The 57,671-nt window shown below is 71.6% G+C and carries 40 protein-coding genes and 3 pseudogenes (2 of these 43 running past the window's edge); 23 read left to right on the forward strand and 20 right to left on the reverse strand.

Going from position 1 to position 57,671, the window contains the following annotated elements; genetic code table 11:
• The 10 genes from CP975_RS31990 to CP975_RS32045 all read left to right on the forward strand — a co-directional run.
• Positions 1-2,670: the end of a non-ribosomal peptide synthetase gene (locus CP975_RS31990; protein WP_150477627.1), read on the forward strand. Its footprint begins 11,400 nt before the window's first position; the window shows 2,670 of its 14,070 coding nt (coding positions 11,401-14,070); its start codon lies beyond the left edge, outside the window; the stop codon is at positions 2,668-2,670.
• A gap of 111 nt (positions 2,671-2,781) precedes the next feature.
• Positions 2,782-14,031: an amino acid adenylation domain-containing protein gene (locus CP975_RS36055; RefSeq protein ID WP_246201698.1), complete on the forward strand. Its 11,250-nt coding sequence runs from the start codon at positions 2,782-2,784 to the stop codon at positions 14,029-14,031.
• Between the two features lie 48 nt (positions 14,032-14,079).
• The gene (locus CP975_RS32010) at positions 14,080-15,285 is read left to right on the forward strand and encodes a cytochrome P450 (RefSeq protein ID WP_055530728.1); all 1,206 of its coding nucleotides are present in this window, start codon (positions 14,080-14,082) and stop codon (positions 15,283-15,285) included.
• Positions 15,286-15,327: 42 nt separating this feature from the next.
• Entirely contained in the window at positions 15,328-16,440 is a 1,113-nt protein-coding gene (locus tag CP975_RS32015; protein WP_055530726.1) for a cytochrome P450, read from the forward strand.
• A gap of 11 nt (positions 16,441-16,451) precedes the next feature.
• Entirely contained in the window at positions 16,452-17,657 is a 1,206-nt protein-coding gene (locus CP975_RS32020) for a cytochrome P450 (protein WP_055530724.1), read from the forward strand.
• Positions 17,658-17,692: 35 nt separating this feature from the next.
• Positions 17,693-17,911 carry a ferredoxin gene (locus CP975_RS32025; protein WP_070321207.1) on the forward strand — a complete coding sequence of 73 codons (219 nt, stop codon included), beginning with the start codon at positions 17,693-17,695 and terminating at the stop codon, positions 17,909-17,911.
• Between the two features lie 173 nt (positions 17,912-18,084).
• On the forward strand, positions 18,085-18,681 hold the full coding sequence (locus tag CP975_RS32030; RefSeq protein ID WP_055530722.1) for a hypothetical protein: 597 nt from the start codon (positions 18,085-18,087) through the stop codon (positions 18,679-18,681).
• Complete coding sequence (locus CP975_RS32035; RefSeq protein ID WP_246201699.1) at positions 18,678-20,030, forward strand: peptidoglycan-binding protein; 1,353 nt, start codon at positions 18,678-18,680, stop codon at positions 20,028-20,030. Before CP975_RS32030 ends, CP975_RS32035 begins: the two co-directional genes overlap by 4 nt.
• The gene (locus CP975_RS32040; RefSeq protein ID WP_246201700.1) at positions 20,027-20,770 is read left to right on the forward strand and encodes an ABC transporter ATP-binding protein; all 744 of its coding nucleotides are present in this window, start codon (positions 20,027-20,029) and stop codon (positions 20,768-20,770) included. Before CP975_RS32035 ends, CP975_RS32040 begins: the two co-directional genes overlap by 4 nt.
• Entirely contained in the window at positions 20,767-22,017 is a 1,251-nt protein-coding gene (locus tag CP975_RS32045) for an ABC transporter permease (RefSeq protein WP_055530721.1), read from the forward strand. Before CP975_RS32040 ends, CP975_RS32045 begins: the two co-directional genes overlap by 4 nt.
• A gap of 162 nt (positions 22,018-22,179) precedes the next feature.
• Here CP975_RS32045 and CP975_RS32050 read toward each other — a convergent pair whose 3' ends face one another.
• A complete protein-coding gene (locus tag CP975_RS32050; RefSeq protein ID WP_055530719.1) occupies positions 22,180-23,187 on the reverse strand; it encodes an LLM class flavin-dependent oxidoreductase in 1,008 nt (335 codons plus the stop codon).
• Between the two features lie 54 nt (positions 23,188-23,241).
• A complete protein-coding gene (locus tag CP975_RS32055) occupies positions 23,242-23,463 on the reverse strand; it encodes a dodecin (RefSeq protein ID WP_030775381.1) in 222 nt (73 codons plus the stop codon).
• A gap of 262 nt (positions 23,464-23,725) precedes the next feature.
• Between CP975_RS32055 and CP975_RS32060 the strand changes: the two genes are divergently transcribed.
• Positions 23,726-24,982: an extracellular solute-binding protein gene (locus CP975_RS32060; RefSeq protein ID WP_055530746.1), complete on the forward strand. Its 1,257-nt coding sequence runs from the start codon at positions 23,726-23,728 to the stop codon at positions 24,980-24,982.
• Between the two features lie 56 nt (positions 24,983-25,038).
• Here CP975_RS32060 and egtD read toward each other — a convergent pair whose 3' ends face one another.
• From egtD to egtA, 4 genes are read right to left on the reverse strand one after another with little or no spacing between them, the layout of a single operon-like run.
• The gene (egtD, locus tag CP975_RS32065) at positions 25,039-26,001 is read right to left on the reverse strand and encodes an L-histidine N(alpha)-methyltransferase (RefSeq protein ID WP_055530717.1); all 963 of its coding nucleotides are present in this window, start codon (positions 25,999-26,001) and stop codon (positions 25,039-25,041) included.
• Entirely contained in the window at positions 25,998-26,753 is a 756-nt protein-coding gene (egtC, locus tag CP975_RS32070) for an ergothioneine biosynthesis protein EgtC (RefSeq protein ID WP_055530715.1), read from the reverse strand. The genes egtD and egtC overlap by 4 nt, the downstream gene beginning before the upstream one ends.
• Complete coding sequence (egtB, locus tag CP975_RS32075) at positions 26,753-28,093, reverse strand: ergothioneine biosynthesis protein EgtB (RefSeq protein ID WP_055530713.1); 1,341 nt, start codon at positions 28,091-28,093, stop codon at positions 26,753-26,755. The genes egtC and egtB overlap by 1 nt, the downstream gene beginning before the upstream one ends.
• Complete coding sequence (gene egtA / locus CP975_RS32080) at positions 28,090-29,430, reverse strand: ergothioneine biosynthesis glutamate--cysteine ligase EgtA (RefSeq protein ID WP_055530711.1); 1,341 nt, start codon at positions 29,428-29,430, stop codon at positions 28,090-28,092. Before egtA ends, egtB begins: the two co-directional genes overlap by 4 nt.
• 155 nt (positions 29,431-29,585) lie before the next feature.
• Here egtA and CP975_RS32085 point away from each other — a divergent pair, with 155 nt between their 5' ends.
• Positions 29,586-30,662 carry a glycosyl hydrolase family 18 protein gene (locus CP975_RS32085; RefSeq protein WP_246201701.1) on the forward strand — a complete coding sequence of 359 codons (1,077 nt, stop codon included), beginning with the start codon at positions 29,586-29,588 and terminating at the stop codon, positions 30,660-30,662.
• A 42-nt stretch (positions 30,663-30,704) separates the two neighbouring features.
• Here CP975_RS32085 and CP975_RS32090 read toward each other — a convergent pair whose 3' ends face one another.
• A complete protein-coding gene (locus CP975_RS32090) occupies positions 30,705-32,135 on the reverse strand; it encodes an amidase (RefSeq protein ID WP_055530709.1) in 1,431 nt (476 codons plus the stop codon).
• Positions 32,136-32,294: 159 nt separating this feature from the next.
• Here CP975_RS32090 and CP975_RS32095 point away from each other — a divergent pair, with 159 nt between their 5' ends.
• Positions 32,295-33,329, forward strand: a complete 1,035-nt coding sequence (locus tag CP975_RS32095; RefSeq protein ID WP_055530707.1) for a LacI family DNA-binding transcriptional regulator — start codon at positions 32,295-32,297, stop codon at positions 33,327-33,329.
• 61 nt (positions 33,330-33,390) lie between these two features.
• Here the strand turns inward: CP975_RS32095 and trxA are convergent, their stop codons facing one another.
• A complete protein-coding gene (trxA, locus tag CP975_RS32100; protein WP_055530705.1) occupies positions 33,391-33,780 on the reverse strand; it encodes a thioredoxin in 390 nt (129 codons plus the stop codon).
• Positions 33,781-33,942: 162 nt separating this feature from the next.
• Between trxA and CP975_RS32105 the strand changes: the two genes are divergently transcribed.
• Together CP975_RS32105 and CP975_RS32110 are read left to right on the forward strand one after the other, a co-directional pair.
• A complete protein-coding gene (locus tag CP975_RS32105; RefSeq protein ID WP_055530703.1) occupies positions 33,943-35,367 on the forward strand; it encodes a dihydrolipoyl dehydrogenase family protein in 1,425 nt (474 codons plus the stop codon).
• 30 nt (positions 35,368-35,397) lie between these two features.
• A complete protein-coding gene (locus tag CP975_RS32110) occupies positions 35,398-35,859 on the forward strand; it encodes a pyridoxamine 5'-phosphate oxidase family protein (protein WP_055530701.1) in 462 nt (153 codons plus the stop codon).
• 60 nt (positions 35,860-35,919) lie between these two features.
• Here the strand turns inward: CP975_RS32110 and CP975_RS32115 are convergent, their stop codons facing one another.
• Complete coding sequence (locus tag CP975_RS32115) at positions 35,920-39,147, reverse strand: bifunctional cytochrome P450/NADPH--P450 reductase (protein ID WP_055530699.1); 3,228 nt, start codon at positions 39,145-39,147, stop codon at positions 35,920-35,922.
• Positions 39,148-39,393: 246 nt separating this feature from the next.
• Between CP975_RS32115 and CP975_RS32120 the strand changes: the two genes are divergently transcribed.
• Positions 39,394-40,131 (forward strand): PAS domain-containing protein, encoded by a 738-nt coding sequence (locus CP975_RS32120; RefSeq protein ID WP_055530697.1) that lies wholly within the window; start codon positions 39,394-39,396, stop codon positions 40,129-40,131.
• Here the strand turns inward: CP975_RS32120 and CP975_RS32125 are convergent.
• Positions 40,128-41,447: an amidohydrolase gene (locus CP975_RS32125; RefSeq protein WP_055530695.1), complete on the reverse strand. Its 1,320-nt coding sequence runs from the start codon at positions 41,445-41,447 to the stop codon at positions 40,128-40,130. The genes CP975_RS32120 and CP975_RS32125 overlap by 4 nt on opposite strands.
• A gap of 237 nt (positions 41,448-41,684) precedes the next feature.
• On the opposite strand from CP975_RS32125, the gene CP975_RS32130 reads away from it, so the two are divergent.
• The 3 genes from CP975_RS32130 to crcB (CP975_RS32140) all read left to right on the forward strand — a co-directional run bounded on the left by CP975_RS32130 (position 41,685) and on the right by crcB (CP975_RS32140) (position 43,770).
• Positions 41,685-42,737 (forward strand): Lrp/AsnC family transcriptional regulator, encoded by a 1,053-nt coding sequence (locus CP975_RS32130; RefSeq protein WP_055530693.1) that lies wholly within the window; start codon positions 41,685-41,687, stop codon positions 42,735-42,737.
• Positions 42,738-42,883: 146 nt separating this feature from the next.
• Positions 42,884-43,399 carry a fluoride efflux transporter CrcB gene (crcB, locus tag CP975_RS32135; protein WP_055530691.1) on the forward strand — a complete coding sequence of 172 codons (516 nt, stop codon included), beginning with the start codon at positions 42,884-42,886 and terminating at the stop codon, positions 43,397-43,399.
• Positions 43,396-43,770, forward strand: coding sequence for a fluoride efflux transporter CrcB (crcB, locus tag CP975_RS32140; RefSeq protein ID WP_055530742.1), 375 nt, complete (start codon positions 43,396-43,398; stop codon positions 43,768-43,770). Before crcB (CP975_RS32135) ends, crcB (CP975_RS32140) begins: the two co-directional genes overlap by 4 nt.
• A 29-nt stretch (positions 43,771-43,799) precedes the next feature.
• Here crcB (CP975_RS32140) and CP975_RS32145 read toward each other — a convergent pair whose 3' ends face one another.
• The 3 genes from CP975_RS32145 to CP975_RS32155 all read right to left on the reverse strand — a co-directional run bounded on the left by CP975_RS32145 (position 43,800) and on the right by CP975_RS32155 (position 45,965).
• Positions 43,800-44,729 (reverse strand): glycosyl hydrolase family 18 protein, encoded by a 930-nt coding sequence (locus CP975_RS32145; RefSeq protein ID WP_055530740.1) that lies wholly within the window; start codon positions 44,727-44,729, stop codon positions 43,800-43,802.
• A 74-nt stretch (positions 44,730-44,803) separates the two neighbouring features.
• Positions 44,804-45,385, reverse strand: coding sequence for a dihydrofolate reductase family protein (locus CP975_RS32150; RefSeq protein ID WP_055530689.1), 582 nt, complete (start codon positions 45,383-45,385; stop codon positions 44,804-44,806).
• Between the two features lie 238 nt (positions 45,386-45,623).
• Complete coding sequence (locus CP975_RS32155; protein ID WP_055530739.1) at positions 45,624-45,965, reverse strand: tetratricopeptide repeat protein; 342 nt, start codon at positions 45,963-45,965, stop codon at positions 45,624-45,626.
• Positions 45,966-46,091: 126 nt separating this feature from the next.
• Here CP975_RS32155 and CP975_RS32160 point away from each other — a divergent pair, with 126 nt between their 5' ends.
• Positions 46,092-47,057, forward strand: a complete 966-nt coding sequence (locus tag CP975_RS32160) for a pirin family protein (protein WP_055530688.1) — start codon at positions 46,092-46,094, stop codon at positions 47,055-47,057.
• 1,417 nt (positions 47,058-48,474) lie between these two features.
• On the opposite strand, the gene CP975_RS32165 is transcribed toward CP975_RS32160, so the two are convergent.
• The 3 genes from CP975_RS32165 to fxsT form a co-directional block, all read right to left on the reverse strand.
• Positions 48,475-49,473 (reverse strand): cytochrome P450, encoded by a 999-nt coding sequence (locus tag CP975_RS32165; RefSeq protein ID WP_055530685.1) that lies wholly within the window; start codon positions 49,471-49,473, stop codon positions 48,475-48,477.
• A gap of 271 nt (positions 49,474-49,744) precedes the next feature.
• Positions 49,745-50,674 (reverse strand): ATP-grasp domain-containing protein, encoded by a 930-nt coding sequence (locus CP975_RS32170; RefSeq protein WP_055530683.1) that lies wholly within the window; start codon positions 50,672-50,674, stop codon positions 49,745-49,747.
• A 275-nt stretch (positions 50,675-50,949) separates the two neighbouring features.
• Positions 50,950-53,835 carry an FxSxx-COOH system tetratricopeptide repeat protein gene (gene fxsT / locus CP975_RS32175; RefSeq protein ID WP_150477629.1) on the reverse strand — a complete coding sequence of 962 codons (2,886 nt, stop codon included), beginning with the start codon at positions 53,833-53,835 and terminating at the stop codon, positions 50,950-50,952.
• An 876-nt stretch (positions 53,836-54,711) separates the two neighbouring features.
• Between fxsT and CP975_RS32180 the strand changes: the two are divergent.
• Positions 54,712-55,466: pseudogene (locus CP975_RS32180) on the forward strand (transposase family protein).
• 65 nt (positions 55,467-55,531) lie between these two features.
• Here CP975_RS32180 and CP975_RS32185 read toward each other — a convergent pair.
• From CP975_RS32185 to CP975_RS36695, 3 genes and pseudogenes are all read right to left on the reverse strand, one after another.
• On the reverse strand, positions 55,532-55,789 hold the full coding sequence (locus CP975_RS32185; RefSeq protein WP_150477630.1) for an STAS domain-containing protein: 258 nt from the start codon (positions 55,787-55,789) through the stop codon (positions 55,532-55,534).
• Positions 55,728-56,102, reverse strand: a complete 375-nt coding sequence (locus CP975_RS36060) for a hypothetical protein (protein ID WP_055530678.1) — start codon at positions 56,100-56,102, stop codon at positions 55,728-55,730. The genes CP975_RS32185 and CP975_RS36060 overlap by 62 nt, the downstream gene beginning before the upstream one ends.
• A gap of 93 nt (positions 56,103-56,195) precedes the next feature.
• Positions 56,196-56,333: pseudogene (locus tag CP975_RS36695) on the reverse strand (IS5/IS1182 family transposase); the annotation flags it as partial.
• Positions 56,334-56,525: 192 nt separating this feature from the next.
• Between CP975_RS36695 and CP975_RS32195 the strand changes: the two are divergent.
• A pseudogene (locus tag CP975_RS32195) lies at positions 56,526-56,703 on the forward strand (IS5/IS1182 family transposase); the annotation flags it as partial.
• Positions 56,704-56,780: 77 nt separating this feature from the next.
• On the opposite strand, the gene CP975_RS32200 reads toward CP975_RS32195, so the two are convergent.
• Complete coding sequence (locus CP975_RS32200; protein WP_150477631.1) at positions 56,781-57,443, reverse strand: hypothetical protein; 663 nt, start codon at positions 57,441-57,443, stop codon at positions 56,781-56,783.
• A 75-nt stretch (positions 57,444-57,518) separates the two neighbouring features.
• Here CP975_RS32200 and CP975_RS32205 point away from each other — a divergent pair, with 75 nt between their 5' ends.
• On the forward strand, positions 57,519-57,671 hold the start of the coding sequence (locus tag CP975_RS32205) for a snapalysin family zinc-dependent metalloprotease (protein ID WP_055530676.1). Its footprint extends 429 nt past the window's final position; the window shows 153 of its 582 coding nt (coding positions 1-153); the start codon lies at positions 57,519-57,521; its stop codon lies off the right edge, out of view.

Here is a 57,671-nt window from a genome sequence, read left to right on the forward strand (position 1 = left end):
CTCTGTATGGCGTTCCTGTCGGGCGGGTCACTGGTCGTGGCCGCCCCGGACGAACTGCCGCCACGGGTGTCCCTGGACGAGGCCGTGCGCCGGGCGCGGGCGAGCCACGTCACCGTGCCGCCGAGCGTCCTCGCGGCCGAGGAGCGGCTGCCCCCGGCGCTGGAGACCGTGGTCGTGGCGGGCGAGGCGTGCCCGCCCGGGCTTGTCGACCGATGGGCGCGGGGGCGGCGGATGGTGAACGCGTACGGCCCCACCGAGACGACGGTCTGCGCGGCCATGAGCGAGCCGCTGGCACCGGGCCGCGACGTCGTGCCCATGGGGCAACCGATGGCGAACGCGCAGGTGTTCGTCCTCGACGAGTTCCTGCTGCCTGCGCCGCCCGGCGTGCCCGGTGAGCTGTACGTCGCGGGCGCCGGGCTCGCCCGGGGCTATCTGGGGCGGGCGGGTCTTTCGGCGCAGAGGTTCGTCGCCTGCCCGTTCGCGGCGGGCGGGCGGATGTACCGCACCGGCGACGTGGGGCGGTGGACGCGCGAGGGCGAACTGCTCTTCACGGGCCGCGCCGACGACCAGCTCAAGGTCCGCGGACACCGGATCGAGCCCGGCGAGGTCGAAACGGTCCTGACCTCGCACCCGCACGTCGTACAGGCCGTCGTCGTCGCGCGCCGGGACCACACCGACGGCAACCGCCTCGTCGCGTACGTCGTCGCGGACCCCGCCCGCCACAGCGGCGACGCGACGACCGCCGAGGGGGCCACCGAACTGCCCCCGTACGTCGCCGACCTGCCCGCGTACGTACGGGAGCGACTGCCCGAGTACATGGTGCCGACGGTGTTCGTCCCCCTGGACCGGCTGCCGCTGAACGTCAACGGCAAGGTGGACCGGGCCGCGCTGCCCGCACCCGACCTCGCCGAGCGCGTCACGGACGGCCAGGCGCGCAACGGGACCGAGAGGCTCCTGTGCGACCTGTTCGCCGAGGTTCTCGGCCTGGAGCGGGTCGGGGTCGGCGACAGTTTCTTCGAGCTGGGCGGTGACTCGATCATGTCGATGCAGCTGGCGTCCCGTGCGCGCCGGGCGGGGCTCCTGCTGACGTCACGGCAGGTCTTCGAGGAGAAGACCCCCGAGCGCCTCGCGGAGGTCGCGGAGGCCGCCGAACCCGACACCGCCGTCGACGACACCGGCGTCGGCGAGGTGCCCTGGACGCCGGTGATGCGCGCACTGGGCGAACGGGCCGCACGCCCCGGCTTCGCACAGTGGACGGTCCTCGGCGCACCCGCCGGGCTGGGAACGGACACGCTGACGGCGGGCCTCGGCGCCCTGCTCGACACGCACGACATGCTGCGGGCGCGCACGGTCCCCGGCGAGCCGAAGCTGATCGTCGGCGAGCGGGGGTCGGTGGACGCCGCCGGCCTGGTCGCACGCGTGGACGCGACGGGCGCGCGGGACGACGCCGCCCTGGACGAGATCGCGGGCCGGGCGGCGCGCGAGGCCGTGGAGCGCCTCGACCCCGCCGCCGGGATCCTCGTCCAGGCCGTCTGGGCCGACGCGGGGCAAGACCGCACGGGCCGCGTCGTCCTGGTGGTCCACCACCTGGTGGTGGACGGGGTCTCCTGGCGGGTCCTCGTGCCGGATCTGCGGGCGGCCTGCGAGGCGGCCGCCGCCGGAGGCGAACCGGCACTCGATCCGGTCGGCACGTCCTTCCGGCGCTGGGCCGAGCTGCTCGCCGCACAGGCGTCCGGCGAGCGGCGGACCGCCGAGCTGGACGACTGGCTCGCCCTGCTGGGCAAGCCGCAACCCCCGCTCGGACAAAGCGACGTGGACCCGGCCCTGGACACCGTACGCACTCTTCTGCACCGGACCTGGACGCTGCCGCCCGAGCAGGCGGCCACCCTGGTGGGCAAGGCCCCGGCGGCCTTCCACTGCGGAGTCGACGACATCCTCCTCGCGGCGCTGGCGGGCGCGGTCGGTCACTGGCGGCCGGAGACCGCCGCGGGACTCCTCGTCGACGTCGAAGGGCACGGCCGCGAGCCTCTGGAGGGCGCGGATCCGCTGCGCACGGTCGGCTGGTTCACCAGCGTGCGCCCGGTCCGCCTCGCGGTGGACACTGCTCACTTGGACGACGCTATGGCGGGCGGCAGGGCTGCCGGTAGCTTGGTGAAGGCCGTCAAGGAACAGGCGCGGGCGGTGCCCGGAGACGGCCTCGGTCATGAGCTGCTGCGTCATCTCAACCCCGTGACGGGCCCGGTCCTCAAGGCCGCGCCCGCCGCGCAGATCGGCTTCAACTACCTGGGCCGGTTCGCGGCGGGCGGCGGTGCGGACGGCGGCACCGGCACGGGTCCGGTCGGGCCGTGGCACCTGGCCGGTGAGAGCGCGATCGGCGGTTCCGTCGACCTGGACATGCCCGCCACGCATGTCGTGGACGCGGGCGCGGTGGTACGGGACACCGCCGACGGGCCCGAGCTGACGATCACGCTGAGCTGGGCGAGCCGGCTGCTGGAGGAGGCCGACGCGCAACGGCTCGGCACCGCCTGGCTGAGGATGCTCGACGGCCTCGCCGGTCACACGACCGACCCCACGGCGGGCGGGCACACCCCGTCCGACTTCCGCCTCCTCGACCTCGCACAACACCAGATCGACGAACTCGAAGCCGGATTCACCGGCGAGCAGTCATAGCAGGACCGCAGCACCTTCAGGCACCGGACGCCGACAGGCACCGGACGTTGTGAGCCGTCAGGCACCAGCCGTTGTGCCGTCAGGCACCAGCCGTTGTGAGGAGACAGCACGATGAGCCGACCCCGACCCCGATCCCTCGTCGAGGACGTGTGGCCCCTGTCGCCGTTGCAGGAGGGGATGCTCTTCCACGCCTCCTTCGACGAGCAGGGCCCGGACGTCTACACCGTGCAGTCGGCGGTGGACGTCAACGGTCCGCTGGACACGGATCGGCTGCGGGCGTCGTGGGAGGCCCTGCTGGGCCGGCATGCCGCGCTGCGGGCCTGCTTCCGGCCGGTCACCGGCGCGCACATGGTGCAGGTCATCCCGCGCGAGGTCGTGCTGCCCTGGCAGGAGGCGGACGTCCGAGGGCTCGCGCAGGCCGAGGCCCTGGCGGAGATCGACCGGCTCGCGGCACGGCAGCGGGCGGAGCGCTTCGACCTCGCGGTCCCGCCGCTGCTGCGCCTCCTGCTGATCAGGCTCGATGACAACCGGCACCGCCTGGTCATGACGCTGCATCACATCCTCCTCGACGGCTGGTCGATGCCGATCCTGCTGGGCGAACTGCATGCGACGTACGCGGCCGGGGGCGCCACCTCCGCGCTGAAGCGGATCGCGCCCTACGGCGAATACGTGGCATGGCTGGGCCGCCAGGACAAGGAGGCGGCGTCGGCCGCGTGGCGGGCGGAACTGTCCGGAATCGAAGGACCGACGCTCGTCGCGCCGGCGGACCCCGGCCGCGCCCCCGTGCTGCCCGAGCAGGTCCACGCCTCGGCGCCCGCCGAACTCACCGCCGCCCTAACCGAGTTGGCACGAGGCGAGGGCCTGACGCTGAACACGGTCGTGCAGGGCGCCTGGGCGCTGGTCCTGGCACGCCTCGCGGGACGCACGGACGTGGTGTTCGGCGCTACCGTCGCAGGACGGCCCGCCGAGCTGCCGGGCGTGGAGTCCATGGTCGGCCTCTTCATCAACACCCTGCCGGTGCGTGTGCCGCTCGACGGCGGGCAGCAGGTCGCCCAGATGCTGGCGCGGCTCCAGGAGCGCCAGTCCGCGCTGATCCCGCACCAGCACGTGGGGCTCGCGGAGGTCCAGAAGCTCGCGGGCGCCGCGGCCGTCTTCGACACCCTCGTGCTGTACGAGAACTACCCGCTGCCGCCCGCCGCTCCCGCACCCGGCCCCGACACCATCTCCCTCAGCCCGGCGGGGGCCTCGCGCGACGCCTCGCACTATCCGCTGACGCTCGTCGCGGTCCCGGGCGGCGACCGGATGCGCTTCAAGCTGGACTACCGGCCGGACCTGTTCGACCGCGGCACCGCGGAGTCGATCGTCCAGCGGTTCCTACGGGTCCTGGAGCGGATGGCGTCCGACCCCTCCGCGCGGATCGGCGACATCGACGTCCTCGACGGGGCCGAGCGGTCACGGGTGGTCGAGAGGTGGAACGCCACGGCGCGACCGGTGCTCACGAGCACCGTGGTGGCCGCGTTCGAGGAGCGGGCGGGCCTTTCGCCGGACGTGGTGGCGGTGCGGTGTGGCCAGGACGTGGTGTCGTACGGGGAGTTGGAGGCGCGTGCGAACCGGCTGGCCCGCTCTTTGACGGGTCGAGGCGTGGGCCGTGAGGCCAGGGTGGGTCTGTGTCTGCCGCGCGGTGTCGACATGGTCGTCGCCGAGCTGGCGGTGTGGAAGGCGGGCGGCGCGTTCGTGCCGCTGGACCCGGAGTATCCGCCGGACCGGCTCGCGTTCATGGTGGCCGACAGCGGCGCCCGGATGGTGCTCTGCACCGGTGAGCCGCCGGCCGTACGCCGCGCCGACGAGCCGCCGGCCGGCGACGTACGCGTCGTGCGACTCGACGACCCGGAGACCGCGCGGGCGATCGCCGCGGAGTCCGCCGAACCGCCCGGCGTGACCCTCCTGCCGGACCAGCTCGCCTACGTCATCTACACCTCCGGGTCGACCGGACGCCCGAAAGGCGTGGCCCTCGCCCACCACGGCGTGGCGAACCTCGCGGAGGCGATGCGCCCGGCGCTCGACCTCGACGCGGGCACGGTCATGTTGCAGTTCGCGTCGTTCGGCTTCGACGGATCCGTCCTCGACGTCGCGGTCACCCTGGCCGCCGGGGCCACCCTGGCCATCGCGTCGGCCGAGGAGCGCACCGAACCGGACGCGCTGACCGGGATGATCCGCGAGACGGGCGTCGGGTCGGCCAGCGTCGTGCCCTCGGTGCTGCGCGTCCTGGACCCGGCCGACGTGCCCGGCGTACGCAACTGGGTGCTCGGCGGCGAACTGCTGACCGCCGACCTCGCCGGCCGGTGGAGCGCGCGGGCACGCGTGTGGAACACGTACGGCCCCACCGAGGCGACCGTGATGGCCACGGTCGGCCCGGTCGACGCCGGGATCACCGCGGGCGACGAACCACCGCCGATCGGGCGCCCGCTCGCCAACACGCGCACGTACGTGCTCGACGGGTTCCTGCGGCCGGTGCCGCCCGGCGTGACCGGCGAGCTGTACGTCGCGGGGCCCGGCCTGGCACGGGGCTACGCGGGGCGGCCCGAGCTGACGGCGGAACGTTTCGTGGCCTGCCCCTTCGGCGCGGGCGGGCGGATGTACCGGACCGGTGACCTGGCCCGCTGGACGGCGGACGGCCGGCTGGTGTTCGCCGGGCGGGCGGACGAGCAGGTGAAACTGCGCGGATTCCGCGTGGAGCCCGGCGAGATAGAGGCGGTGCTCGCCGGACACGCGGCGGTGGGCCAGGTGGCGGTGCTCGCCCGCGAGGACCTGCCGGGCGACAAACGTCTCGTCGCGTACGTCGTGCCCGCCACCGACACCGCGAGCGAGGCCGAGGGCGTCGACGGCACGATCGACCCCGAAGCGCTGCGCACCTTCGCCGGAGCGCGTCTGCCCGACTACATGGTTCCCGCGACCGTCGTCGTCCTCGACGCGCTGCCGCTCACCGTGAACGGCAAGCTCGACCGGGCCGCCCTGCCCGCGCCCGAACACGCCGAACAGGGCGGCCGGGATCCGCGGACGCCCGTCGAAGCGGTCCTGTGCGCCGTGTTCGCCGAGGCGCTCGGCGTCGAACGGGTGGGCGCCGACGACTCGTTCTTCGCCCTCGGCGGCGACTCGATCCTGTCGATGATGCTGGTGTCCGGGGCCCGCCGCGCGGGCCTCGCGATCACCGCACGCCAGGTGTTCGAGCACCGCACCCCGGCCGCCCTCGCGCTGGTGGCCGTACCGGTGGACGGCGGGGCCGCCGGCGGCGGCGACCCCGGGACCGGCGAGGTGCCCCTGACCCCCGTGATGCACGAACTGCTCGACCGCGTCGGCGCCGACCAGGTGGGCCGGGTCGTCCAGTCCGCCGTCGTCGAGGCCCCGGCCGGGCTGAGCCACGAGACGCTGGCCGACGCGGTGCGCGCCGTGGTGGACCACCACGACATCCTGCGCGCCCGCCTCCGGACGGAACCGGAACCGCGGCTCGTGGTGTCAGGACCGGGCACCGCACCGGCCGGATCGTGGGTACGCCGGATCGACGCGGAATCCGTGGAGGCCGACGACCTGCCGCGGGCCATCGCCGAGGAGAGCCGGGCGGCGGTGGCGCGGCTCGATCCGCGCTCCGGTGTCATGGTGCAGGTGGTCTGGTTCGACCTCGGGCCCGAGACCGCCGGGCGGCTGCTGCTGGTCGTCGACCACCTCGTGATGGACACGGTGTCGTGGCGGATCCTGCTGCCCGACCTGGAGCAGGCCTGCGCGGCCCTCGCCGCAGGCCGCAAGCCGGAACTGGAGCCGGTCCCCACGTCGTTCCGGCACTGGGCGCGCGCCCTGGCCGAGCAGGCGCGGAGCGCGGACCGGATCGCGGAACTGCCGCGGTGGGCGGAGTTGCTCCAGGGCCCCGACCCGCTGCTGACCGCACTGCCCGCGGACCCGGCACGCGACGTGGCCGCCACGGTGCGGCGGATCTCGGTGACCGTACCGGCCGAGGTCACCTCGGCCCTGCTGACCGGCGTGCCCGCCGCCTACCACGCGGGTGTCGACGACGTCCTCCTGACCGGACTCGCCGCCGCGGTCGCGCGGTGGCGCGACGGCGCCGACCCCGAGGGCGGCTTCCTGGTGGACGTGGAGGGCCACGGCCGGGTGGAGCTGTCCGACGGCATGGACCTGTCGCGGACGGTCGGCTGGTTCACCGGCACACACCCCGTACGGCTCGACGCGGGCGCCGCCGACCTCGACGAGATCCTGTCCGGTGGCCCGTCGGCGGGCGACGCCGTGAAGCGCGTCAAGGAACAACTGCGCGCGGCGCCCGGCGACGGCCTCGGCTACGGCCTGCTGCGCCACCTCAACGACGAGACCGCGCGGGAACTCGCCGCCCTGCCCGCCGCCCGCATCGGGTTCACCTACCTAGGCCGCGTCCCCGGCGCCCCCGCGGACGAGAGCCCGGACACGGCGCCCGATCCCGCAGGCGGACAGCTCCCCGTCGCCCACCCCCTGGAGGTCTCCGGCGTCGTCCACGACCTGCCCGGGGGGCCGCGCCTCACCCTGAGCCTCGCCTGCCCGCAGCACCTCCTCGACGAGCAGGCGGCGCGCGCCCTGGTCGAGGGCTGGGCGGCGATGCTCACCGGCCTGGCCGCCCACGCCGCGGACCCCGCGGCGGGCGGCCACACCCCCTCGGACTTCCCGCTGGTCACACTGACGCGGACCCAGGTCGAGAAGCTGGAGGAGGCGGCGCCGGGCCTCGCGGACATCTGGCCGCTCTCCCCGCTGCAAGAGGGCCTGCTGTTCCACTCGATGTTCGCGGACGAGGGCCCCGACGTGTACGTGGAGCAGATGATCGTAGGCCTCGAAGGGCCGCTGGACACCGACGTCCTCAGGGCGTCCTGGCAGTCGGTCCTCGACCGGCACGCGAGCCTGCGCGTCGGCTTCCGGCAGGTCGCGGGGTCCGGGCAGGCCGTCCAGATCGTCATGCCCCGGGTCGCCCTGCCGTGGCGCGAGGAGGACCTGTCGGAACTCGGCGAGGACGCGGCCAGGGAGGAGTCGGACCGGATCGGGAACGAAGAACGGGACAAGGGCTTCGACCTGGAGAAGCCGCCCCTGCTGAAGGTGCTGCTCGTCAAGACGGGCCACGAGCGGTACCGCATGATGGTGACGCTCCATCACATCGTGCTCGACGGCTGGTCGTTGCCGGTGCTGCGGCGCGAGCTGTGGGCCTGCTACGAAGCGGGGGGCAGCGCCGACGGCCTGCCCCCGGTGACGCCGTACTCGCAGTTCCTGGCCTGGCTCGGCCGCCAGGACAGGGAAGCGGCCCAGGAAGCGTGGGCGGCGGAGCTGTCCGGCGCCGAGGAGCCGACGCTGGTCGTGCCCGTGACCCCGGGCGCGACGGTCGAGGCGTCCGGCGTGTCGGGCGAGGTCTTCACCGTCGCCGACGAGGCGCTGAACACCGCGCTCGGCGAGCTGACGCGCGCCCACGACGTGACGCTGAACACCGTCGTCCAGGCCGCGTGGGCGCTGGTCATCGGCCAGCTGGCGGGCCGCAAGGACGTGGTGTTCGGTGCGTCCGTCGCGGGCCGGCCCGCCGAACTGCCGGGCATGGAGGACATGCTGGGCCTGTTCATCAACACCGTGCCCGTCCGCGTGGCCTGCGAGCCCGCGCGGACCGTCGCCGAGGTCCTCACCGACGTACAGGCCAGGCAGTCGGTACTGATGGACCATCAGTACCTGAGCCTGGGGGACATCCAGCGGATCGCGGGACCGGGAGCGACCTTCGACTCCCTCATGGCGTTCGAGAGCTTCCCCACCGGCATGGACGCTCCCGCACAGCCCGGTGAGGGCCCCCGGGAGGCCGCACCGGCCGGCCTGAGTTTCACCGAGGCCGACATGCGCGAGTCGATCAACTACCCGCTCGGCCTCGTCGTGGACCCGCTCGGCGGGCTGCGGCTGCGGCTCACCTACCGGACGGACGTCTTCGAGGAACCGGCCGCCCGCGCCCTGCTCGACCGCCTCGTGCGGGCCCTGCGGCAGATGGCGGCGGACCCCGGCCTCACCGTGGGCCGGATCAAGCTCTCGGACACCGCCGAGCGGTCGCTGGTGACCGAGCGGTGGAACGCTCCGGCGGTGGCGGTCCCGGACGCGCTGGTGCCGGAACTGTTCCAGCTGCGCGCGGGCCTCTCGCCGGACGCGGTGGCGGCGCGGTGCGGCCAGGACGCGGTGTCGTACGGCGAGTTGGAGGTGCGGGCGAACCAACTGGCCCGCTTCCTGGCGGGTCGAGGCATCGGCCGTGAGACCACGGTGGGCCTGTGTCTGCCGCGCGGGATCGACATGGTCGTCGCCGAGCTGGCGGTGTGGAAGGCGGGCGGCGCGTTCGTGCCGCTGGACCCGGAGTACCCGGCGGACCGGCTGGACCATGTGATCGCCGACAGCGGCGCGCGGGTGGTGCTCGGGTCCGGCGGCTCCCTGGACGGCCTGTCGATGGGAGCGGCCCGGGCGGTACTGCTCGACCAGGTGGAGACCGGCCGGGCGATCGCGGCGGAGCCCGCCGAGCCGCTCGACGTGACGGTGTCACCCGGTCAACTGGCCTACGTGATCTACACATCGGGGTCGACGGGCACCCCCAAGGGTGTCGCCGTGGCGCATGGCGGTGTGGCGAACCTGGCCGAGACGATGCGGCCCGCGCTGGGTGTCGCCGAGGGTGTGGCGGTCCTCCAGTTCGCGTCGTTCAGCTTCGACGCGGCGGTCCTCGACGTGGCCGTCACCCTCGCGGGCGGCGGCACGCTGGTCGTCGCCTCGGGGCAGGAGCGGGCCGAGCCGGGAGCGCTGGCCGAGATGATCCAGGCCTCGGGCGTCACCACGGCGAGCGTCGTGCCGTCGCTGCTGAACCTGCTGGACCCCGACGCGGTCCCCGGCGTGGGCAACTGGGTCCTCGGCGCGGAGCTGCTGACCGCCGACCTGGCCGGCCGCTGGACCCCGCAGGCGCGGGTCTGGAACACCTACGGCCCCACCGAGGCGACCGTGATGGCCACCGCGGGCCCCGTGAACGAGGACATCAGGCCGAGCGACGGCCCGCCGCCGATCGGCCGCCCGCTGGGCAACATCGGGACCTACGTCCTGGACGGCTACCTCCATCCGGTGCCGCCGGGCGTCACCGGCGAGGTGTACATCGCGGGGCCGGGCGTGGCGCGCGGCTACGTCGGGCGCCCGGGCCTGACCGCCGAACGGTTCGTGGCCTGCCCGTTCGGCGACGGCGGACGGATGTACCGGACCGGTGACCTGGCCCGCTGGACGACCGACGGACAACTGCTGTTCGTCGGGCGCGCGGACGAACAGGTCAAGATCCGCGGATTCCGGGTGGAGCCGGGTGAGATCGAGGCCGTTCTCTCCTCCCACCCGCGGGTGCGGCAGGCCGTGGTGGTGCTGCGCGAGGACCGGCCGGGGGACCGGCGCCTGGTCGGCTACGTCGTCGCCGACCAGGACGCCGAGGAGCCGGACACCGAGGAGATCCGCGCGTTCGTCGGCCGCACCCTGCCGTCGTACATGGTCCCTGTCTCGGTGGTGGTCCTCGAAAAGCTGCCGCTCACGCGCAACGGCAAGGTGAACCGCAGGGCGCTGCCCGTCCCCGACTTCGCGGGGCGGGTCTCCGGGCGGGAACCGGAGAACGAGACCCAGGCGACCCTCTGCGCACTGTTCGCCGAGATCCTGGACCTCGAACGGGTCGGCATCGACGACAACTTCTTCGACCTGGGCGGCGACTCGGGCCTCGCGATGCGGCTCGCCGCGCGGATCCGCGAGGAGTTCGGCACCGAGCTGAGCATGCGGCGCTTCTTCGGCTCCTCCACCCCCCTCGGCGTCGCCAGGCTGCTGACGTCGAAGGAGCTTCCGGAGCTGCGGCCGGTCGACCACCCCGAGGAGATCCCCGCCACGGCGAGCCAGACACGGACCTGGCGCCTCGAACGGGACAACCCCGGCTCGGCGGTCCGGCGGGTCCCGGTCGCGTTGCGCCTGCGCGGCACCCTGCACCGCGAGGCACTGGAGGCGGCTCTCGGCGACGTCGCCGCACGGCACGACATGCTGCGTACGACCTTCGCCTGCTCCGAGGGCGGCGAGCTGTACCAGCACGTCCTGGACGCCGACGCGGCCCGGCCCGCGCTGCCGGTGACAGCGGCGACCGAGGAGGAACTGCCGGATCTCCTGGCCGACCACGCCGGGTACGAGTTCGACCTCACCCGGGAGACGCCCTGGACGTGCCGCCTGTTCGCGCTCTCGGACACCGAGCACGTCCTGCTGATCGTGGTGCACCGCGTCGCGACGGACGACGCGTCGCTGACCATCCTGGTCCGCGACCTGGCGGCGGCCTACGGAGCGCGCCGTGAGGGCAGGGCCCCCGAACGCGCCCCGCTGCCCCTCCAGTTCGCCGACTACGCGCTCTGGGAGCGCGAGATGCTCCGGGACGAGCGGGACCCGGACAGCCTGATCGGCGAGCAGTTCGCCCACTGGAAGAAGGTACTGGCGGGCGTGGGCGCGGAGCTGGAGCTGCCGGCCGACAGGCCGCGGCCGCCCGTCGCCTCCCACCGGACCGACTCCGTGCCGGTGCACCTCGACGGTGACACGCACGCCCGGCTGAAGGAGGTGGCCGAGGGCGAGGGAGCGACGGTCTCCATGGCACTGCAAGCCGCGCTCACCCTGCTCCTCTCGGGGCTCGGGGCGGGGCCCGACGTCACCCTCGGCACGGTGCTGCCGCTCCGCGACGAGGAAGGTGACCTGGACGGCCTGGTGGGTCCCTTCGCCGACCCCATGGCCCTGCGGACGGACGCCTCCGGCGACCCCACGTTCCGCGAACTGCTCGGCCGGGCACGGGATACGTACCAAAGGGCGGTGCAGAACGCCGACGTGCCGTTCGCACGCCTCGTGGAGGCCCTCTCACTGCCGGCCACCGCGACGTGGCACCCCGTGTTCCAGGTCCTGCTCGAAGTGCACGGCGACGCCGCCGAGATCTGGGAGTCACCGGCCCTGCCGGGCCTCAGCACCACCCGCCTGCCCGTCGGGACACCGGTGGGCGAACTGGACCTGGCGATCAGCCTCACCGAGCGGTACGGCGTCGAGAGCCGCCCGAACGGCGTCGACGGCACCGTCCGCTACGCGGCCGAGCTGTTCGACCGGTCCACCGTCACCGCGCTCGCGCGGCGGCTCGTCCGCGTCCTCGAACAGGTCGCGGCCGAACCGGGGCTGCGCCTGAGCCAGGTGGACATCCTCCTGGACCCGGCCGAGCGCCACCAAGTGGTGGAGGCGTGGAACGGCACGGCGGCGGATGCACCGGGCATACCGGGCCCCACCGTCGTCGCCCTCCTCGCCGAGCAGGCCGCGCTGCACCCCGACGCGGTGGCCGTCACGGACCGGCACGGCCGGCTCACCCACGGCGCGCTGGACGCCGCGGCCGAGCGGCTCGCCGAACGCCTGGCCGCCCAGGGGGTCGGCGCGGAGGACGTGGTCCTCGTGGCGCTGCCGCCCACGGCCGGACTCGTCGTCGGGTTGCTCGGCGTGCTCCGGTCCGGTGCCGCCTGCATGTTCGCCGACCCGAACCGGCCCATGGAGGACATCGCCTCGTGCCTGCGCCGGGCCACCCCCGCGGCCCTCGTCTGCGACATGGCCGTGGCCCCGCTCCTCGCCGACGGCATCACGGTACCGATGCTGCTGGTCGACGGCCCACAGGCGGCCGCGGCGGGCGGCGGGGACGCCGCCGACGGGGCGGACCGCCGGCTGCCGCTGCCCGGCCAGGCCGCGCTCGTCCTCGGCTCCACGGCCCTCGGCGGAGCCGACGGTTCCGTCGCGGGCGCGGTCATCGAGCACCGGACGCTGCACGACCAGATCGCGCACCGGACGCGCGTCTCGCCGACGCGCGACGGGGTGACCGTCCTTGACGTACGCGCGCCCGTCACCGCGTTCCTGACACCACTGCTCGCCGCCCTGTGCGAGGGCGGCAGTGTCCGCCTGGGAACGGGCGCCGACGAGGCGACGCCGAGCACCGCCCCGGACGGCGCGCAGCTCCTTGTCACCACCCGCGAGCTGCTGCCGACGATCCCCGAAGCGGCGTCCGGAGAGCCGCCGTTCGCCGCGGTCACGGTCGTCGACGACACCGGGGCGACAGCCGTGGAGGACACGCGGGACTGGCCGGCCCGCCATCCGCGGACCGCGCTGGTCAGCGTCCACGGCACGGCGGAGACCGCGGGCGCGTGGCTCGATCACAGGACCGCGCCCGGCGAACCCCTCCCCGAGCAGGCCCCGGCGGGACGTCCCGTGTCCCACACCCGGGCATACGTCCTGGACGACTTCCTGCGCCCCGTCCCGCCGGGCGGCACCGGCGACCTGTACGTCGCGGGGTCCTCGCTGGCACGGGGGTACGCGGACGGTCCGGGCCCGACCGGCGAGCGGTTCGTCGCCTGTCCCTTCGGGGCCGAGGGGGAGCGGATGCTGCACACCGGCGAGCGGGCGAAGCGGACGGCCACGGGCCTGCTCGCCCTGCGCGGCAGGAGCCAGGACGCCAAGCACGGTGTCAGGGCGGCCCGCCGCGCCGGCGGAGACCACGGCGACCTGGAGGTCCTGCTGCCGCTGCGCCCGACGGGTACGCGCCCGCCGCTCTTCTGCTTCCACACCGGTACGGGACTGAGCTGGGCGTACGCGGCCCTCCTGCGGCACCTGCCCGAGGACCTGCCCGTCCACGGCGTGCAGGCGCGCGGGCTCGCGGAACCGGAGCCCATGCCGCAGAGCGTGGAGGAGATGGCGGCCGACTACGCCGAGCAGATCAGGACCGTCCAGCCCACCGGCCCGTACCACCTCCTCGGCTGGTCCTTCGGCGGCCTGATCGCACACGCGGTCGCCGCCCGCTTCGAGGAGCAGGGCGAACAGGTGCGCCTGCTCGCGGTGATGGACGGCTATCCCGAGGGTTCCGGCGGGGCCGACCTCGGCCGCCGGAACGAACCCGGCCAGGACGAACACCCCACGCGGACGCAGCGCGGCCAGACCCTGGGCCAGGACGTCGGCAAGGGCATGGACGAAAGCCTGAGGTCGAACATGCAAGCAGTGATCGACAACATCGGCCGTCTCACCCCGCACCACACGCCACGCCGCGTCCACGGCGACCTGCTGCTCTTCATCGCGGCCGAGGACCGGCCCGCGGAACTGACCGCGGCGGCCGCGCGGGAGAGCTGGCAGCCCTTCGTCGAAGGCGACGTCGAGTCGTACGAGATCGCCGCGAGTCACTACACCATGCTCCAGCCCGTGCCGTCGTCGGACATCGGGGCCGTCCTCGCGATGAAACTCCGGCAGGCCGACGACACCGGAACGAAGTGAATCCCGAAATCCCCTGACGCGGCACACGGATGACGAAGGGACCCCTGGATGTCGAAGCGACTGAAAACCGCAGCGCACACGCGCCGCAACGGCATAGAACCCATGCCCGAACTGGCGAGCATCAGCGCGCGGACACCGCTCGTCCGGGTCGACGCCGAGGGGTCGTTCTCGGGCTGGCACTGGCTCGCCACCGGCTTCGACGAGGTACGGGCGATCCTCAGCGACGACCACAGGTTCAGCATGATTCCACCGCCCACGCAGATGCACGGGGCCGCGGGGCGCGTCGAGATCGGCAACCTCCTCCGGTACGACCCGCCCGAGCACACCCGGCTGCGGAAGATGCTGGTGCCCGAGTTCACCGTCCGGCGCATTCGCCGCCTGGAACCCTTCGTGACGGAGATCGTGGCGGACTGCCTGGACGCGCTGGAGCTCGCCGGTCCGCCCGCCGACCTCATGCCCACCTTCGCCCTGCCCATCCCCGGCCTGGTCGGCTGCGCCCTGCTCGGCGTGCCCCGCGACGACGCGGCCGATCTGGCACGCCACTTCGTCTCCACCTCCTCCGCCGCAACGGACCATCGCACCGATCCCCGCGAGCGGGAGCGCATGCGGGCGGCGGGGAACGCGTTCGTGACGTACATCAGGAGGCTCGTCCGGCAAAAGCGCCGCGACCCCGGCGACGACCTGCTGGGCATGCTGATCCGCGAGCACGGCACGGACGTCACCGACGAGGAACTGACGGGCATCGCCGCGACACTCCTGGGCTCCAGCATCGAGAACGTCGGCGGAATGCTGGCACTGGCCCCTCTCGCCCTCCTCCAGTACCCCGACCAGCTCGCGCTCTTCCTGGACCGGCCCGAGCTGACCGACCAGGCGGTGGAGGAACTGCTCCGTTACGTCTCGTCCGTGCCGAACTCCATTCCCCGCTACGCCCTCAAGGACGTACGCGTGGGCGAACACGTGATCAGGACGGGCGAGGTGGTGATGTGCTCCCTGCTCGCCGTCAACCGCGCCCAGCTGCCGGGAGTGCCGCAGGACACTCTCGACATCACCCGTGACAGCAGCGGCCACATGGCCTTCGGACACGGCATCCACCACTGCCTGGGCGCCTCGCTGTCCAGGCTGGAACTGCGGATCGCCCTCCCGGCACTGCTGCGCAGGTTCCCCGGACTGCGGCTCACCGTGCCGGCCGAGCAGCTCCGGTACCGGACCTGGACACCCAACTACGGAGTCGACGTACTGCCGGTGGTCTGGTGACGTCACGCTCCGCCGGACCCGTGCGGGAAAGGAAGGCCGCCCATGCCCAAGCCGTTGAAGGAATCCGATCGAACGCCGCTCGTCGAGACCGTGGTACCGGGGACCTCGGACCGTGCCTGGATCGCCAACGGCTACGACGAGGTGCGGGCGATCCTCAGTGACGACAGGTTCAGCACCATGCCGCCCGCGCAGACCCCCGAGGCCTCCCGGCGGCTGATCCAGCCCGGCAACCTCCTCCAGTACGACCCGCCCGAGCACACCCGGCTGCGCAGGATGCTGACGGGGGAGTTCACCCTCCGACGGGTCCGCGCCCTCGAACCCCTCGTCGAGGGCGTCGTGAAGGACCGCCTGGACGCCGTGGAGGGCGCCGGCCAACCGGTCGACCTCGTCGCCCACTTCGTCTGGCCGGCCACCAGTCTGATCGGCTGCGCCCTGCTCGGCATCCCGCGCGACGACCAGGCGGAGCTGGTACGCCACCTCGACACCAACCGCCTCGACAACCCCGACCGGGAACAGCGGGACATGGCGGGGACCGCGTACCTCGCCTACCTGGACAAGCTGATGCGGTCCAAGCGCCGAAAGCCCGGCGACGATCTGCTCGGCCGGCTGATCCGCGACCACGGCAAAAGCCTCACCGACGCGGAACTCACCGGCACCGCCGCGACCCTCCTGGCCTCCTTCATCCCGATCACCGGCGGCACCCTGGGCCTCGGTCTCGTCGGGCTCCTGGAGAACCCGGACCAGCTCGCCCTGCTCACCGAACGCCCGGAACTGATCGACCACGCGGTCGAGGAAGTGATCCGCAGCGTCACGATCATCCCGCACGCCTCACCGCGTACCGCCACGAAGGACGTGACCATCGGGGACCACGTGATCAAGGCCGGTGAGTTCGTGGCGTGTTCCCTGCTTGAGGCCAACGCGGCCCGGCCGCCCGGAGACCCGCAGGACTCCCTCGACATCACCCGCGACAACAGCCACCACATGGCCTTCGGACACGGCCTCCACTACTGCATGGGCGCGTCCCTGGCCCGCATGGAGCTGCGGATCGCCATCTCGCGGCTGCTGCACCGCTTCCCCAAGGTGCGGCTCGCGGTGCCGCGCGACGAACTCCGCTTCACGGCACGGTCCGTGGAGACGCTCCCGGTGTCCTGGTAGGGAGGAACGACATGCCGAACGAGCCGGCGCCCGTGCCCGTGCACACCCGCCGTACCCGCTTCGATCCGGCCGACGAACTGCGCCGGCTCTCGGCCGGTGGGCCCGTCACCAGGGTCAGCCTGGCACCCGGCGCGGGCGACCGGCCGCTGTGGCTGGTCACCGGCTACCACGAGGTGCGCCAAGTCCTCGGCGACCAGGTCCGGTTCTCCACCAGCCGCTTCGGCGCCCGGACACCGGGGGGAACCAGCAAAACCCAGCGGCCCGACGACGGCATCGGGCTGCTCATGGACTACGACCCGCCCGAGCACACCCGGCTGCGCAAGATGCTCACGCCCGAGTTCACGGTCCGGCGGATGCGCAGGCTCCGGCCCCGGATCGAGGCCATCGTCACCGAGTGCCTCGACGCCGTGGAACGCGCGGGCCAACCCGCCGACCTCGTCGGACTGTTCGCGGCCGCCGTCCCGGGCCCCGTGCTGTGCGAGCTGATCGGAGTGCCGCGCGACGACCGCGACGACTTCCTGCGCCGCTGCCACGCCCACCTGGAGACCGGCAAGGAACGAGGCGAGCGGGCGGCCGCTGGAACGGCGTTCACCCGCTACCTCGCCGCCTTGGTGGCCCGCCAGCGCAAGGACCCCGACGAGGGCTTCCTCGGCATGCTGGTACGCGATCACGGCGAGGAGTTCACCGACAAGGAACTGCGGGGCATCTGCGTCCTGTTGATGCTCGCGGGCCTCGACAACATCTCCGGGATGCTGGGCCTCGGGACGCTGGCGCTCCTGGAGAACCCAGGCCAGCTCGCGGTGGTCCGCGACGACCCCGCGGCCCTCGACCGGGGCATCGAGGAACTGCTGCGCTATCTGTCCGTGCCACACGCCCCCACGCCCCGCACCGCGGTGGAGGACATGACGCTCGGCGGCAAGCGGATCAGAGCGGGCGACACCCTCGTCTGCTCGATCCCGCTGGCCAACCGTGACCCGGCGCTCATCGACGAGCCCGACCGGCTCGACCTCACCCGCGAGCCGGGACCCCACGTCGCGTTCGGGCACGGCATCCACCACTGCCTGGGCGCCGCCCTCGCCCGGATGGAACTGCGCATCGGCTACGCGGAGCTGCTGCGCCGCTTCCCCGGTCTGCGCCTCGCGATACCCGCCGAGGACGTGGAGTTCAGGGTCAGGTCGACCGCCTACGGAGTGGAGCGGCTGCCGGTCACCTGGTGAGGACGGGGGCGGAACACGAGGGAGGAAGGGAAGAGATGTCGATGGAGATACGGGTGGACCGGGAGCGGTGCGCCGGTTCCAGTCTGTGCATGAGTTACCTGCCCGCCGTCTTCGACCAGTCGGACGACGACGGCAAGGTGCTGCTCAGGACACCGGTGCCCGGCGCCGACGTGGCGGAGGCGGTGAAGGGCGCGGCCGCGAGGTGCCCCACCGGCGCGATCACCCTGCACGCGCGGGACGCGCAGGACGCGTAGGGCGCGCAGGCCCAGCACCCACCGGCCCCGCCCGCGGCGGCGACGGCCACGAGCCCACCGGGCCCGTGGCCGTCCGGCATGCCCGCACGGGAAACCGCTGGTGGTGAGCGCACTGTGCGGACGCCCCGCTTTGTGTCCGCCGTGTGACCGGCGCCCGCGTAGAAGTGTGGTCCATGTTCCTCACACACGAGCGAGCGACCGGGCACAAGCGCGTCGCATCCAAGCGAGTCATCGCCCCCGCCCTCCTGGCCGCCTCCGTCTTCGTCACAGGGGCCGCCCTGACAGGCTGCTCGGGCGACTCCTCCGCCGCGTCCAAGGACAAGGACCCGTCGCCGACGAGCGCCTTCGACCGGGCTCTGGCCTACTCGGAGTGCATGCGGAGCAACGGAGTTCCCGACTTCCCCGACCCGCAGCAGGACACCGGTGGCGTCAAGCTGACCCCGGACGGCGGCGGCGCCGACCCGAACTCCGACGCGTTCAAGAAGGCCGCGGAGGCTTGCCAGGACAAGGCGCCGCAGGGGCTCGGCGGCGGCGGAGGCGGCGGGGAGGCCCTCGACTCGGCCAAGGTCGCAGCGTGGGCCAAGTGCCTGCGCGAGAACGGCGTACCGAAGTTCCCCGACCCCGAGATCAACGGCGGCACCATGAACATCGACCTCATCGGCGCGGGCGTCGACCCGCAGGACGCGGCGTTCACCAAGGCCATGCAGACCTGCCAGAGCAAGTACCCGGGCGGCGGCGTCATGTTCGGGCCCGCCGGGGGTGGGCAGTGACCGCGGACGGCACGGACGAGATGGCGCCGGACAGGCCGTCCGGGGCGCTGGAGCGCCACACCTCCGGGCAGGTGTCGACCAAGACGTCGAAGGACCTCGACACCCCCGCCGGGGAAGAGCCCGCCAAAGAAGTGGACACGGCCGCCCGGGAGGACCCCGCCAAGGACGGTGAGCAACCGGGCAGCGCCCGCAGGCGGCGCCCGCTGCGCACCGCCCTGATCGTGCTCGCCGCGACGGCCGTCGCCGCGGCGGCGGGCATCGCCGCCACCGGCACCCTGGGCGGAGACGGCACGGACTCCGCGAGCACCGCACCGACCGGGCCGCCCGCGACGGCCGAGGTGGAACGGACCACCCTGACCGACTCCGAGACGGTCGACGGCAACCTCGGCTACGGCGACGCGCAGACCGTGCAGGCCCCCGCCTCGTCGGCCGGCACCGGCACCGCCGGACAGGGCGGCGCATCCGGCGGTGACGGCGGCGGCATCGTCACCTGGGTCCCCGAGGAGGGCGAGGTCGTCAAGCGCGGTGACACCGTCTACCGCGTCGACGAGCAGAAGGTCCCGCTCCTCTACGGCTCCTTCCCGCTCTACCGCACGCTGGAGCCGGGCTCCGAGGGCGCCGACGTCGAGATGCTGGAGAAGAACCTCCGCGCCCTCGGCCACACCGGCTTCACCGTCGACGACACGTACGACTCCGCCACCGCCGAGGCCGTGCGGGACTGGCAGGACGGCCTCAACCGCGAGGAGACCGGCGAGGTCAGGCCGGGGGAGGCCCTGGTCGCCCCGGAGGCCAGGCGCGTCGCGAACGTGACCGCCACCCCCGGCGCTGCCCTGAGCGGGAACCTGCTGTCCTGGACCGGCACCGAGCGCATCGTCGGCATCGACCTCGACGTGCAGTTCGAGGACCTGGTCGACAAGGGCACCGAGGCCACGGTCAGGCTCCCGGACGACACCACCGTCACCGCCGAGGTGACCGACATCGGCACGCCGTCGACCTCCAAAGGCGAGGACTCCTCCGGTTCCGGCGAGTCCGACTCCGGGTCCGGCGGCTCGGGCGGCGACGAAGACCCCACTCTGCCCGTCGAGCTGACCGTGAAGGACCAGAAGGGGCTCGGCCGCTACCAGGCCGCGGCCGTCGAGGTCACGCTGAAGGCCGAGACCCGCAAGGACGTCCTCGTGGTGCCCGTCAACGCCCTGGTGGCGCGGAAGGGCGGCGGCTACGCCGTGGAGGTCGTCACGGCGGACGGCACCGAGCTGCGCCCGGTCAAGCCCGGCATGTTCGCGGACAGCAAGGTCCAGATCTCCGGGACCGGCATCAAGGAAGGCACCGTCGTGGGGGTCCCCAAGTGACCTGGGAGGCAACGGGGGCGATCACGGACCGTCCGGTCGTCGAACTGGCGGGTGTGTCCAAGACGTACGGGGACGTCGCCGCCCTGCGCGACGCGGACCTCGTCATCCGGCGAGGTGAACTCCTCGCCATCGTCGGCCCGTCGGGGTCGGGCAAGTCCACTATGCTCAACATCATGGGCACCCTGGACCGCCCGACGAAGGGCACGGTGCGCATCGACGGGCACGACGCGGCGAGCCTGACCGACCGCGAGCTGTCCGCGCTGCGGGCCGGCACCATCGGCTTCGTCTTCCAGCAGTTCCACCTGGCCTCCGGAGTGCCCGCACTCGACAGCGTCGCGGACGGGCTGCTGTACAGCGGCAGGCCGCGCGGCGAACGGCGTCGCCTAGCCGAGAAGGCGCTGCGCCGCGTCGGACTAGGCCACCGTCTCTACCACGAGCCGCACCAGCTGTCCGGCGGCGAGAAACAGCGCGTGGCCATCGCCAGGGCCGTGCTCGGTGACCCGCCGCTGCTGCTGGCCGACGAGCCGACCGGCGCGCTGGACTCGCGGTCCGGCGCGGTCGTGATCGAGCTGCTGCACGAGCTGCACGAGGCCGGTACGACGGTGGTCGTCATCACGCACGACCGGGACATCGCCGCCACCCTGCCCCGCGAGGTGCGGGTCAAGGACGGCCGCCTGGAACACGACTCCGGCGGCGCGGGCACGTCCACGTCCCTGGTGCCCGAGGAGGCCGTGCGATGAGCGTGACGAACACGACCGGGAAGCTGGAGCGCGCCGGGAGCCCAGAGCCGCCGCGGCGGCCGAAGCCCGCCCGGATGAACCCGGCGGACGTGCTGCGCGTCGGCGGCTCCGGGCTGCGCTCACGGCCCATGCGGGTGTTCCTGTCGGCGCTCGGCATCGCCATCGGGATCGCCGCGATGGTCGGCGTGGTGGGCATCTCCACCTCGTCCACCGAGGATCTCGACCGCAGGCTCAAGGCCATGGGGACCAACCTCCTGACGGTCACGCCCGGCCAGTCCTTCGTCGGCGACGCGGCACATCTGCCCGCCGAGGCGGTCGAGATGATCGGCAACATGGACGACGTGGAGTCGGTCTCCGCCGTCGGCAAGACCAGCGCGAAGGTCTACCGCAACGACCACACCCCCAAGCAGGAGACCGGCGGCCTCAGCGTCGCCGCCGCCCGGACCGACCTGCCGAAGTCGGTCGGCGCCGAGATCGTCGACGGCCGCTGGCTCAACGCCGCCAACAGCCGCTACCCGGCCGCCGTCCTCGGCCCCAAGGCCGCCGAGCAACTCGGCGTGCACAAGGCGGGACCGGACGTGCGGGTATGGCTCGGCGGGCGCTGGTACACCGTCGTCGGTCTGCTCGCGGCCAACGAACTGGTGCCCTCGCTGGACTCCTCGGTCCTGGTCGGCTGGACGATCGCGGAGGAGGAGCTGGGCTTCGACGGCTACCCGACGGCCATCTACACCCGCGCCGAAGAGGCCGCCGTCAACGACGTCCAGAGCGTCCTCGGCGCCACCGCCAACCCGGAGACCCCCAGCGAGACCACCGTATCCCGGCCCTCCGACGCGCTGGCCGCCAAGGAAGCCACCGACGACGCCCTCAGCGGACTGCTGCTCGGCCTCGGCGGGGTCGCCCTGCTCGTGGGCGGCGTCGGCGTGGCCAACACCATGGTCATCTCCGTGCTCGAACGCCGCTCCGAGATCGGCCTGCGCCGCTCGCTGGGCGCCACCCGCGGCCAGATACGCACACAGTTCCTGGCCGAGGCGCTGCTCCTGTCCGCTCTCGGCGGCCTCGGCGGCGTCCTGCTCGGCATCGCCGTCACCGGCGGCTACGCCTCCTACCAGGGCTGGCCGTCCGTCGTCCCCCTCTGGGCGATGGCCGGCGGGGTCGGGGCCACCCTGGTCATCGGCGGCCTCGCCGGTTTCTATCCGGCCGTACGAGCCGCCCGGCTGCCCCCGACCGAGGCACTGGCCACGACATGACCGCCACCTGGTGAGAGGCACCACCCGAGACCGCGGTGCGCCCGCTGGAACCGTCCCCCGTGCCACGGGGGCACCGCGCCCGCCCGTGCCACACCCCGGGCCGATCCCGGCGGACGGTGCGGGCGGGACCTCGGGAGTCCGGGACCGTCCGGGACCAGGTCCTCAGGCCGGGCGCAGCTCCGCGATTTCGGCCAGGCGCCGGAAGGAGTCCACAAGGCCCGCACGGTCGTAGGTACTGGTCGTCACCAGCACCTCCTGAGCGCCGCTCTCCTTGATCACATGCTCCAGCTGGTCCGCGACCTGCTCCCGCGTGCCGTACACGTGGCCGCGCAGCCCCGACTCGTAGAAGCCGCGCTCCCTGTCCGTCATCGTCAGGGACTCCACGCGCTCGGCGGGAGGCAGCGGCGGGAACGTGCCGTGCGTACGGGAGTACGCCATCGACCAGGCCTCCGGGATCAGCAGTCGGCGGGCCTCCTCCTCGCTTCCCGCGACGGCGACGGTGCCCGCGATCATGACGTACGGCTCCGCGAGCCAGGGTGAGGGCCGGAACGAGCCGCGGTACGTCTCGATGCCACGCAGCATCTTCTCGCGGCCCCTGATGTCCCCGATGACCAGCGGGACGCCCGCCTCGGCGGCGATCGTGGCGCCCTCGCCGACGGCGAGGACGTACGGCGGGACGGTGAGGCCCTCCGCCGGGCGGGCCCGCACGCCGGTGGCGGACGTGCCGCGGAACCAGCCGAGCAGCTCGGCCAGTTGCCCGGCGAAGTCCTCCGCGTCGTGCTTGTCGCGGCCGAGTGCCTTGCGGACCCCGTCCGTGAACCCGACGGAACGGCCGAGCCCCATGTCGATCCGGCCCGGGAAGAGCGACTCCAGCACCCCGAACTGCTCGGCCACGACCAGCGATCGGTGGTTGGGCAGCATCACGCCGCCGGTGCCGACCCGGATGGTGCGCGTGGCCGCCGCGACGGCCGAGGCGAGGACCGTGGGCGCGGAGCCCGCGACACCCGGCACTCCGTGGTGCTCGGAGACCCAGAAACGGTGGTAGCCGAGAGCTTCGAGCTCCTGGGCCAGGCGCACGGTGGCGCGCAGGGCCTCGGGCCCGTCGTGCCCCTCACGGGTGCGCGAACGGTCGAGGACGGAGAACCGGGTTGCCGCGATCACTGAGCTCACGCAGGGTTCAACACCACAGGGCCGCGATGATTCCCGCCCCGCCGCGCACCGCGCCTACGCCTGGTCTCCGTCCTCCAGGCGGAATCCCACCTTCAGCCCGACCTGGTAGTGCTGGATCTCCCCGTTCTCGATATGCCCCCGCACCTGCGTGACCTCGAACCAGTCGAGCGAACGAAGCGTCTGCGAGGCGCGCGCGATCCCGTTGCGGATCGCCTGGTCGACACCCTCGTGCGAGGTGCCGACGATCTCGGTCACGCGGTAGGTGTGGTCCGACATGAAGGGGTTCCTCCTGGCCGTTGGCTGACATCACGGAGTGCGTCACTCCACCGTGCACCAGCACGTGCGGACGCGCGAGACGGCGTACCCCAGGGGGTATCCGGCCCAGTATCCGACGGTTACCCCCTTGACCGGCTCATTGGTACGGACCAAAATCCAGCCAGTACCCGTTCGAGCCATCCGCTCACCCCCCGCGTCGGGCTGACCTTCCCCTGTCCGCAGGCAGAAAGTGACCCACGTGAAGCCGCACCGCCGCGCCGCCATGCCGCTGGCCCTGGCCCTCTCCTCGACCCTGATGCTCGCCGGGTGCGGGCTGCTGCCCGGCGAGGACGAGCACCGCACCGTCACCGTCTGGATGATGCAGGGCAGCGCGTCGCCGGAGTTCGTCGAACGCTTCACCGAGGACTTCGAGAAGGAGCACGAGGCCATCGACCTGGACATCCGGGTCCAGGAGTGGACGGGCATCGGCACCAAGGTGAAGAAGGCGCTCAAGGACACCGGCGGTGACGCGCCCGACGTCATCGAGGTCGGCAACACCCAGGTCGCCCAGTACGTCGACGAGGGCGGCCTGTACAACCTGACCCTGGAGTCCGCGCGCGACCTCGGCATGGACGACTGGCTGCCCGGCCTCGCCGAACCGGGCCGCTACAACGGGGGCCAGTACGGCATCCCCTGGTACGCCGCCAACCGCGTCGTCATCTACAACAAGGACCTTTTCGCCGAGGCGGGCATCACCAGACCGCCGCGCACCCGCGAGGAGTGGATCGCCGACACGCGCAAGCTCAACACCCGGGGGAACCAGGGCATCTACCTCGCGGGCCAGGACTGGTACACGCTCGCCGGGTTCATCTGGGACGAGGGCGGCGACCTCGCCAAGGAGACCAAGGAGTCGTCCGGCGACTGGCGCGGCACCCTGCACTCGGCCGCGGCGCTGCGCGGCATGGCGTTCTACCAGCGCCTCCAGGCCCTCGGCCGGGGCCCGCGCGACGCCGACGAGGAACACCCGGCGCAGGCAGGGGTGTTCGCGGGCGGCGACGTCGCCCAGATCGTCGCGGTGCCCGGAGCGGCCCGCGCCATCGAGGAGAAGAACCCCGAACTGAAGGGAAAACTCGGCTACTTCCCGATCCCCGGCAAGAGGGCCGGAAAGCCCGGCGCGGTCTTCACCGGCGGCTCCGACCTCATCGTGCCCGAGCGCAGCGACGACCACAGGGGCGCCGTCGAGGTGATCGAGGCCCTGGCCGGCAAGAAGTGGCAGACCGACCTGGCGAGGACCATGAACTACGTTCCCAACAAGGCGAAGCTGGCACCCGCCGTGGCGGGCGAGGCGGGCGTCGCGGCGATGGCCGCCGGCGCGGCGAACGGCCGGGCGACCCCCAACTCGCCGCGCTGGGCGTCCGTCGAGGCCGACAACCCCATCAAGGACTACATGACCGAGGTCCTGACGGGCGGCGACCCGGCGACGCGGGCCCGCGAGGCCTCCCGCAAGATCACCAGGGCGCTGGACATCGAGGGGCTGTGAGGGCGGGGCCGTGCCCGTACGCGGACAGGCCCCGCCCCGCACAGCGGCCCGGCTCCCTACACGGGCGCACTCAGCGACAGCGCGAAGCGCCCCCGCTCATCCGTCCACCAGTGCGTCAGGTCCAGCCCAGACGCGGCCAGTTCGGCCCGCACCCCGTCCTGTCTGAACTTCGCCGAGATCTCCGTGCGCATCTCCTCGCCCGCGGCGAAGTCGACGGCCAGGTCGAGCGCGGGGATCTTCACCGTCTGGTCGGCCGTCGAGCGCAGCCGCATCTCGATCCACTCCCGCTCGCGGTCCCAGACGGCGACGTGCTCGAAGGCGTCGGGGTCGAAGTCCGCCTCCAGCTCGCGGTTCATGACCGCAAGCACGTTCTTGTTGAACGAGGCGGTCACACCCGCCGCGTCGTCGTAGGCCGAGACGAGCACCGACTCGTCCTTCACCAGGTCGGTGCCTAGGAGCAGCGCGTCGCCGGGGGCGAGCAGGTCGCGCACCGAGGAGAGGAACGCCGTGCGCTCGGTGGGCAGGAGGTTGCCGATCGTGCCGCCGAGGAACGCGACCAGGCGCGGGCCCGGCGTGCCCGGCAGCGCGAGACCACGCGTGAAGTCGGCGATCAGGGCGTGCACGTCGAGCGAGGGCCGCCGCGCGAGCAGCGTGTTCGCCGCGCCGGTCAGCGCGCTCTCGCTCACGTCCACGGGTACGTAGGTGTGCAGGGAGGGCATGGCGTCGATCAGGTGGCGGGTCTTCTCCGAGGAGCCTGAGCCCAGCTCGATCAGGGTCCGTACGCCCGTGACCTCCGCGATCTCGGCGGCGCGGGTGACCAGGATCTCCCGCTCGGCGCGGGTCGGGTAGTACTCGGGCAGGGTGGTGATCTCCTCGAAGAGGGCGCTGCCGCGCGCGTCGTAGAACCACTTGGGCGGCAGGGACTTCGAGGCGCTCGTCAGGCCGTGCCGTACATCGGCGCGCAGCGCGGCGCCGGTGGCGTCCTCGGGCAGGGTGCGGGTCAGCAGGAACGGGCTCACGCAGTGGGCTCCTTGAGCGGTGTCAGCAGTATGTCGGTGCGGCTTGCGGCGAGCAGGGTGCGGTCGGGCACCTCGCGCCAGTGCGGATCGTCGTCGTAGGGCTCGGAGGCGACCACCGTGCGGCGGCCCGGCTCCGCCAGGTACCAGAGGGTGTCGCCCCAGGCGGTCGCGGTGATCGTGTCGCCGTTGGTCAGCAGAAGGTTGAGGCGCGAGCCGGGGGCCGCGGCGGCGACGTCGAGGACGGTGTCGGCCAGGGCCTGCCCCTCCTCGTCGCCGTCGCGCAGCCGGTGCAGGACGAGCGCCCACACCAGCGCGGAGTCGCAGCGCGCCTCCATCGAGAGCAGCTCGGCCGGGGGCAGCGCCTCGGTGAGGGCGGCGAGCGATCCCGGCCAGCCCGTCACCGCGCCGTTGTGGCTGAACAGCCAGGGCCCGGAGGCGAACGGCGCGGCCGCGGCCTCACCGTCCGCGCCCGCCACCGTGGCGTCCCGCACCGCCGCGAGCAGCGCCCCGGAGCGGACGACCCGGGCGAGGTCGGCGAAGGACTGGTCACCCCAGATCGGCCCGGAGCGGCGGTAGCGGCCGGGCACGAGATCGCCGTCCGCGTACCAGCCGACCCCGAAACCATCGGCGTTGACCGTGCCGTACCGCTGCCGGCGAGGCGCCCACGACTGGCGGTACAGGCTGTGCGCGGGCTCCACGAGGAGCGTTCCCAGCGGCTCCGGCGGGCCGAGGAAAGCCAGGTGACGGCACATCAGACCGCCTCCGGGGCCGAGGTCTCCGTCGGCCCGGCGTCCCGTGCGGTGCGGAACCCGGAGAAGATCTGCCGCCGCACCGGATGGTCCCAGTTGCGGAACGTGCCCCGGCAGGCCACCGCGTCCACGGAGAACGCCCCGCCGCGCAGCACCTTGTAGTCGCCGCCGAAGAAGACGTCCGAGTACTCGCGGTAGGGGAAGGCGGCGAAGCCGGGGTAGGGCAGGAAGTCGCTGGACGTCCACTCCCACACGTCCCCGATCAGCTGCCGGACGCCCAGCGGTGACTCACCGGCCGGATAGCTGCCCGCGGGGGCCGGGCGCAAGTGCCGTTGCCCCAGGTTCGCCCGCTCGGGCGTGGGGTCGGCGTCGCCCCACGGGTAGCGTGTGGAGCGGTCGGTCACCGGGTCGTGCCGGGCGGCCTTCTCCCACTCCTCCTCGCTGGGCAGGCGCCGGCCCGCCCAGCGCGCGTAGGCGTCGGCCTCGTACCAGCTCACGTGCAGCACCGGCTCGTCGGCGGGCACCGGCTCGACCGAACCGAAGTGGCGCCGCAGCCACTGGCCGCCCTCGCGGCGCCAGAACAGCGGGGCGCGCAGGTCGTTCTGCCGTACCATCGCCCAGCCCGCGGGCGACCACCAGCGCATCTCCTCATAGCCGCCGTCGTCGATGAACCGCTGGTACGCGGCGTTCGTCACCGGTGTGGTGTCGATGAAGAACGGCGGGACCAGACGGCGGTGCGCGGGGCGTTCGTTGTCCAGAGCCCACGGTTCGGTGGAGGTGCCCATCGTGAACGGGCCGCCGGGGACCAGGACTTCGTCGGGTCCGGCGAACGGCGGGGACGGCTCCGGGTCCGGTGCGGTGAGCGAGGTGGGGCCCGACCGCAGCTGGTGCGTGATGAGCATCGTCTCGTCGTGCTGCTGCTCGTGCTGCGCGATCATCCCGAACGCGAAGCCCGCGTCGGTGAGCGGCGTACCCCGGAAGGGTGTCTTCTCCAGCACGTCGAGAGCGCGCCCCCGCACCTCGGCCGCGTAGCCCCTGGCCTCGGCGGGCGCCAGCAGCGGAAGGCTCGGCCGCTGTGAGCGGGGGTGCTCGAAGGCGTCGTAGAGCGGGTCGATCTCGGGCCGCATCGCGTCACGGCCCGCGACGGCGCGCAGCAGCCACTGCTCCTCCTGGTTGCCTATGTGCGCGAGGTCCCAGACCAGTGGTGACATCAACGGCGAGTGCTGAGCCGTCAGTTCGGAATCCTCGACACACGTGGTGAGGAGGGTCGTGCGGTCCCGGGCGGCCAGCAGCGCGGCAAGGGCACGCTCGCGCAGGGCTTCCGGGTCGGTGGGGCCGTTCATCGGCGGGTGTCCTTCCCCGTGGTCTCTTGGTGTCGATGCGCGTCGCCGAGGCCGTCCAGCAGGTCGTCGGCCGGGCAGCGGCCCCGCGCGACATACCGGTCGGCGTACGTGGCGACCGCGTCCCGCACGGACGCGTCCGCGCCCATCCGGGGCAGCGCGTCGACGGCGGCGGCGAAGCAGACGGCGGCGGCGTCACGCAGCTCGGTGTCGGCCATGCCGTGGCGCGCCGCGTCCAGCCACAGCGGGCTGTGGGGGGCGGCGGGCGAGCCCGGCGGCCCCTCCCGCTCGGCGAGCGGCTTGACGGCCCGGTAGGCGGTCTCGGCGGCCTCCGGGTCGTCGAACAGCGCGCTCGTCACGGCGAGCGGCACGATCCAGCCGTCCTCGCCCGGCTGCGCGTCGACCATCCGCAGCTCCAGGTGGCCGCGCGGGCGGACCGGCGGGAAGAGCGTGGTCAGGTGATAGTCGAGGTCGTCGCGCGTCGGCGGCCGCGGCACGCCCGAGCGGGCCCAGGACCGGAACGTCAGCCCTTCCGGGGCGCTCCAGGGGCCCTCGCCCGGCGGCCTCTTGACGCACATGACCGGCGCGTCGAGCGCGTGCCGCGTCCAGGTCTCGCGCGGCTCTCCCTCCAGCGGCGGGGCGCCGGACCTGCCCGGCTCGATGCCCGCCCACACCGCCTGGCGCGTGGACCGCCAGCCGGTCGGGCGGCCCTCCTGGAGCGGGGAGTTGGCGAAGGCGGCGACCAGGACCGGACCCAGCAGATGCGCCAGCCGCCAGCGGCGCGCGTAGCCGAGCGGGCCCGGCTCCTCGTACCCGGCGTCCAGACAGATCTGCACGGAGGCCGTCGAGCACATCATGCGGCGCCCCGCGGGGCCGCCGCGGTCGAGGCAGGACTCCAGCGCGTCGTAGCGCGGCTCGCGCAGGATCCGCGACGGCGGCCGCCACGGGTCGGCGCCGAGCCCGCTGAGGGTGAGGCGATGGGAGAGTAACGCGTCACGGACGAGGCCGAGATCGGCCCGCATGGCCGAGACGCACTCCGTCAGGGAAGCGGCGGGCAGCGAGCTGAGCTCCAGCTGGCCGCCGGGTTCGACGGTGACGGACGCGTGCAGGGGCAGGGCCCGCAGAGCGGCATAGGCCGCTTCGAGACGAGCGGTGGGGACGGGCAGATGGGCCAGTCCGGGCTCGTGGACGAGCCATTCCAGCTCGACACCGGTGGAGCGTGGCGGCCCTGTCTTGAAGCAGATGCCGCGGACCAGCGCCTCCACTTCCGCCTCGGTCACCGGATCCGGTGCCTTGGCACGAGGCGGTATCAGGTGATGCGTACAGTCTCCCTCGGGCATGCGGGGATCCTTCCAATCGTAGGTGCTCGTCACACCCAAAACCCTCAAGGCCGTTCGCACAAGAGTGCCCCTGAAGCCGTTTTCGTACCGGGCCGCGGAACCTGTCCGGCCCAACCCGCGCGGCGAGAGCCCCCGGCGCCCCGCACGCTCGGTTTATGATGTTTCGTCACCCGCGCCGTGCCCGCGCCCTCGTCGCCCTCGCCGCTCTCGCGACGGCGGCAGCGGCGCTCCCGCAGGCCCGGGCCGCCTCCGACCCGGTTCCCCCGCCCGCCCCGGCCCCGCCGCCCCGCACGGCCTCCGCCTGGCTCCCGTACTGGGACCAGGACACCGCGTACGACACCGCCCTGCGCCACGCGGACCAGCTGCACACCGTCAGCCCCTTCTGGTACGAGACGAAGTTGGCCGGACGGATCGACCCGCACCTCCACGCGGAGGAGCGGCACGTCGTCGACGGGCTGCACGGCGCCGGCATCAAGGTCGTGCCGACCGTCATGGAGAGGATGCCGCGCGACGCCCTCGCCGGCGTGGTGACCGACCCGGCCCGCCGCGCCACCCACATCGAGACCCTGCTCGACGTCGTACGCAGACGTGACTACGACGGCCTCGATCTCGACTACGAGACCATCGCGCCGACCGGCGACGCCACGTACGAGAAGGTCCGCGACGGATACGCCACGATGGTCACCGACCTCTGCCGCCGGCTGCACGCCCTGAGCAAGCAGTGCGTCATCACCGTCTCGCCGAAGACCGCGGGCACCGGCCGCGTCTGGGACTACAAGCGGCTCGGCGCCGCCGCCGACCGGCTGCGCATCATGGCGTACAACCTCCACTGGGCCGAAGGCGCCCCCGGCCCCCTGTCGAGCCCCGCCTGGTACGACGAGATCCTGCGCCGCGCCACCGCCGAAGTACCGCCCGCCAAACTGGAGATGGGGCTGCCCGCCTACGGCTGGGACTGGGCCGTCGGCACACCGGGGCGCGCCCGGGCCGTGACGTCCAAGGAAGCGGAGGCGCTGCGCCGCAAGGTCGGCGCGCCCTACCGCCTCGACCCCGCCTCCAGCACACCCCACTTCACCTACCAGGAAGGCGGGACGACCCGGGAGGTCTGGTACCAGGACGCGCGCGGTACGGCCGCGCACCTGCCCGTCCTGCGGCGCCACGGCGTGGCCCACACCGTGCTGTGGGCACTCGGCTTCGAGGACCCGCAGCTGTGGCGGACACTGGCGGAGTTCTGAGAGCCGGCGCCGGCACCCCGGTCGGGCGGGCGCCGCGCCGGGTCATGCCGTCCGTTCCGCCTCCTGGGCCGGGGCCGGCCACTGCTCGTACCACCGCTGGTCCGCCTCCAACTGCGCGGCCAGGGACACCAGCAGCGGCTCGCTGCCCGCGGGACCGAGCAGCTGGGCGCCGACCGGGAGAGTGCCCGCGACCCGTCCCGCGGGGACGTTGACGCCCGGCCAGCCGAGGACGTTCCACGGCCAGGCGTAGGGGCAGGCGGCGATCATCGCCTGGTCGGTGCGCCAGCCGCTCATCGCCGCCAGCGCGCCGATCCGCGGCGGGGGAGTGGCCGTCGTCGGCGCGATCACCACGTCGTACGCGGAGAAGACCGCACCCACCCGACGGTGCAGCGCGGCCTCGGCGCGGCGTGCCAGGCGCAGCGGCGCACCGCCCAGCAGGCGCCCCATACGCGCCGCCTCCCGGGTGCGCCGGTCGAGGAGCGAGCTGTCGGGGACGTGCCGCGCCCACTCCGCGATGCCCGCCGTGGCGCGCGGCACGAACGCCAGCCCTATCCGACCGTAGTCCGGGTCGGCCTCCTCCACGTCGTGCCCGAGCGCGGCGAGCCGGTCCGCCAGCGCGACGACCCGCTGCCGCACCGCCGGATGCAACCGCTTGGGCGTCGCCGTGAACGGCATGCGCAGCGACAGCGCTATCCGCAGCCGCCCCGGGTCGCGGGTGGCGGCCTCGGCGGCGCGTACCGCGGGCGGCCGGTGCAGGTCACCCCGGTGGCTGCCGCTCGCCGCGTCGAGGAGCAACGCGGCATCGGCGACCGTCCTGGCGAGCGGGCCGTTGACGGTGATGCCGTGGAACGCCTCGGGCCACGGCCAGGTCGATATCCGGCCGCGCTGCGGCTTGATGCCGACCAGATGGGTCCAGGCGGCGGGTATCCGTACCGAACCCGCCCCGTCCGAGCCCAGCGCCGCGGGGACCAGACCCGCGGCCACCGCGGCCGCCGAGCCGCCCGACGAACCGCCGGGCGTATGACCGGGATTCCACGGGTTGCGCGTGTCGCCGAAGCCGGGCCCCTCCGTGAAGGGCCACTGCCCCAGCTCGCACGTATTGGTCTTGCCGACGATCACGGCACCGGACGCCCGCAGCCGCCGCACGGCCTCACAGTCCTCGGACTTCGGCGGGAAGTCACCCCTGCATCCGAACGCGGTCGGCTCACCCGCCACATCCATGTCGTCCTTGACGGCCAGCGGCACCCCCAGCAACGGCCGCCCCGCGAACGGCCCGCCCGCGGCCAACTCCCGGTCGGCGGCGTCCGCCTCGGCGAGCGCGGCCTCGGCCCGCACCCGCTTGAAGGCGTTCAACGAGGGCTGCGCCGCCTCGATCCTGGCCAGCGCCCGCTCGGTCAGCGCACGCGAGGACACCTCTCCCTCGGCCAGCGCGCGAGCGGTACGGGTCAGGCCTTCGGCACGGTCGGCAGTCATGTGGGGACACCTTCGGTCGACGACACGTGCCCGCACGTTAACCGGCGAGTAGCAGGCCGCGGAACGGCGGCGGAGGGGACAAGACCGAACCGCAGCAGGGAACTTCACCCGGCGCCCGCCGTTGGGCCGCCCACCGCCGTCTGCGAGGATGCCGATGTCATGGTGCAGATACCGAACCAGCAGCCGGCCAAGCGCTCCGTGCCGACAAGCGCCGACGTCGCACGCCTCGCGGGCGTCTCCCGCGCGACCGTCAGCTACGTCCTCAACAACGCCGGCACCGTACGGATCAGCGAGCCCACCCGCCGCCGCGTCCACGAGGCCGCCAGGGAACTGGGCTACGTCCCGCACGCGGCCGCCCGCAGCCTGCGCGCCGGACACAGCCGCATGGTTCTCATGCCCACGTCGGAGATACCGATGGGCCCGCTCTTCAGCCGGTTCTTCAACGAACTCCAGTGGGCGCTCAGCCGCCTCGACTACACCGTCGTGCAGTACGCGAGCCTCGGCATGACCGGCGAGGACGCCGCCCGCGCCTGGGCCGAGCTGCGCCCCGTGGCCGTCCTCGCCCCCGACACCTCCGCCCTCGGGCCGCACGGCGTGACGGTCCTGAAGCGGTCGGGCGCCAAGGCCGTCTTCACGCTCGGCCCGCAGCGCGTCGAGGGCGCGCACGCGCTCCTGATGGACGGACGCCGGGTGGGGGAGGCCGCCGCCCGGCACCTGCTGGCCCGGGGGCGGCGCCGGATCGGCGCCGTCGTCCCCGAGGAGCCCGGCCTCGACCTCTTCTCACGGCCCCGCGTCGAAGGCCTCCGCGCCGCCGTCGCGGACGCGCACATCGCAGGCGCCTCGGTCACCGAACTGCCCCTCGCCTACGAGGAGGGGTCCGCCGCCGGGCTCGCGGCGCGCTGGCGCTCGCTGGGCCTCGAAGGCGTCTTCGCGTACAACGACGAGTACGCGATGCTGCTGATGCGGGCCCTCCAGGACGAAGGCATCGCGGTCCCCGAAGAGGCGGCCGTCATCGGCTCCGACGACCTCATGCTCGGCAGACTGCTGAGGCCCCGGCTCAGCACCGTCCGCATCGAGCTGCCCTCCGGCCGCGGCCTCGCGGAACTCGTCGACCGCGTGGTGCGCGACCCGGGCGCCGAACCCGAGGTGCACGACATGCTCGGAGCGGCCGTCGTGCACCGCGAGTCCAGCTGAGAGCCCGCGCCGGGCTCCGAGGCCGGACCTTCGCGGCCCGGCCCCCTGATCTACCGGTGGCTCACTGCTCCTGTTCCTGCTGCTTGGACTGCTCCTCGGCGACCTGCCTGCGCACCTCGTCCATGTCCAGGTTCCTGGCCTGCCCGATGACGTCCGTCAGCGCCGCCTCGGGCAGCGCGCCCGGCTGGGCGAAGACCGCGACCTGATCGCGGACGATCATCAGGGTCGGGATGGACTGGATGTTGAAGGCGGCGGCCAGCTCCGGCTGGGCCTCCGTGTCGACCTTGGCGAAGACCAGGTCGGGGTTGGCCTCGGCGGCCTTCTCGTAGACCGGGGCGAACTGCTTGCAAGGACCGCACCACGAAGCCCAGAAGTCGATCAGAACGAACTCGTTGTCCGTGACCGTCCGGTCGAAGTTCTCCTTGGTGAGCTCCAGAGTCGCGTTGCTCATGGTGTCCCTGCTTCCTGTGTGGGGCATGGCCGCTGTCCACAACGGCCGATGGTGCGAACGTATTCCGCCCGTCCGCGCACGGAGCCGGTCCGTGCGTGCACGGGCGTGTTCCGCGCGCGTACCCATGTGGCCACGGCGCACACCTGCCGACAGACTGTCCCCATGACGGATGCCAAGACGTACGACGTAGTAGTCATCGGTGCAGGTCCCGTGGGGGAGAACGTCGCGGACCGGGCCCGCGCGGCGGGGCTGAGCGCCGCGATCGTGGAGAGCGAACTCGTCGGAGGCGAGTGCTCCTATTGGGCGTGCATGCCCAGCAAGGCCCTGCTGCGCCCCGTCATCGCCCGCGCGGACGCCCGCCGCGTCCCCGGGCTGCGCCAGTCCGTGGGGGGCCCGCTCGACGCGGCCGCGGTCCTCGCGCACCGCGACGACTACACCTCGCACTGGAAGGACGACGGCCAGGTCGGCTGGCTGGAGGGCGTCGGCGTCGACCTCTACCGGGGCCACGGCCGCGTCGCCGGACCCCGCCAGGTCACGGTCGCCGGCACGGACGGCACCGAGACCGCGCTGCGGGCCCGCCACGCGGTCGCCGTCTGCACCGGCACCCGCGCGGCCCTGCCCGACCTGCCGGGCCTCGCCGACGTCAAGCCGTGGACGAGCCGCGAGGCGACCGCCGCGGACCGCGTGCCGGACCGCCTCCTGGTGGTGGGCGGCGGCGTCGTCGCCGTGGAGATGGCCACGGCCTGGCAGGCGCTGGGATCGAGCGTGACCGTACTCGTGCGGGGCGGGGGCCTGCTGCCCCGCATGGAGCCGTTCGCGGGCGAGCTGGTCCAGGAGGCCCTGACGGAGGCGGGCGCCGAGATCCGCTCCGGTGTCTCCGTCACCGCTGTCACACGCGAGAACGGCACGGTCACCGCGACCCTGGACGACGGCTCGACCCTCCGGGCGGACGAGATCCTCTTCGCCACGGGCCGTGCACCGCGCACGGACGACATCGGCCTGGAGACGGTGGGCCTGGAGCCCGGCTCGTGGCTGCCGGTCGACGAGAGCCTGCGCGTGGCGGGCAGCGACTGGCTGTACGCGGTGGGCGATGTGAACCACCGCGCTCTCCTCACCCACCAGGGCAAGTACCAGGCCCGCGTCGCGGGCGCCGCCATCGCCGCCCGCGCCCAGGGCGTCCCCCTCCTGGAGACCGACCGCTGGGGCGCCCACGCCGCCACCGCCGACCACGCAGCCGTACCCCAGGTGGTCTTCACCGACCCGGAGGCGGCCTCGGCGGGCCTGACCCTCGCGGAGGCCGAGGCCGCGGGGCACCGGGTGCGCGCCGTCGACTACGACATGGCGGGCGTCGCGGGCGCGGGCCTCTACGCCGACGGCTACCGGGGCCGCGCCCGCATGGTCGTCGACCTGGACCGCGAGATCCTCCTCGGCGTCACCTTCGTCGGCCCCGGCGTCGGCGAACTCATCCACTCGGCGACGATGGCGGTGGCCGGGGAGATCCCCCTGGACCGCCTGTGGCACGCGGTCCCGGCCTACCCGACGATCAGCGAGGTCTGGCTGCGGCTCCTGGAGACGTACCGCGGCTGAACCTCACCCGGCAGGCTAGGGTCGTCGGTCATGCAGATCACGCAGCACACGTACCGCGATGTGTCGCAGCGGCAGCGCGACACCCTCGAACGGCTCGCTTCGGAACGGGACATATGGGTCTCGACGGCGCACCCGGACCACGGCCCGCACCAAGTGCCCCTGTGGTTCCTGTGGGACGGGCAGGCGGTGTGGATGTGCACCGGCGCGAACTCCGCGACCGCGCGCAACGCCCGCGAGGAACCCCGGGTGCGCCTGGCCCTGCCCGACACCGCCGACGTGGTGCTCCTGAAGGGGGAGGCGGAGTGCTTCCCGGCCCAAAAGGTGCCGACGGAGGCTGCGGACGCGTTCACCGCGAAGTTCGGGTGGGACCCCCGCGAGGGGGAGGGCCCCTTCACCTATCTCCGGGTGGTGCCGAAAACCGTGCTGGCGTGGCGCGACGAGCCGGAACTGCGCGGCCGGGTCATCATGCGCGAGGGGGCGTGGCTCGCCTAGCGCACGCCACGCACGCCCCTCGCTCCACCGCCGAGGACGCCTTCTGCCGGGTCCGGCCTCTCAGCTGCTCGCGTACACGTCCTCGACGTAGCGCCCCTCGGTGACCAGGTCCCGCCACCAGGCCTCGGCCTCGGCCGCGTCGCCGCCCGCGAACTTCGTACGCACGCTCTGGAACGCCTCCCGCACCCCGGGGGCCATCCGGGAACCGTCGCCGCAGACGTGGACCGCGGCCCCCGCCTCGAGCAGGCGCCAGACCTCCTCGGCCTCGGCCGCGATCCGGTGCTGGACGAAACGCAGGTCACCCTCGGGGGCCTTGGAGTACGTGGGGCGCATGGACACCGCGCCCGCGCGTTCCGCGTCCTCCAGTTCCGCCCGGTGCAGATAGTCGACGTCCGGGTGGTCGCAGCCGAAGTAGCACAGCGCCGGGGCGAGTTCGCCGCCACCGCGCAGCCGCTCCAGGCGGTCGGCGATCGCTCCGCGGAAGGGGGCGAGGCCCGTTCCCGCGCCGACCATGATGACCGGCGCACGACCGTCGCAGGGAAGGCGGAATGAGTCCCGGCACGGCTGCACGCGCGCGTGCAGCGTGTCCCCGGGCCGTACGCGGTGGAGATACGAGGAACCCGTGCCGCGGAAGGTCCCGCGGCCCGAGCGGTCCGGCGCTGACAGGAGCGAGACCATCAGGTCGGCGTGGCGCGGTGAGGCGGCGGGGGACGAGGATATGGAGTAGTGGCGGGGCCGGACCGGCGGCAGCAGTTCGAGCAGCGCGGGCCAGGGCAGCTGCCCCCGCAGCGCCGGATGGTCCTCGACCAGATCGAGCAGGCAGCCGGGCCGTTCTGCCAACGCCTGTTGATCGGCGGCCAGTTGCTCCAGGGTGATCCGCTCGGGCGGGCACGGGTTGTGCCCGGCGAGCAGAGCCACCTGCTCCGCGGTCGGGGCGTCGTGCAACTCCACGTACCTGCTGAGCAGTTCACGGGCGATGACCGGCCGGTCGAGCGGCAGGGTGGCCCGTCCGGGCTTGTGCGCCCGGATGTTGAGGACCGCTTCCAGGTCGACCCCGAGAACGGCCGCAGCACGCTCGACCGACTCGGGTGCGTTGACCGGCAGGACACTCAGGTGGTCGGCGGTGCGGTAGGTCACGCCGTCGGGGAGCGCGACGCGCAGGAACCGCTTCGGGCGGGCCAGCGGGTGCGCGGGGTCGACCAGGTCGGCGCTCTCCGCCACCGTCATCGCCACCGTGCCGTGCCGCGCGGCCAGCGCGTCCAGCGGCCCGCCGGTGACCTCCACGACGTCATAGGCCCGGGGCGGGGGAGCGGTGTCGCCCGCCCCGACGCTCCTCGGGTCGCCGTAGCGCTCCAGCAGCGTGTCGCGCAGCGCCGAGGCGAAGCGCCGTACCGAACCGGCCAGATCTCCGGAGGCGTCGGCTTCCACGCGCTCCATGAGGCGGCTCGCGCCGGACGCCGCGAGCCCCTCGTCGATGAGGGTGGGCACCCGCTGATAGGTCGCGGCCCAGTTCCGGTCCCCGACGCCGAGAACCGTGTACGGCACCGCGCGGGCGGCGTCCGGCCCCGCTTGTGTCAGCCAGTCCACGAACTGGTGTGCGTCATCGGTGGGTTGGCCGTTGTACGAGGCCGCGACGATCGCCACCGGAGTATCGGCGGCCAGGGTGCCGACGGCCTCGTCCAGAGGTGAGACGCGTACGTCGAAGCCCAGCTCCGCGGCCTGCTCGCCGAGTTGCTCCGCGTACGCCCGGCAGGTCCCGAAGTTGGAGCCGTGCAGCAAGGCCAGCGCGGTACCGGGAAGCACCCGGGCCGGCAGACCGTCCCGTCCCCGATCGGCTGCGGCGCCCGCCCCGTTCACCGGACCGGCCGACCCCGTGAGGGACGTCAGCTCGCGCAGCGCGGACCGGCTCCGTTCGCGGTCCTCGGGCGTGCGGGCGGCCAGGGTCATGGTGAAGCCGTCGGGCTTGAGGGTGAGGGTCTCCTTGACGGACAGGTCGTAGCCCGCGTGGTCGATGAACCGGTAGCGGTGCACGAGCATGCCGAGCAGCATCGTGGCCTCGTGCAGAGCGAACTGACGCCCGATGCAAGCGCGTTCACCGGTGCCGAACGGCTTGTACGCGTGGGGGGAGCGGGCCGCCTCCGCCTCGGGGGCGAAGCGTTCCGGATCGAACTCCTCGACGTTGTCGCCCCACACCGGATCCCGGTGCAGCATCGGGGTGAGCACCACCACGGACTCGCCCGCCCCGAGCGGATAGTGACCGCCGATCGTCGTGTCGAAGCGGGCCCGGCGCTGGAACGCGGGGGCGGTGGGCCACAGCCGCAGCGCTTCGTTGAGGACCTGGCGTACGTAACGCAGCCTGCCCACGTCCTCGTACGACGGTTCGGGGTCCGGCGTGTCACCCCACAGCGTGTCCACCTCGGACTGGGCGCGGTGCAGCGCCGCCGGGTTCTTCAGCAGGTAGTAGAGGGCGAAGGCGAGCGTGCCCGACGTCGTCTCGTGCCCGGCGATCAGGAAGGTGATGACCTGGTTGCGGATGTTGGCCTCGTCCAGCGCCTCCCCGCTCCCGGGATGGGGGGAGTTGAGCATCAGGCCGAGCAGATCGTCGGTGGAGGTGTCGCCCGCCGCCTTGCGGGCGTCGATCACCTCGTCGACGATCCGCGCCAGGAAGAGGGCGTCGGCGGCGAACTGCCCGTCCTCGGCCGCGTAGTCCCCGCCCGGCACCCGGGCCAGCTTCGCCTGACTGTGCCCGAGCGCCCGTACGAGCGCTTCGACGAAGGGGTGGGGATCGGTGCGGCCGAACGACTCGAAGTCGTAGCCGAAGCCGGACAGGCCGATGGTGTCCAGCGTCATCCTCGTCATGTCCTCCGAGACGCCCACCGGCGCGGACTCGGCCGCGCCCGGTGTGAACCGGCCGTCCCAGGAGGCGATGAGGCGCCGGGCCACGCGCAGCATGTGCGGGTGGTACGTACGCATGGAGTTCATGGCGAAGGCGGGGAGCAGGATGTCGTGCGCCTTGGCCCAGTTGGGCTCGTCGTCGTACGCGGTGAACAGGCCGTCACCGGCGATGCCCCGGACGTTCTGTAGAGCGGGCCCGACGCCCTTGGCGAAACGCGTCTCGTCGGACAGTTCCTCGACAAGACCGAGGGAGGAGGCGAAGGCGACGTCGCGGCCGTGGTAGCGGCGGACGTAGAGCGGGCCGTGCCGGCGCGCGAGCTCCACGGCCTGCTGAACGGGGGTGCTGGTCAGTCCGGTTGCCGTGACATCGACGACGGTGGGGGATTCGCTCATGGCCAGTGCCTCTTCCCAGGGGTGCGGGGGAGTGGAGAGCCTGTGCCGCGACGTCGGCTCAGGCCCGGAGCGCCCGCTGCGCCGGGCGCCGCGTATACCGTCGCCCGCCCCGGCCGACGGACCGCCACGAGAACTACGTAATCTTGTAGGGGCCTTTTCCCCACCGCGGCTTGCGCGGACAGGGGGGACGTGTTTAGGCGACGTGTTCATGGGGCGCGGTTCATCGGGCGCAGAGGAGGTGCGGGCGTGTCCCGGTCGGAGGGGGCACCGGACGGGCCCGGAGAGGCGGACGCGGCCGTGTGGCGGGGCAGGTTCCTGAGCCTGCTCGACCGTTCCCCGGCGCCGACCGCCATCAGCAGCGGCGACGGGGTGGTCTCGGTCGCCAACCCCGCCTTCGCCAGGGCCCTGGGACTCCAGCCGGGCCGGGTCGCGAACCGGCCACTGCTGGACCTGCTCACCCCCACCAACCGACAGCAGCTCCGCAAGCTGGACGAGGCCATGCGCTCCGGCCGCAGGTCCCGCTACCCGGTCGAAGTGAGCTGGACGGCCGGGGCGACGCCCCGCCACGGACAGCTGACCGTCGAGCCGGTCACCGACCCACTGGAGGACACACCGCCCCTGCTGGTGACGCTGCGCGTGGCACAGGAACGGACGGACGCCCCGGGGCGCGGCACCCGGGCGCGGCCGGACGAGGCGGGGGACGATGTCGCGCACCCGTCCCTGAGTGCGCAGGAGGCCCGCATCCTGCGCCTGGTCGCGGGCGGCGCCACGACATCGGTGGTCGCGCGGACCGTCGGGATCGGCGTCGACGGCGTCAACTACCACCTGACCCGGCTGTGCCGGCGGCTGCGGGCTCAGAACCGGACGGCGCTGGTGGCCCGGGCGTACGTGCTGGGCCTCCTCGACCCGACGGCGTGGCCGCCCGCGGTCGCGCCACCCACCGCGCGCCACACCTCGGCACCCACCTCCGCCGGTCCCCGCTAGGCCCTGCGGTTCACCTCGGCCGTGCCCGTCAGCCACTGCGCCGCCGCCGCGAGCAGCGCCGTCACCCCCACCTCGATGGCCGGGCCGGGCAGCGGCGCGAACAGGGCGGAGTGGTTGGCGGGGATGGTGGGAGGTATCCCGTCCTCCAGCAGGGCATCGGGGTCGAGGCCCGCGAACAGGGCGGGGTCGGCGCCGCCGAAGTGCCAGAAGACGGAGGGGACTTCGAGCGCGGTGCCGAAGGCGCCGAAGTCCTCGCTGCCGATCAGCGGCCGCGGCAGGGTGAACACGCGCCCTTCGCCGAGCGCCGCGACGAGGGCGGAGCGGACCGTGGCGGTGGCCGCGTGGTCGTTCACGGTGACGGGGAAGGAGTTCAGCTCCGTGATCTCCGGCTCCCTGGGGGCGCCGGACGCGGCCGCCTCGGCGCGGATGATCCGCTCGACGGCGGCGAGGACCCGTTCCCGTACGGCGGGAGTCGTGGAGCGGATGTTGACCTTGAGCTCGACCATGTCCGGGATGATGTTCTCCTTGGTGCCGCCGTGGATCGCCCCTACGGTCACCACGGCCGCCTGCGCCGCTCCCACCTCTCGCGAGACCACGGTCTGTAGGCGCAGCACGACCGCGGCCGCGAGCACCACCGGGTCCACGGTGCTCTCGGGCATCGAACCGTGCCCGCCGCGCCCGAAGAGCCGCACCCGCAGACTGTCGGAAGCCGCCATCAGCGGCCCCGGCCGGGTGCCGACGAAGCCGACGGGCGCGGGCGCCACATGCTGGCCCAGGCACACCTCGGGGCGCGGGAAGCGCTCGCGGAAGCCGTCCTCGATCATCGCCGGCGCCCCGCCCACCTCCTCGGCCGGCTGGAACACCGCCACCACCGTGCCGCGCCAGGCCTTCCGGTTGGCGGCCAGCTGCGCGGTGGCGCCGAGGAGACAGGTGACGTGCATGTCGTGCCCGCACGCGTGCATCACGGGGACCTCCTCCCCATCACTGCCGACCGCGGTCCGCCCGGAGGTGTAGGGGAGTCCCGTCTCCTCCTTGACGGGCAGCCCGTCCATGTCGGCGCGCAGCAGCACCACAGGCCCCTCGCCCGCGGTGAGCACGCCGACGACTCCCGTACCGGCCACCCCTTCGGTGACCTCCCAGCCCTGCTCCCGCAGCCGCGCGGCGACGACGCCCGCCGTACGCACCTCCTGGAAGGACAGCTCGGGGTGGGCGTGCAGGTCCTCGTAGAGCGTGCGCAGACCGGGCAGCCGTCCGTCGAGGCCGGACAGCAGCGGGGCCACGGGTGCGGGCGTGCGGGTGTCATCGGCAGATGTCATGAGTGCTCCAGGGGGGAGGCGGTGGGCAGTGAGCAGGGCCAGCAGGTGACCGCAGGGCGCCGAACCGGTCGGCCGGCAGCCCGGCGCGCGGCATCGGACGCCGACGAGCCCGCCCGACAGGGGCGACCAGGGGGCGGGCGCCAAGCGGACACGGCTCTCCTCTCGACAGTGGCCGATACTGGGCGTCGGCCGGCAAGTACCCCCACGATCCGGCCCGGGCACGAAGGAGGAGCGAAATTGCCGGAAAGCGTCTCCCCACGCGAGATCGCCCCGGATTCCGACACCCGGTTCTCCGAGCTGGACCTCGCGCTCGTCGACGCCCTGCAATCCGCGCCCCGCGCCCCGTGGACCCGCATCGGCCGCGCGCTCGGCGTGGACGCGACCACCGCGGCCCGCCGTTGGGATCGGCTGCACGCCAACCGTCTCGCCTGGATCACCGCCCACGCCTCGGCGAAGCTGGCGACCGTCGCCTACGTCGAGGTGCGCTGCTGCCCGCGCTCCCTCGAAACGGCCGTCGCCGCCCTCGCCGAACTGCCGTGGGTGTTCAGCATCGACGAGACGGCGGGGGACTTCGACCTCTTCGTGTCCGTCGCCGCCACCGACCTGCCCTCGCTCGGCCGCTCGGTGCACGGCGTCATCGGCGGCCTGCCGGGCGTGCGCTCCACGCGCACCCGGCTCGGCATCAGGCTCTACGGCGAAGGGGGCGACTGGCGTATCCGAGCGATGGAACCGGCGGGCCGCGCCACCCTGTCCCCGCCGCGTGCCGTGCGGCACTCCACTCGCGGCACGGACACGCACGGCTCCCGGGCGGCGGATAGCCAGGAGCTGGTCAGGGCCCTCGGCGGCGACGGCAGGCTCGGCTACACCGAACTCGGCGCGGCGACCGGCATCAGCGAGCACACCGCCCGGCGCAGGCTCCGGCGTCTGATCAACGGCGGAGACATCACCTTCCGCTGCGACCTCGCGCACCCCCTGGCGGGCCTCTCGACCATGGTGATCTACCGCGCGACCGTCCCGCACGCCGATCTCGACCCCACCGGGAACGCACTGGCCCGCATGGAGCAGGTCCGCATGTGCGCCTCCGTCAGCGGCCCGCACAACCTCCTCGTCATCGTCTGGCTGCACGGCCTGGACGCCATCGCCCCCTTCGAGCTGGCGCTCACCCAGCGCTTCCCGGCGCTGGAGGTCAAGGACCGCACGGTGGGCCTCCACTCGGCCAAGCGCATGGGCCGGCTCCTCGACGCCCACGGCCGCGCCACGCGCCATGTCCCACTCGCCCTGCCGGGTTAGCCTGGTACCAGCGGCGATCTTGCGTCTTCGCGCCGCGCGGCGGTGGGGCCCGCCGTACCCGAACCGCGGCGACCCGCCGCCAACGGTCCCTACTTGCGAACGAGCGCGCCTGCCGACGGGCGACGGCGAGTAGGAGGCGTACACCCATGGAAGCCCGGCGGCCCGAAGCGGCCGGCGAACCCACGGACCCCGACATCGACCTGTCCGCACCCGTACCCGAGTCCGAGTCCGTGGCCGCGCGGCGGAGCGGGCGGCCACGCGGCGGGCAGGGGCTGATCACCGCCGCCGTGGCGGTGGGCGGCGGCATCGGGGCGGCGGCGCGCTATGGCGCGTCCCTCCTGTGGCCGGTGGCGGCCCATGACTTCCCCTGGCCGACACTCGCGGTGAACGCCCTCGGCTGCGCGGTCATCGGCGTCTTCATGGTGCTGATCACCCACGTGTGGGCCGCGCACCGCCTGGTGCGGCCGTTCTTCGGCACGGGCGTGCTCGGCGGCTTCACCACCTTCTCGACGTACGCGGTGGACATCGAGCGCCTCGTGAGCGGCGGTCACGCCCGCACGGCGCTGGCCTACCTGGCACTGACCCTGCTGGCCGCGCTCGCCGCGGTGGGGAGCGCGGCGTGGACGACGCGGCGGCTGGTGACGTGGAGGCGGTCATCGTGAACTGGCTGATCGTGGTCGCCGGGGGGATGATCGGCGCGCCGCTGCGCTATCTGACCGACCGCGCCGTCCAGGCACGCCACGACACGGACTTCCCCTGGGGGACCTTCACCGTCAACGTCGTGGGGAGCCTGGTCCTCGGTGTGCTCACCGGCGCCGTCACGGCGGGCGCCGCGTCCTCCCAGGCGCAGCTGTTCCTCGGCACCGGACTGTGCGGGGCCCTGACGACGTACTCGACCTTCTCGTACGAGACGCTGCGGCTCGCCGAGGAGGGGGCGCGGTTCTACGCGGTCGCCAACGCGCTCGGCAGCGTCCTCGCGGGCCTCGGCGCGGCCTTCGCGGGGATGACCGTCGCCGAGGCCTTGTGGCTGTGACGCGGGGGCTCTTCCGGGGCCGCGGCGCTTCAGCGCTTCAGCACGGAGGAGACCTCGGCCGCCCACTTCCAGGGCGCGGCGGTGCCGCCGGGCGCGGAGTTGAAGTACTCCCAACCGGCCACGCCGCCGAACGCCCGGTGCTTGGCCGCGAGCGCGCGCAGTGTCGACTTGAGCGTCGTCATGCCGACATAGCCGCTGCCGCCGTTGGCCGGTGAGGTGAGCGTGCCCGCGACCACCTTGGACGCGGGAATCAGGCCGCGCGCGATGATGGCGTCGTAATCGGCCGTGGAGTTCATGCGGCCCCAGCCGTTGTAGAACTGCGCGTTGAACCACGCGATGTCAGCGCCGCGGCTGCGGTAAAGGTCGTCGTAGTCGAACCCGGAGAGATTTCCGCCGCCCTTCAGCGCGCTGCCGACCGGCGCGAGCGTAATGAGGAAATCGGCACCGAAGTCGGCGCGCAGCGCGCCGATGACGCGCTCGATGCCGGCCAGCGACATCTCCTCCTCGACATCGAGGTCGACGCCGTCGAGGTCGTACTGCCGGATGAAGTCCCGCAACAGCGGGTAATACGTGTCGAATTCGTTGTCGAGCCGGGTGAAGCTCCCGGGCGCCGCGCCACCGACCATCGCGAGCACGTGCACGCCCTTGCCGCGCAAGGTCTTCAGATCGCGCCACATCCGGTCGTACTTGGCCGAGTGGGGCGGGTCGTCGTTCAAGTGGACCGGGGCGTAAGGGCCGTTGAGATCATTGAGGTGCACCGCGGCCACCAGCACGTCCGTCACGCCGGTGTTGCGCTCGGTGAGCGCGAGCGGTGACACGTACGTGCCATTCGTGTACTGCGTCTGGTAATAGACGACCACGCGCTTGTCCGACGCGGAGGGATTCCGTGCCGCCATCGCCGTACCGCCCGATGCGGCGGTAGCCGCCAGTGCCGCGAGCAGAACGCTGCGCCTCTTCATGCTCATCTCTCCCCTGGGTCGAAGTCGCCGCAATTCTTACGGGGGTTGCGGCGGATCGCTAGGGAGAGACGGAACTAATGCGCATTAGTTGGGGAGCCGGCGAGTTGGTGGCGAAGCTGTACGACGCCGCTGCCGAAGGTCCGTGTCCCGGCGAGCCGGAGGTCGGCCTTCACGTCCGGCGCCAGGAACATGGGCTTTCCTCGGCCGATCACGACCGGGTGGACGTAGGTGTGGATCTCGTCGATCAGCCCCAGGCGCAGGAAGGTGGCGGCGAGATCGGCTCCGCCGAGGGCGAGGTCACCGCTCGCCTTCTCCTTGAGCGCGCGGATCTCCTCCGGGACCACCTCACGCAGGATCGTGGTGTTCCAGCCCGCCTGGCGCAGGGTGCGCGAGAAGACGTACTTGGGTGTGTCCCGCCAGATCCCGGCGAACTGCGCCTCGATCTCGCCGCACGACGGATCCTGATCGGCGGTCGGCCAGTAGGCGTCCATCAGCTCCCAGGTCACCCGGCCGTCCAGGAACGCGCCGAGCGTTCCGCACCAGTCGTTGAAGTGGCGGTGCAGCTCGTCGTCGACCCGGTGCCAGTCGATTTCGCGGTTCGGCCCCTCCATGAACCCGTCCAGGGACACCGACATCGTCCAGATGATCTTTCCCATGGCGGTCCTCGCAGTGGTTGTGACGGCGACGCGTGATGGCGACACGTGATGGCGGCGCCCGAGATACGGGACGGCGGAAAACCTCGTCAGTACGGGACGGATAGTGTCGTCGCCGCGGTCGCGGGGGGCCTGTTTGTGACGATACGCCGGGGATCGCCACGGGGCGGTGCGTGGGAACGGGTTGCGCCCGACGGAGGGCGGGCCGACGCCCACGCGGTGACGCTGATGCCCCCTCGCCTCACACCTCGGCGAAGCCGCCGCTCAGCGCCGCGGCCAGCCGCAGATGGGGTGCCGCGTCGGCCGTCCGGCCCTGTCGCTCCAGCGTGCGCCCCAGCATCAGCCTGGCGTAGCCCTCGACCGGGTCCAGCTCGATCACCTTGCGCAACTCGCCCTCGGCGCGCACCAGTTGGGCCGAGTGGTAGTAGGCGCGGGCGAGCAGCAGCCGCGGGGCGACCTGCTCGGGCACCTCGTCGGCCAGGGCGTCGAGGATCCCCGCCGCCGTCACGTACTCCTTGGCGTCGAAGAACTGCCGGGCGCGCTCCCAGCGCTCCGCCGCGGTCCCGTGGCCGTAATACGTCATCTCCACTGTCTGCCTCCTTCGGGCGCTGCAACGACTCCACGTGGTTGAATATTCCACCACTCCTGGTGTGGGTGATGCACCGACGGGGGACTGACGTGCGGCGCCCCCGGGGCTAGGTTGTGCGGCATGAGCAATGTTGATCGCGAGGCGGTTCCGAGCCGGTGCGGCGGCCGAGGGTTCGTCGTCGCGGAACCGGTACGGGAACTCCTCAGCCCCCGGCGGGTGAAGCTCGGCGAGTCCACCGAAGTCCGCCGACTGCTGCCCAACCTCGGACGCCGCATGGTCGGCGCCTGGTGCTTCGTCGACCACTACGGCCCCGACGACATCACGGACGAGCCCGGCATGCAGGTGCCGCCCCACCCGCACATGGGCCTCCAGACGGTCAGCTGGCTGCACGACGGCGAGGTCCTGCACCGCGACTCCACCGGCAGCCTGCGGACCATCGGCCCTCGCGAGCTGGGCCTGATGACCTCGGGCCGGGCCATCTCCCACTCCGAGGAGAGCCCGAGGTCGCACGCCCGCTATCTGCACGGCGCGCAGCTGTGGGTCGCCCTGCCCGACACCGACCGCCACACGGCCCCGCACTTCGAACACCACGCGGAGCTTCCCCGGATCACCGCGCCCGGCCTGAGCGCGACGCTGATCCTGGGCGCCCTCGACGGGGCGACCTCTCCCGGCACGACGTACACCCCGATCGTCGGCGCGGACCTCACCCTGGCCGACAGCGCGGACGTACGCCTCCCGCTGGAGCCGGACTTCGAGTACGCGGTCCTGTCCATGTCCGGCGAGGCCCACGTCGACGGCGTCCCGGTCCTCCCCGGCTCCATGCTCTACCTGGGCTGCGGCCGCACCGAACTCCCCCTGCGCGCCGAGTCGAACGCGTCCGTGATGCTCCTGGGCGGCGAGCCGTTCGAGGAGGAACTGGTCATGTGGTGGAACTTCGTCGCCCGCTCCCACGAGGAGATCGAGGAGGCCAGGACCGCCTGGACGACGGGCACCCGCTTCGGCGAGGTAAAGGGTTACGACGGCGCGCCGCTGCCCGCGCCGGAACTGCCGCCGGTGGCGCTGAAGCCGCGGGGGAGGGTGCGCTGAGCTGGGGTTTCGCGTCTGAGGCAGGCGAGCGGGAGTCTCTCGGGAGAGGCCGTGATCGCTAGCGGCGGGCATACCGGAAGGGTTGGGCCGATCCCGGACGTGATCAGCCCGACGGCGGGTCGCGGCTTGCGCGTGTCGGCATGTGTGACCAGGTCTAATCGGACTCATGCCGACCTTCTGGTGACTCTACTGACGAGTAATCAGATCGGTGGTCCTTGACTGTGTGCTGGTGGGAGAGCAGGCGCCGCCATGCTTCGAGCGGGGGCAGCGGCATTGTTTCGCTTGCTGACCGTCTGATACTGACTGATCGAGGGGACTTGTCCACGACCCATGACCGCGCCGCGGCCTGGGTCCCGTTTATGCCCGGCGCAGGGTGCCTCCCGGGGTGCGACGGAGGCGTCAATGACTGCATATTCATTCGGCCGACGGCCGTTTCGTGGCGAGCGGCGTGGACTTACGCTCTATGCGTGGTTTGGGGTGATCAGGGCGCTGGGCAGCGTAGTGATCCATGCGTTCGGAGTGCAGCAGATTCTTCGTCTGTTGGCGGTACACGGCCTTATCCGCATCTGACCCGCGGGAAAGCGCTGGGTCGCCCACTGTAAAACTGAGTTGGGCCGCGCATGATCCGGATTGGTGTGCGAAGTCAGCGGGGAGCTTCACGCTGTCACCATGGCGCAGGCGTAATAACCGGCCAGGAGCGTCCAGGCGATCTGGAGTGGTGGCGTTGGGCCGTTCCAGGGCCTTGTGAGGTCGGGACTGCCGTGCTGATGCTGAGCCGTGTGTGAGAAACGCGCGAGAGGTATGGGCCCGTCGGCTGGCGCCGGTGAGGGGATCTGCGTGTGGCGGTCGGCGCTGTAACTGGCCGGGACAGTCCTCCTTGGGATGATGCAGGCTGTCTGTCATAGCCTCGCTAGGCGGTGGCCCCTGTGCTGACCATGGGCCTTCGTGATCGTGACCGGCCTTCCGGTAGCAACTCGCCGTGTTCACGGAGTTGGGGGTGGTAACCGGGGCAGCGTTGTATCCATGCTACGCGGTGGGACACCGAGTTCCGCCGGATCGCTGCTTCCCGTCGCTCACCGCTTCATCCACCCTGATGCAGCCGTGAACAAAACCGTCCAGCTTCGCTGCGTTCGGCCAACTGTGCCCGCTGTCATGACGGTGGGACACATGCGGACCCTGGAGGTCCAGGTGCCTGGAGGTGGCTGGGCGGCAAGGGCGAAGTCGACGGCAAGCATCAACAAAGCGACCACGGACGGTCCCTGACCCCAAGCGGTCTGTTGAGCGACCGTCGTCAGTTTCGGCCTCCCCCCAGCCGGACTCTGTGAGAGCCAAGGGCGAAACATGGCTTTGCAAGGCTGGGTTCGTTACCTTCGTGCGGAAACAGTGACAACGTCAACGGATGCGCCAATGACCGTGCTCATCGGCGCTGAGGTTCCTCTCTGTTGGTCTCCCAGGTCACCAGCAGGCGGTTCAGACCGCCTGTCACCTTTTGGTGGGCCACTTCTGGCTCCTCGGCAAGGCCGCCCGCCACTTGGAGTCGTGAGAACCTGGCCAGCCCGGTTAGGAACACGGACAGTTCCAGTCTGGCCAGAGCCGCGCCCAGGCAGTAGTACTTCCCGTGCCCGAACGCGATGTGCGGGTTGGGGTCCCGGCGGATATCGAAGACCGAGGCGTCACGGAAGACCGCTTCGTCCCGGTTGGCGGACTGGAATGACAGGACGACGAGCTCGCCTGCTTTGATAGACGTCCCTGACACAGGAATGTCTGCCTGTGCGTAGCGCGGTATCCAGCCCCCGCCCGGGACAGCCAACCGCAGGATCTCCTCCACGGTCCCGGGGACGAGGGATACGTCCTGACACAGCGCGTTCCACTGGGAAGGGCGTGCCAGGAGGAAAAAGGTGCCGTACACCATGCGGGCGGCGACCGTGTCGAAGCCGGCGAGGAATACATCCAGAATCGCGTCTGCGTGTTCTTCGTCGCGCAGGTCTTCCGAACCCGTTCGTGCCAGGGCAAGACCGGCGAGAAGACTGTCGTCAGAGGTTATGTCGTGCGGTTGTCTCCGAATGCGTCGCAGGATCGAGTCGACGTCGTCCCGCAGGCGAGAGCGCAGGCGCACCGCCTCCCGGGCCCTGCCGGGTTCGCGGACCATGCCGGACCACTCGGTCATCGCACGACGTAGTTCTTCGGGGAGGCCCAGCAAGTCGAAGATCACCCCCGCGGCCAAGGGGTACGCCAAATCCGCGCAGACGTCTGCGGGCGGCCCTGCTGCCAGACAGGAGCGCACCAGGGTGTCGAACCGCGCTTCGGTGGAGGGCCTCAACCGGGTTGTCCGGCGGCTGCTGAAGTGGCGCGACAGTGTGTGCCGCCATCGGCGATGGTCAGTGGCCTCGTTCTCGTGCTCGCCGGTCGCTTCCATCAGGGCTGCGTCCCACAGTCGCGGAGCGCGGCGAGGATCTGGATGTGATCTCCCTATGCGGGGGTCGCCGCACATGTTCTTGACCCCGTCGTAGGTGGTAACCAGCCAGGACTCGTCCCCGGTGGAGGTGTGTTGGCGAGTGGGGCCTGGCAGGGAGCGAAGTGCGGCGAAGGGGTGCGGCTCGTCCATGATGTGCGGACAGGGATAGGGAAGTGCCGACTCTGATGACGACTCGACTGTCATGGTGCCTACCGTCCCCCTTCGGCCGATCCTAGATGTGTTCGGCGACCCGTTGCGCACGCGTCCGCTGCACGTGCAGCGCCTTCTCGGAGATCGCCCGCGTCACCGTTTCGATCGATGAAGGCTGCACGGCGAGGAACAGGTTCGGCTCGATGAGCTCAAGTTCCATGACTGTAGGCCGGCCGTTCTCGTCGTCTACCAGGTCGACACGGGCGTAGAACAGCTGTTGCGCGTCCGGCACCACCGACAGGGCTCTTGTGGCTACGTCGAGCTCACTGGGCGTGGGTGCCCAGGGTTCCAGTCCGGGGTGGGCGACTTTCCGGTGGTGGAAGGGCACGTTTGAGGCGAGCACAGCGTTCTTGCGGACGGCGTGCAAAAAGGAGCCGTCGAAGAAGACCAGCGCGCGTTCACCACTGACCTCGACACGTGACATGTAGGGCTGCACCATGGCGGTGAGTCCTTCGTCGTGCATGTGACAGATGTGCTGGACAGCGGCGTGCTTGTCATCCGCCGTGTACCGTGCTGCGTATCTCGCTCCCGCCCCTACCGCAGGCTTGATCACGAATTCGTCGGTGTTCGGCAGAGCGGCGGTCACCGACGACGCTTTGTCCCGGGTCAGGTACCGGGTCGGGACGGCAGGCACGCCGGCCTCCGTGAGGCGGGCGAGGTAGTACTTGTCGGAGCTCCAGTGGACGACCGGCGGTGGGTTGAGGAGGGTAGTGACACGGCTGCATCTGTCCACCCATTCCAAAAATTCGCTGGACCGCCAGGTGTAATCCCAGGTGGAGCGAATGAGGACCAGACTGTACTGACTCCAGTCGGTGCTCTGGTCGTCCCACTCCACGGAACTGGCTGTGACTCCAGCGGCGTTCAGGGCCGCCAAGAGGAGCGGCATGTCGTGATCAGTGTTGATCTCGGGGCGCGGCCTGGTGGTTACCAGTGCAACCTTGACTTCCGGCATGGGTCATTCCTTACTCGGGACGTGGCGTCGGGAGCAAGCTAGCAGCGCGGGCGATCGTTCGCGGACTCGCCGTTCAATCGAATCTTTCTCTGCCCGGTCGGAAGTAGGGATCCATGTCTCTTCTGTCGCCTGCGCGATTCACCTTTCGGAGCGATAGACGCCCTTGACGCTTCGACAATCGTAGAACTCAGGGCGTGTTGCGACCACATGCAAGAACTTTTCTGGCGTAATCTCGCTCTTTCTCCTGAAGAACTGATCACTTTCCTTCTCATGTGTCACTTCCGTGCGGTGATCTTTTCCAGAAGGTCCACGGAGTTCCGTGTATCCGGGTGATCGTCGCCGAGAACCTGCCGATAGCGTTGAACCGTGTCGGCCTGCAAGTCTTCGGCGCGGGCGAGTTGTTGTGAGTGATGCAGAGTCTCACTCAGGGCGTGCGCGGTCCGGAGGGTCTGGGGGTGGTCGGCGCCCAGGATCTGCTGGGAGCGCGCGAGCGTCTCCTCCTGGAGCGTCAGGGCCTGTCGCAGGTCGCCGAGCTTGCGCAGGATCGTCGCGTAGGAGTTCGCGGCCCGCAGAGTGTACGGATGGTCCTCACCAAAGACTCTGCGGCAGCGGTCCAAAGTATCCTCGTCGAGCGCCTTGGCATGCGCGTGGTCCCCGAGGGCGACGAGGTCGGCAGCCAGGTGGTTCGCCGACCGCAGCGTGTCCGGATGGTCGTCCCCGATGACGCGCCGGTACCGAGCCAGAGTGTCCTCGTGCAGCCTCCGGGCTTCGTCGTGATGGCCCAAGATGCTCAGATCGACAGCGAGGTGGTTGGCGGAGTGCAGCGTGTGGGGGTGGTCTTGGCCGAGGACGTCACGATAGGAGTCGAAGGTGTCCCCCTGCAGTTGCCTAGCCGCCTCGTACCGGCCGAGCATCCGCAGGTTGATAGCGCTGCCGTGAGCGAGACGCAGCGTGTCCGTGTGCCGGGGCCCCAGAACCCGGTGGTATCGGGGTAGTGCGTCGTCATAGAGCCGCCGGGCCTCCTCGTACCGTCCTTGTTCACGCAGCCCTCGGGCCAGGCACCGGGTCACCCACAGGACATGGACATCGTCGGCGCCCAGTTCGCGCAGCCACGCCGAGCGCAGTGAGATTGCCAGTCGGGTGCCGGCATCGGCGTCACCTCGTTCGATGAGGTACCAAGACGCCTTGCAGGCCAGAGGGCGCAGGCGCGGGTTCCTGGAGGTGGTCGGCTCCACGGCGAGCACGTGCGGGACGATGTGTGCCCACGCAGCCCAGGTGGACGGGGACTCAGGGTTGCCCGGATCGTTTTCCACGAGCATCCCATGGGAGTGCCGGCGCATGCTCTCCAGCGCGATCGCGGGTAGCAGGTCCTTGACCACTCCCTGTACCAGTCGATGCAGGCGAACTCCGTCCCGGCCGCCCTTCGCCAGACCGAAGCGGACGGCTGTTCCGATGGCTCGCCGCAGACGCATTTCGTCCTCGGCCACCTGCGTCAGCACCGCTATGGACTCGTCGTCGCCCGACTCCCACTCGCCTCGTGTCATCAGCCAGCGCACCGGAACCGACTCCGGAGCCAACAGGGCGCATACCCGCACGATGGCCAGCCCGACCGGATCGGCCTGGGCGAGCTGATCCAGACTCAGACCTATCACGGCCGCCAACGAACGCGGGTAATCACCGGCCTCGCCCTCACTCAGCAGAGCAGCCGGATGAGTGCTGAGTAAATTGAGATAGTCGCCGACCTCAGTCGCTGTCTCGGAGAGGAAGCCTCCTGCCTGGCACAGGGCGAGAGGCAGGAAGTCCAGCTGTTCCGCGAGTAATTCCGCCTCCCCACGGCCGAGGTCGGGGCAGTGTGCCTGCAGAAGCGCGACGGATTCCAGCGCTGCCATGCCTTCCACCTGCATCGTCGCAGCGATGCTTTCCCAACCGCCGACACGAGAGGTGATCAGTACATGACCCGGGCCACCCGGAAGCCACTCGGAGACAGCGGCGCGCTCCTCGGCATTGTCGAAAATGATCAACCACCGGTCGCGTCCCCGCAGGTGTGCCTTGGCCACGGCCGCCGCCGTAGCCGTATCGGTATCGCGCTCGACGAGTGCCAGCTCCACGGCGAGTGCAGCGATCTGATCACCGACCAGTGACGAATCGTCCGCTGCGATCCACCACACGACGTCGTAAGCGTAGGCACGCTGGTGCGCGTACTCGACAGCAATCTGAGTCTTCCCAACTCCGCCCAGCCCGCGTAATGCCTGAACAACTGACGCGCCTCCCAGATCGAAGCGCTCACGCAGTCTGCGCAGGATGCCGTCCCTGCCGGTGAACTGGGGATTCCGGGGCTCCAAGTTCCACACGGGCGGCAGGGCACCGGGCACTCGGCTTGAGGCCGCGTGGGGCTCCGAGCGGGTCAGAGTCAGGGAGCCGTCGGGATCACTCACCCCCGGACGCACGCTGATCTGTCTGGCAGAGGGCGGATTGCCGAGCGTGACGAGCATCTGTTGCGCCGCCAGGGTGTCGGGGTGATCGGCTCCTAGAACTTTCGTGCACTCGTTGGTCAGCTGCAACGCCGCTGTCTCGGCATCGGCGTACTGTCCCTGCGCGGCCAGTACCTCGATCACTCCCAGCCGGGCCCGGAAGGCGACGTCGGTCCCCGAGGCCGGAAGGGCCGACTGCAGATCAGCGACTGCTCCATAGACCACCCCCGCCGACGCCCAATGGCCCTCACGGCGCAGAGCGTCGCCGACGTTCGTCCACGCTCTCGCCGCCCGCTCCAGCAGCAGACTCTGCTGCTTCAATTGTGCGCGGAGATCCTTGAGTTCCCGTTCCAGCACCACCGACCGCCGCCGCTCGTGGAGAAGGTCCGGCGAAGCCGGGTCTACCGCTGTAGATGACGGTTCAGCGACCTTGTACTGCACGGCGAGCCGGTTCCAGACGCCTTCCCAGACCTGCATCTCCTCCAGGTCCGCTCCGCACAACCGTACGAAGGTCAACAGGAATGCCTTGCTGGGAAACCTGCGTCCGCGCAGTACCTCACCGAGAGTTGTGCGGGGAAGGGAAGTCCCCAGCGACACCGCCGCCTTTTCCAGGTCCCGGTACGAAGGACTGTCGGCCCTGGCCCGGAGCATGTGCATGAAGCGGGACAACTCCTCCTTGGTCTGCGCCACCGAAGGATCGACGCGACTCTCCGAGCCGTGATCCATTGAGCCCCCCGGATTCATGGCCACTGTCCCGTGGTGTCCCGGAACGTCCAACAGCTTAAGTGTCCCATGCCAATTCGGGACAGGGATTGTCCCAACTTGGGGCCCGAATGTCCCGGGCAGGCCCGATGAGAGCCCAAATCATCCGGCTTTGGCCTCACGACTGGTGGGACAGCTCCACTTGTTGCTCTGATGAATCATCGGTGCAACAGGCCAGTTCCCTAAGGAGGCCCTGGTGTTCAGGAAACGGAAGGTTCGTTTGCCGGCTGGAAAGCGGTTCCGTCCGGCGAACGGCCATCACGCTTTGTTCTTTGCCGCCCTGGGGGGGACGGGGGCAGGCCTCACCATGGCCCTCGCGGGCGCCCCGACCGTTGATGCCGGAAGCTTCGGCCTCGCGCTGGCCGCCGTCATGCTGAAGATGCTCCAGCAGCCCAGCGCTGGTGCGGTACCTCAGCCTAGGAAGGAAGAGGGGGGCAAGGAGCAGTTCGAGACTGGAACGGATGCCGAGACAGGCAGGCCCGAGAGGGGATGATGATCCCAACTCCGGTGCCATCCGAGGTTCGCCTGGGCGCCGATTGCTTCCGAGTCCATAGAGACGAGGGGTGACACCGGTCGCATACACTCCGCCGCTGCCTCGGAAAGTGACCGTCCAAGCCAGTATGGCCCCCGTAGGGCATGGCTTCGGACAGCAGACCGCGGCAGGCGGTAGTGGACGTGGTCTCCGAAGCCGTCACTTGTGGTATGCGGTGAGGGGCAGGTCAGGTTTGGACAGTCCTGCGCAACGATGAAGCTCCTGGTAGACGGGTTCTCGACCAAGATCACCCGCGCTGCAAGGAGCTTCGCGTGCTCGTCTACCCGTCCTCGATTGATCTGTCCGGCCGCACCCTGCGGTTCCTGACTGGACAACTGACAGCCACGCGGCGTGAGATCGGGACGCGGTGGCAGCGCCTTCCCCGCCGCACGACGGGCCCTGCTCGCCCTGGCTCACCTGCGGTGCGGTGAACCTACGCCCAGCTCGCCGCCGGATTCGGCATCGGGATCGCGACCGTCTACCGCTACATACGTGAAGCCGTCGAGGCCCTGGTCGCCCTCGCCCCGTCCCTGGACGAGGCAATGACGACGATCCGGGCGAAGGCGTACGTCATCCTCGACGGCGCCCTGCCGCCGATCGACCGCATAGCCGCCGACACCCCGTACTACTCCGGGAAACACAAACGCCACGGCATGAACGTCCAGATCCTCACCGATCCCTTCGGACGACTCCTCTGGGCCTCGCCGGCTCTGCCCGGCTCCACGCACGCCTCACCGCCGCAGGACAACACAACATCATCGAAGCCCTCGCCGATGCGGGACTCAGGTGCTGGGCCGATAAGGCGTATCAAGGCGCCGGCGACCTTGTCCGGGTGCCGTTTCGGGGCCGCCGTCTCAAGCAATGGAAGCACCGCCACAACACCACCCGCGCCAAGATCCGCTGTGTCGGCGAGCAGGCGATGGCCACCCTCAAGAGCTGGCGCCTCCTGCGGAAACTCCGCTGCAGCACCAACCGCATCACTGACGTCGTGAAAGCCGTCCTCGTCCTTCACCAGGCATCAGCGTGAGGTTGGAAAACGCTCAGTGTCGTCGTTGAGGACCACGCCCGTCTTCGAAGATGAGGTCACGTTGGTCAGCTGTCGCTGTCGCCGCGGCGGGAGTCTGTCCTTCTCTCGGCACGGGAATGCGGGGTGCCCAGTGCTCGCCGTACAGAGTTGAGGGCTTCCTGGACAGTGGCACAAGGCTTGAAGAGAGTGTTGAGGTCGACGGCTGTCAAGATCCGAAGATGCCAAGGTCGGATACATACCAGCGCGAGTTGGCCATCTCGTTCAAGGGCCCTTCGTCGTGCCCGGCAGAGCAGGGAGAGCGTGGAGCAGTCGAGGAACGTCACCCAGCCGCAGGTCCACGACTACTCGGGCGTACTGCGACGCGGTGGAGTCGAGGCCCTCGCCGCGGCGGCCACCGAGGACGCGGGGGAAACCATCGACGTGATCGCCGCGGCGCTGGCCGACGTCGACCCGGAGGCCGCCCGCCTCCTGGCGGCGATCCCGGCCACCGCCAAGGCCCTCCTGCGCCAGCTCGGGCAGGACCAGGACGACGACGACGTCGCCAGCCCCCCTGTCGCCGAGCAGGGCCTCGGGGCGTCGTCGCGGCCGGCCGGGACGCCCTGCGACGGACCAGTTTTGGCACCCCCTTTTTCGCACGGAGGTGGGAGCCGTCCACGCCCGCCCGTGACCAGTCGAGTTCGCCGACCGCGTGCAGTTCGGCAAGGAGGGCCGGTAGAGCTTGACGATGACGCCGGCCTTCTGCCACCGGTCCAGACGCCGCCAGCAAGTCTGTCCGGAGCCCAACCCCAGCTCCGGGGACAGGAGTTGCGACGCGACGTCGTTGTAGAGGACGTACAGGATGCACTGCAGACACCGCCGGTCACCAACCGGGCGCGGGCCCGACCCTTTCTACGGCCGGGGCGGCAGCAACAGTTCGATCACAGCCCACAAGTCGTCGTCCACGATCCATGGTCGAGTACCTACACCTGACGAACGACCGAAAAGTCATACCAGTCACACCCGACTAGGACACCTCAGCAAGGTCGTGTTACGAGCTCTTAGGGGCGGCTCCGGCAGGTGGTCTCAGCAGGTCAACGCGCGGTCAACACCGCGCACGCCCACATCCGAGCCCTCCGCGAGCAGGCCACGGCGACTTTGAAGACCTGGCGCCTGTTGCGGAAGCTCCGTTGCAGCACCACCCGAATCACCCAGCCACGTCCAAGCCATCCTCGCCCTCCACCTGGCCTGCTCAAGCTGAGGTTGGCAAAGGCTCACTGTTGTGGCTGCGGCCCCGACCAGACGCCTGGGCGGGGCCGCGTTGCTGCCGGGCGGATCTCACAGTTCGTCGCGCGTCACTCTCCGCCGGGCCAAATAGCCCACTCCCCAAACGACCGCGAAGATCGCTACTACCCCCAGCCCTGCCGGTTTTCCGGATACGGTCAAGGCAAGGCCGATGCACGCGCCACATATGGCGAAGATGGTAGAGAACATGAAGAGCCGGGAGGTCGTCCTTGCCCTCCTGAAATAGTTATCTTCCATTCGCGCCTCCGTTACTTGCCCTGCAGCCCATGATCCGGAGAAGCACACTGCCTGGCCGCCGATAGCGGAGGCTCCGGCCGTCGGTATTGAGCCTCCCAGCATGACGGACTCGCATGCTGAACCGAAAGCGGCACCGGCGAAAAATCCTGCGACGTCCGCCACCAGCCCCTTGGCGTCTCCCTGGAACACCTTCGCTCCGGCGCCGATGACATCACCGACCTTTCCCAAAGCGTCCCAGGGTGCCAAGCCGCTGGGGTCGATCTGGTTGACGGGGTCGCCTTCGGCGTAAAGCAGTCCAAGTCGAACTACATGGCCACCGCCGCGTACACCAACTGGATACAGTCCGCCGCCTCCAACAGCTGACCGACAGGCAGCGGGTAACCATGCGCCGCCGCCTTGGCTCGGCACTGCGTCGTCGTTTTCACGGGCCATCAACCAACCAGTTGACACGGTTGGCATGTTCGCGACACTCGTCTTGGTCCCCTCTCTCGGTCCTCCGAGGGTCCGAGAGCCCCCACGTGTGAGAGGACAGTGATGGTGCACTTTCTACGGTTGGGTATAGCCGGTGCCGCGGCAGGGATGCTCTTGACCGCGGTCCCGGCGGCACACGCCGTGTCCGCGGCCGAGCCCACCATGCCGAAGCGCGTGGCCGCGCAGGTCACGCTCCGCTACGACGCCAGCCGAGCG

The organism is Streptomyces alboniger (assembly GCF_008704395.1).
GTDB classification, from domain to species: domain Bacteria; phylum Actinomycetota; class Actinomycetes; order Streptomycetales; family Streptomycetaceae; genus Streptomyces; species Streptomyces alboniger.

What these genes read in the sequence shown, in the direction of transcription:
- CP975_RS32170 (WP_055530683.1), bottom strand. Translation starts at nt 50,674, where the DNA reads ATGCCGGAAGTCAAGGTTGCACTGGTAACCACCAGGCCGCGCCCCGAG.
- CP975_RS32110 (WP_055530701.1), top strand. Translation starts at nt 35,398, where the DNA reads ATGCAGATCACGCAGCACACGTACCGCGATGTGTCGCAGCGGCAGCGC.
- egtC (WP_055530715.1), bottom strand. Translation starts at nt 26,753, where the DNA reads ATGTGCCGTCACCTGGCTTTCCTCGGCCCGCCGGAGCCGCTGGGAACG.
- CP975_RS32030 (WP_055530722.1), top strand. Translation starts at nt 18,085, where the DNA reads ATGTTCCTCACACACGAGCGAGCGACCGGGCACAAGCGCGTCGCATCC.
- CP975_RS32055 (WP_030775381.1), bottom strand. Translation starts at nt 23,463, where the DNA reads ATGTCGGACCACACCTACCGCGTGACCGAGATCGTCGGCACCTCGCAC.
- CP975_RS32045 (WP_055530721.1), top strand. Translation starts at nt 20,767, where the DNA reads ATGAGCGTGACGAACACGACCGGGAAGCTGGAGCGCGCCGGGAGCCCA.
- CP975_RS32115 (WP_055530699.1), bottom strand. Translation starts at nt 39,147, where the DNA reads ATGAGCGAATCCCCCACCGTCGTCGATGTCACGGCAACCGGACTGACC.
- CP975_RS32085 (WP_246201701.1), top strand. Translation starts at nt 29,586, where the DNA reads ATGATGTTTCGTCACCCGCGCCGTGCCCGCGCCCTCGTCGCCCTCGCC.
- CP975_RS32200 (WP_150477631.1), bottom strand. Translation starts at nt 57,443, where the DNA reads ATGCCAACCGTGTCAACTGGTTGGTTGATGGCCCGTGAAAACGACGAC.
- CP975_RS32020 (WP_055530724.1), top strand. Translation starts at nt 16,452, where the DNA reads ATGCCGAACGAGCCGGCGCCCGTGCCCGTGCACACCCGCCGTACCCGC.
- CP975_RS32090 (WP_055530709.1), bottom strand. Translation starts at nt 32,135, where the DNA reads ATGACTGCCGACCGTGCCGAAGGCCTGACCCGTACCGCTCGCGCGCTG.
- crcB (WP_055530691.1), top strand. Translation starts at nt 42,884, where the DNA reads ATGGAAGCCCGGCGGCCCGAAGCGGCCGGCGAACCCACGGACCCCGAC.
- CP975_RS32010 (WP_055530728.1), top strand. Translation starts at nt 14,080, where the DNA reads ATGTCGAAGCGACTGAAAACCGCAGCGCACACGCGCCGCAACGGCATA.
- CP975_RS32060 (WP_055530746.1), top strand. Translation starts at nt 23,726, where the DNA reads ATGCCGCTGGCCCTGGCCCTCTCCTCGACCCTGATGCTCGCCGGGTGC.
- trxA (WP_055530705.1), bottom strand. Translation starts at nt 33,780, where the DNA reads ATGAGCAACGCGACTCTGGAGCTCACCAAGGAGAACTTCGACCGGACG.
- CP975_RS32155 (WP_055530739.1), bottom strand. Translation starts at nt 45,965, where the DNA reads ATGACGTATTACGGCCACGGGACCGCGGCGGAGCGCTGGGAGCGCGCC.
- CP975_RS36055 (WP_246201698.1), top strand. Translation starts at nt 2,782, where the DNA reads ATGAGCCGACCCCGACCCCGATCCCTCGTCGAGGACGTGTGGCCCCTG.
- CP975_RS32125 (WP_055530695.1), bottom strand. Translation starts at nt 41,447, where the DNA reads ATGACATCTGCCGATGACACCCGCACGCCCGCACCCGTGGCCCCGCTG.
- CP975_RS32165 (WP_055530685.1), bottom strand. Translation starts at nt 49,473, where the DNA reads ATGGAAGCGACCGGCGAGCACGAGAACGAGGCCACTGACCATCGCCGA.
- CP975_RS32105 (WP_055530703.1), top strand. Translation starts at nt 33,943, where the DNA reads ATGACGGATGCCAAGACGTACGACGTAGTAGTCATCGGTGCAGGTCCC.
- CP975_RS32025 (WP_070321207.1), top strand. Translation starts at nt 17,693, where the DNA reads ATGTCGATGGAGATACGGGTGGACCGGGAGCGGTGCGCCGGTTCCAGT.
- egtB (WP_055530713.1), bottom strand. Translation starts at nt 28,093, where the DNA reads ATGAACGGCCCCACCGACCCGGAAGCCCTGCGCGAGCGTGCCCTTGCC.
- CP975_RS32160 (WP_055530688.1), top strand. Translation starts at nt 46,092, where the DNA reads ATGAGCAATGTTGATCGCGAGGCGGTTCCGAGCCGGTGCGGCGGCCGA.
- egtA (WP_055530711.1), bottom strand. Translation starts at nt 29,430, where the DNA reads ATGCCCGAGGGAGACTGTACGCATCACCTGATACCGCCTCGTGCCAAG.
- CP975_RS32150 (WP_055530689.1), bottom strand. Translation starts at nt 45,385, where the DNA reads ATGGGAAAGATCATCTGGACGATGTCGGTGTCCCTGGACGGGTTCATG.
- CP975_RS32145 (WP_055530740.1), bottom strand. Translation starts at nt 44,729, where the DNA reads ATGAAGAGGCGCAGCGTTCTGCTCGCGGCACTGGCGGCTACCGCCGCA.
- CP975_RS32015 (WP_055530726.1), top strand. Translation starts at nt 15,328, where the DNA reads ATGCCCAAGCCGTTGAAGGAATCCGATCGAACGCCGCTCGTCGAGACC.
- CP975_RS32095 (WP_055530707.1), top strand. Translation starts at nt 32,295, where the DNA reads ATGGTGCAGATACCGAACCAGCAGCCGGCCAAGCGCTCCGTGCCGACA.